Source organism: Xanthomonas sp. 3075, assembly GCF_014197275.1.
In the GTDB taxonomy this organism is placed as follows: domain Bacteria; phylum Pseudomonadota; class Gammaproteobacteria; order Xanthomonadales; family Xanthomonadaceae; genus Xanthomonas; species Xanthomonas campestris_B.
The window spans coordinates 113224-170429 of sequence record NZ_JACIFI010000011.1 but is presented as its reverse complement, the minus strand read 5'-3'; the positions used below and the strand labels follow the sequence as shown (position 1 = coordinate 170429).

The 57206-nt window shown below is 64.5% G+C and carries 47 protein-coding genes, 8 tRNA genes and 3 pseudogenes (2 of these 58 only partly in view); 18 read left to right on the top strand and 40 right to left on the bottom strand.

Annotated elements, in window-relative coordinates; all coding sequences use genetic code 11:
• The 15 genes and pseudogenes from GGR62_RS12455 to GGR62_RS12385 form a co-directional block, all read right to left on the bottom strand.
• Window positions 1-174, bottom strand: the beginning of a protein-coding gene (locus GGR62_RS12455) for a hypothetical protein (protein WP_184408198.1). The gene continues 1437 nt to the left of window position 1, outside the view; 174 of the gene's 1611 nt are visible here — the first part of the coding sequence; the start codon lies at window positions 172-174; the stop codon falls past the left edge of the window.
• A gap of 610 nt (window positions 175-784) precedes the next feature.
• Window positions 785-2008: pseudogene (locus GGR62_RS12450) on the bottom strand (integrase arm-type DNA-binding domain-containing protein); the annotation flags it as partial.
• Window positions 2009-2229: 221 nt separating this feature from the next.
• Window positions 2230-2305, bottom strand: a tRNA-Gly gene (locus GGR62_RS12445).
• Between the two features lie 82 nt (window positions 2306-2387).
• Window positions 2388-2461 (bottom strand) — tRNA-Cys (locus GGR62_RS12440).
• A 69-nt stretch (window positions 2462-2530) separates the two neighbouring features.
• Window positions 2531-2606, bottom strand: a tRNA-Gly gene (locus tag GGR62_RS12435).
• Window positions 2607-2642: 36 nt separating this feature from the next.
• Window positions 2643-3275, bottom strand: coding sequence for a CDP-diacylglycerol--glycerol-3-phosphate 3-phosphatidyltransferase (pgsA, locus tag GGR62_RS12430; protein WP_184408197.1), 633 nt, complete (start codon window positions 3273-3275; stop codon window positions 2643-2645).
• Window positions 3275-5131, bottom strand: coding sequence for an excinuclease ABC subunit UvrC (gene uvrC, locus GGR62_RS12425; RefSeq protein ID WP_184408196.1), 1857 nt, complete (start codon window positions 5129-5131; stop codon window positions 3275-3277). The genes pgsA and uvrC overlap by 1 nt, the downstream gene beginning before the upstream one ends.
• Window positions 5128-6546, bottom strand: coding sequence for a hypothetical protein (locus GGR62_RS12420; RefSeq protein WP_184408195.1), 1419 nt, complete (start codon window positions 6544-6546; stop codon window positions 5128-5130). The genes uvrC and GGR62_RS12420 overlap by 4 nt, the downstream gene beginning before the upstream one ends.
• Window positions 6547-6569: 23 nt before the next feature.
• The gene (locus GGR62_RS12415) at window positions 6570-7034 is read right to left on the bottom strand and encodes a low molecular weight protein-tyrosine-phosphatase (protein ID WP_184408194.1); all 465 of its coding nucleotides are present in this window, start codon (window positions 7032-7034) and stop codon (window positions 6570-6572) included.
• On the bottom strand, window positions 7031-7810 hold the full coding sequence (kdsB, locus tag GGR62_RS12410) for a 3-deoxy-manno-octulosonate cytidylyltransferase (protein WP_184408193.1): 780 nt from the start codon (window positions 7808-7810) through the stop codon (window positions 7031-7033). The genes GGR62_RS12415 and kdsB overlap by 4 nt, the downstream gene beginning before the upstream one ends.
• A 323-nt stretch (window positions 7811-8133) precedes the next feature.
• Complete coding sequence (gene lpxK / locus GGR62_RS12405; RefSeq protein ID WP_184408192.1) at window positions 8134-9171, bottom strand: tetraacyldisaccharide 4'-kinase; 1038 nt, start codon at window positions 9169-9171, stop codon at window positions 8134-8136.
• Window positions 9168-10937, bottom strand: a complete 1770-nt coding sequence (msbA, locus tag GGR62_RS12400; protein ID WP_184408191.1) for a lipid A export permease/ATP-binding protein MsbA — start codon at window positions 10935-10937, stop codon at window positions 9168-9170. Before msbA ends, lpxK begins: the two co-directional genes overlap by 4 nt.
• The gene (locus GGR62_RS12395) at window positions 10934-11398 is read right to left on the bottom strand and encodes a biopolymer transporter ExbD (RefSeq protein ID WP_184408190.1); all 465 of its coding nucleotides are present in this window, start codon (window positions 11396-11398) and stop codon (window positions 10934-10936) included. The genes msbA and GGR62_RS12395 overlap by 4 nt, the downstream gene beginning before the upstream one ends.
• A 3-nt stretch (window positions 11399-11401) precedes the next feature.
• A complete protein-coding gene (locus GGR62_RS12390; protein WP_184408189.1) occupies window positions 11402-12064 on the bottom strand; it encodes a MotA/TolQ/ExbB proton channel family protein in 663 nt (220 codons plus the stop codon).
• A pseudogene (locus GGR62_RS12385) lies at window positions 11958-14489 on the bottom strand (DNA internalization-related competence protein ComEC/Rec2); the annotation flags it as partial. The pseudogene GGR62_RS12385 and the gene GGR62_RS12390, both read right to left, overlap by 107 nt.
• A gap of 335 nt (window positions 14490-14824) precedes the next feature.
• On the opposite strand from GGR62_RS12385, the gene GGR62_RS12380 reads away from it, so the two are divergent.
• Window positions 14825-15889, top strand: a complete 1065-nt coding sequence (locus tag GGR62_RS12380; RefSeq protein WP_184408187.1) for an SDR family oxidoreductase — start codon at window positions 14825-14827, stop codon at window positions 15887-15889.
• 219 nt (window positions 15890-16108) lie between these two features.
• Here GGR62_RS12380 and lolD read toward each other — a convergent pair whose 3' ends face one another.
• The 10 genes from lolD to GGR62_RS21235 form a co-directional block, all read right to left on the bottom strand.
• On the bottom strand, window positions 16109-16843 hold the full coding sequence (gene lolD / locus GGR62_RS12375; RefSeq protein WP_184408186.1) for a lipoprotein-releasing ABC transporter ATP-binding protein LolD: 735 nt from the start codon (window positions 16841-16843) through the stop codon (window positions 16109-16111).
• Entirely contained in the window at window positions 16836-18077 is a 1242-nt protein-coding gene (locus tag GGR62_RS12370; RefSeq protein ID WP_184408185.1) for a lipoprotein-releasing ABC transporter permease subunit, read from the bottom strand. Before GGR62_RS12370 ends, lolD begins: the two co-directional genes overlap by 8 nt.
• Before the next feature lie 23 nt (window positions 18078-18100).
• Entirely contained in the window at window positions 18101-18553 is a 453-nt protein-coding gene (locus tag GGR62_RS12365; RefSeq protein ID WP_184408184.1) for a hypothetical protein, read from the bottom strand.
• The gene (locus tag GGR62_RS12360; protein WP_184408183.1) at window positions 18504-18752 is read right to left on the bottom strand and encodes a succinate dehydrogenase assembly factor 2; all 249 of its coding nucleotides are present in this window, start codon (window positions 18750-18752) and stop codon (window positions 18504-18506) included. Before GGR62_RS12360 ends, GGR62_RS12365 begins: the two co-directional genes overlap by 50 nt.
• A gap of 91 nt (window positions 18753-18843) precedes the next feature.
• Entirely contained in the window at window positions 18844-19626 is a 783-nt protein-coding gene (locus tag GGR62_RS12355) for a succinate dehydrogenase iron-sulfur subunit (protein ID WP_184408182.1), read from the bottom strand.
• A 16-nt stretch (window positions 19627-19642) separates the two neighbouring features.
• Window positions 19643-19852 carry a hypothetical protein gene (locus GGR62_RS12350; protein WP_260305902.1) on the bottom strand — a complete coding sequence of 70 codons (210 nt, stop codon included), beginning with the start codon at window positions 19850-19852 and terminating at the stop codon, window positions 19643-19645.
• A 3-nt stretch (window positions 19853-19855) separates the two neighbouring features.
• Window positions 19856-21646: a succinate dehydrogenase flavoprotein subunit gene (gene sdhA, locus GGR62_RS12345; RefSeq protein ID WP_064630110.1), complete on the bottom strand. Its 1791-nt coding sequence runs from the start codon at window positions 21644-21646 to the stop codon at window positions 19856-19858.
• Window positions 21647-21680: 34 nt separating this feature from the next.
• On the bottom strand, window positions 21681-22067 hold the full coding sequence (gene sdhD, locus GGR62_RS12340) for a succinate dehydrogenase, hydrophobic membrane anchor protein (RefSeq protein WP_115513083.1): 387 nt from the start codon (window positions 22065-22067) through the stop codon (window positions 21681-21683).
• Window positions 22064-22456, bottom strand: coding sequence for a succinate dehydrogenase, cytochrome b556 subunit (sdhC, locus tag GGR62_RS12335; protein WP_184408181.1), 393 nt, complete (start codon window positions 22454-22456; stop codon window positions 22064-22066). Before sdhC ends, sdhD begins: the two co-directional genes overlap by 4 nt.
• A gap of 56 nt (window positions 22457-22512) precedes the next feature.
• Window positions 22513-22683 carry a DUF1674 domain-containing protein gene (locus GGR62_RS21235; protein WP_162866378.1) on the bottom strand — a complete coding sequence of 57 codons (171 nt, stop codon included), beginning with the start codon at window positions 22681-22683 and terminating at the stop codon, window positions 22513-22515.
• A 39-nt stretch (window positions 22684-22722) separates the two neighbouring features.
• Here GGR62_RS21235 and GGR62_RS12325 point away from each other — a divergent pair, with 39 nt between their 5' ends.
• Window positions 22723-23595 (top strand): folate-binding protein YgfZ, encoded by an 873-nt coding sequence (locus GGR62_RS12325; protein ID WP_184408179.1) that lies wholly within the window; start codon window positions 22723-22725, stop codon window positions 23593-23595.
• Here GGR62_RS12325 and ugpC read toward each other — a convergent pair.
• Window positions 23592-24680 carry a sn-glycerol-3-phosphate ABC transporter ATP-binding protein UgpC gene (gene ugpC, locus GGR62_RS12320; RefSeq protein WP_184408178.1) on the bottom strand — a complete coding sequence of 363 codons (1089 nt, stop codon included), beginning with the start codon at window positions 24678-24680 and terminating at the stop codon, window positions 23592-23594. The two genes, GGR62_RS12325 and ugpC, sit on opposite strands and share 4 nt — an antisense overlap.
• A 422-nt stretch (window positions 24681-25102) precedes the next feature.
• Here ugpC and zwf point away from each other — a divergent pair, with 422 nt between their 5' ends.
• From zwf to GGR62_RS12295, 5 genes are all read left to right on the top strand, one after another.
• The gene (zwf, locus tag GGR62_RS12315; RefSeq protein ID WP_184408177.1) at window positions 25103-26533 is read left to right on the top strand and encodes a glucose-6-phosphate dehydrogenase; all 1431 of its coding nucleotides are present in this window, start codon (window positions 25103-25105) and stop codon (window positions 26531-26533) included.
• On the top strand, window positions 26530-27537 hold the full coding sequence (gene glk / locus GGR62_RS12310) for a glucokinase (protein ID WP_184408176.1): 1008 nt from the start codon (window positions 26530-26532) through the stop codon (window positions 27535-27537). Before zwf ends, glk begins: the two co-directional genes overlap by 4 nt.
• Window positions 27534-28253 carry a 6-phosphogluconolactonase gene (gene pgl, locus GGR62_RS12305; protein WP_184408175.1) on the top strand — a complete coding sequence of 240 codons (720 nt, stop codon included), beginning with the start codon at window positions 27534-27536 and terminating at the stop codon, window positions 28251-28253. The genes glk and pgl overlap by 4 nt, the downstream gene beginning before the upstream one ends.
• 166 nt (window positions 28254-28419) lie before the next feature.
• Window positions 28420-30336 (top strand): phosphogluconate dehydratase, encoded by a 1917-nt coding sequence (gene edd, locus GGR62_RS12300; protein WP_184408174.1) that lies wholly within the window; start codon window positions 28420-28422, stop codon window positions 30334-30336.
• A gap of 51 nt (window positions 30337-30387) precedes the next feature.
• Window positions 30388-31047, top strand: a complete 660-nt coding sequence (locus GGR62_RS12295) for a bifunctional 4-hydroxy-2-oxoglutarate aldolase/2-dehydro-3-deoxy-phosphogluconate aldolase (RefSeq protein ID WP_039815810.1) — start codon at window positions 30388-30390, stop codon at window positions 31045-31047.
• A 1022-nt stretch (window positions 31048-32069) separates the two neighbouring features.
• Here the strand turns inward: GGR62_RS12295 and GGR62_RS12290 are convergent.
• The 3 genes from GGR62_RS12290 to GGR62_RS12280 are packed head-to-tail and all read right to left on the bottom strand — an operon-like array spanning window position 32070 to window position 39792.
• Window positions 32070-35156, bottom strand: coding sequence for an efflux RND transporter permease subunit (locus GGR62_RS12290; protein WP_184408173.1), 3087 nt, complete (start codon window positions 35154-35156; stop codon window positions 32070-32072).
• Complete coding sequence (locus GGR62_RS12285; protein ID WP_184408172.1) at window positions 35153-38665, bottom strand: efflux RND transporter permease subunit; 3513 nt, start codon at window positions 38663-38665, stop codon at window positions 35153-35155. Before GGR62_RS12285 ends, GGR62_RS12290 begins: the two co-directional genes overlap by 4 nt.
• Window positions 38662-39792, bottom strand: a complete 1131-nt coding sequence (locus tag GGR62_RS12280; protein ID WP_184408171.1) for an efflux RND transporter periplasmic adaptor subunit — start codon at window positions 39790-39792, stop codon at window positions 38662-38664. The genes GGR62_RS12285 and GGR62_RS12280 overlap by 4 nt, the downstream gene beginning before the upstream one ends.
• Window positions 39793-39996: 204 nt before the next feature.
• On the opposite strand from GGR62_RS12280, the gene GGR62_RS12275 reads away from it, so the two are divergent.
• The 4 genes from GGR62_RS12275 (at window position 39997) to GGR62_RS12260 (ending at window position 41162) form a co-directional block, all read left to right on the top strand.
• Entirely contained in the window at window positions 39997-40404 is a 408-nt protein-coding gene (locus GGR62_RS12275) for a cytochrome c (RefSeq protein ID WP_184408170.1), read from the top strand.
• An 8-nt stretch (window positions 40405-40412) separates the two neighbouring features.
• Entirely contained in the window at window positions 40413-40874 is a 462-nt protein-coding gene (locus GGR62_RS12270) for a cytochrome c (RefSeq protein ID WP_184408169.1), read from the top strand.
• Between the two features lie 91 nt (window positions 40875-40965).
• A tRNA-Ala gene (locus GGR62_RS12265) sits at window positions 40966-41041 on the top strand.
• Between the two features lie 45 nt (window positions 41042-41086).
• A tRNA-Glu gene (locus tag GGR62_RS12260) sits at window positions 41087-41162 on the top strand.
• Window positions 41163-41461: 299 nt separating this feature from the next.
• Here GGR62_RS12260 and GGR62_RS12255 read toward each other — a convergent pair.
• Window positions 41462-41737 (bottom strand): hypothetical protein, encoded by a 276-nt coding sequence (locus GGR62_RS12255; RefSeq protein WP_184408168.1) that lies wholly within the window; start codon window positions 41735-41737, stop codon window positions 41462-41464.
• Here GGR62_RS12255 and GGR62_RS12250 point away from each other — a divergent pair.
• Window positions 41705-41780: transfer RNA gene (locus tag GGR62_RS12250), tRNA-Ala, on the top strand. The genes GGR62_RS12255 and GGR62_RS12250 overlap by 33 nt on opposite strands.
• Window positions 41781-41827: 47 nt before the next feature.
• Window positions 41828-41903 (top strand) — tRNA-Glu (locus GGR62_RS12245).
• A 196-nt stretch (window positions 41904-42099) separates the two neighbouring features.
• On the opposite strand, the gene GGR62_RS12240 is transcribed toward GGR62_RS12245, so the two are convergent.
• Window positions 42100-42276 carry a hypothetical protein gene (locus tag GGR62_RS12240; RefSeq protein ID WP_184408167.1) on the bottom strand — a complete coding sequence of 59 codons (177 nt, stop codon included), beginning with the start codon at window positions 42274-42276 and terminating at the stop codon, window positions 42100-42102.
• 349 nt (window positions 42277-42625) lie between these two features.
• Window positions 42626-42712, bottom strand: a tRNA-Leu gene (locus GGR62_RS12235).
• 139 nt (window positions 42713-42851) lie between these two features.
• On the opposite strand from GGR62_RS12235, the gene GGR62_RS12230 reads away from it, so the two are divergent.
• The 3 genes and pseudogenes from GGR62_RS12230 to GGR62_RS12225 all read left to right on the top strand — a co-directional run bounded on the left by GGR62_RS12230 (window position 42852) and on the right by GGR62_RS12225 (window position 47211).
• Window positions 42852-43232: a response regulator gene (locus GGR62_RS12230; protein ID WP_184408166.1), complete on the top strand. Its 381-nt coding sequence runs from the start codon at window positions 42852-42854 to the stop codon at window positions 43230-43232.
• A 202-nt stretch (window positions 43233-43434) separates the two neighbouring features.
• Window positions 43435-43815, top strand: a pseudogene (locus GGR62_RS21445) (histidine kinase); the annotation flags it as partial.
• Window positions 43798-47211 carry a PAS domain S-box protein gene (locus GGR62_RS12225; protein ID WP_326520256.1) on the top strand — a complete coding sequence of 1138 codons (3414 nt, stop codon included), beginning with the start codon at window positions 43798-43800 and terminating at the stop codon, window positions 47209-47211. The pseudogene GGR62_RS21445 and the gene GGR62_RS12225, both read left to right, overlap by 18 nt.
• A 574-nt stretch (window positions 47212-47785) precedes the next feature.
• On the opposite strand, the gene GGR62_RS12220 is transcribed toward GGR62_RS12225, so the two are convergent.
• Window positions 47786-50152 (bottom strand): Tex family protein, encoded by a 2367-nt coding sequence (locus GGR62_RS12220; RefSeq protein ID WP_184408164.1) that lies wholly within the window; start codon window positions 50150-50152, stop codon window positions 47786-47788.
• Between the two features lie 247 nt (window positions 50153-50399).
• Complete coding sequence (locus GGR62_RS12215; protein WP_184408163.1) at window positions 50400-50627, bottom strand: hypothetical protein; 228 nt, start codon at window positions 50625-50627, stop codon at window positions 50400-50402.
• Window positions 50628-50819: 192 nt separating this feature from the next.
• On the opposite strand from GGR62_RS12215, the gene GGR62_RS12210 reads away from it, so the two are divergent.
• A complete protein-coding gene (locus GGR62_RS12210) occupies window positions 50820-52031 on the top strand; it encodes an FAD-dependent oxidoreductase (RefSeq protein WP_184408162.1) in 1212 nt (403 codons plus the stop codon).
• Here GGR62_RS12210 and GGR62_RS12205 read toward each other — a convergent pair.
• The 5 genes from GGR62_RS12205 to GGR62_RS12185 form a co-directional block, all read right to left on the bottom strand.
• On the bottom strand, window positions 51989-52477 hold the full coding sequence (locus GGR62_RS12205) for a hypothetical protein (RefSeq protein WP_184408161.1): 489 nt from the start codon (window positions 52475-52477) through the stop codon (window positions 51989-51991). The two genes, GGR62_RS12210 and GGR62_RS12205, sit on opposite strands and share 43 nt — an antisense overlap.
• The gene (locus GGR62_RS12200; RefSeq protein WP_184408160.1) at window positions 52474-52674 is read right to left on the bottom strand and encodes a PspC domain-containing protein; all 201 of its coding nucleotides are present in this window, start codon (window positions 52672-52674) and stop codon (window positions 52474-52476) included. Before GGR62_RS12200 ends, GGR62_RS12205 begins: the two co-directional genes overlap by 4 nt.
• Window positions 52675-52792: 118 nt before the next feature.
• Entirely contained in the window at window positions 52793-53869 is a 1077-nt protein-coding gene (locus GGR62_RS12195; protein ID WP_184408159.1) for a class III poly(R)-hydroxyalkanoic acid synthase subunit PhaC, read from the bottom strand.
• Window positions 53866-55017, bottom strand: a complete 1152-nt coding sequence (phaE, locus tag GGR62_RS12190; protein ID WP_184408210.1) for a class III poly(R)-hydroxyalkanoic acid synthase subunit PhaE — start codon at window positions 55015-55017, stop codon at window positions 53866-53868. Before phaE ends, GGR62_RS12195 begins: the two co-directional genes overlap by 4 nt.
• 54 nt (window positions 55018-55071) lie before the next feature.
• Complete coding sequence (locus GGR62_RS12185) at window positions 55072-55734, bottom strand: CDP-alcohol phosphatidyltransferase family protein (RefSeq protein ID WP_184408158.1); 663 nt, start codon at window positions 55732-55734, stop codon at window positions 55072-55074.
• A gap of 85 nt (window positions 55735-55819) precedes the next feature.
• Between GGR62_RS12185 and GGR62_RS12180 the strand changes: the two genes are divergently transcribed.
• Window positions 55820-56578: a 3-hydroxybutyrate dehydrogenase gene (locus tag GGR62_RS12180; protein ID WP_184408157.1), complete on the top strand. Its 759-nt coding sequence runs from the start codon at window positions 55820-55822 to the stop codon at window positions 56576-56578.
• Window positions 56579-56900: 322 nt separating this feature from the next.
• Here the strand turns inward: GGR62_RS12180 and GGR62_RS12175 are convergent, their stop codons facing one another.
• Window positions 56901-57206, bottom strand: the 3' portion of a protein-coding gene (locus GGR62_RS12175) for an 8-oxo-dGTP diphosphatase (protein ID WP_184408156.1). The gene runs 183 nt beyond the window's last position; the window shows 306 of its 489 coding nt (coding positions 184-489); the start codon falls outside the window, past its right edge; it ends in the stop codon at window positions 56901-56903.

Genomic DNA, 57206 nt, shown 5'->3' with positions numbered 1-57206 from the left:
CAGCGTTCGGCGCTTCAGCCGGTTCACCAAGTCAGTCCACGCGGAGCAGCGGTAACAAGACCTGGCCAAGATGTCCTTGGCCACGGTGATTGGAAGCTTGAGCCTTGCCGCGAAACGTTTCGCTTGGCGATGAATAGTGTCGAGCTTGTGCTCGACAAGGATTGAATAGGTCATGGTTATGTCCTCAATGCGGTTTGCACTGGAGACGCCCATCCACCTTCCCCAGTGCTCGCAAAGAGCTGAACCAAGGGACAGAAAAACCGCAGGTTGATTCCACTTCGCTGTGGCCCGATGGGCCCTGGGGATGGGCAGCACGCCGACCATGCAACGGCGCAGGGGTGAATCTTACCCCTTGAAAGAGACGATGAAAACAGCCCCCTGGAGCCATTGGCGTGCGCTTTCGCCACCGACATGACGGCTGTAGGCCCAAAGCCATGTCCATCTCTCATGGCGCAAGTTTTGGATCTGCAAGCATGTCATTGCGGCACACCGCGAACCGGGCACTCACTCAATCCCAGGCAGAACCTCTCCCGCACGGAGCAGCAGCCAATTGGCGCGGTGACTTCAAGGTGCTTTCTGGACCGCGTTCGATTGCTCATGCCCTCGCCCGCACGGCAGCATTCCCACTGTCACCGGCCCGGGCAAAGAGTTGGCCTAACAGCTGCAGCGCATCGTCCTTGGGCCGCAACTGACCCGAGGCAAGCGCCTTGAGATAGGCTTCGATCACTTCCAGGCTCTCTGGGGCCACGGGCGATGCGCCCGCTTCCTCAACCTGTTCCCCGGCCTCCCAACGATCCAGTCGGTTGGCCCAGTCCTGCATCATCAGACGACGCTGCTCCACGTAGGCCGCATGGTTGTACGCGGCACGAATCTGGTTGGGGTCGGCGTGCGACAGTTGTGAATCGATCCACTCCACACGGTAGCCGAGCTCATTCAGTGCGGTGGAGATGGTGCCCCGGATGCCATGACCGGTCAGTTGCTCTTCGTAGCCCATGCGACGCAGCGCGCCATTGAGCGTGTTTTCGCTGATGGGCTCTTTGAGGTCGTCACGATTGGGCAGCAGATATCGCTGCGCTGGCCGCCGTGCCTGCGCGTCCAGCAGTTCGCGGACGATGGCAATGGCCTGGGTCGACAGTGGCACCACATAGGGCGGCACGGTCTTGCCTTCTTTGCGCATCTTCAACTGCAACTGCTTGACGATCACCGCGGGGATGGTCCACAGGCCTCTTTCGAGGTCGAACTGCTCCGGCACCGCCCAGCGCAACTCGCCCGTCCGAACGCCGGTCAGGAACAACAATTGAATGCCTTGGCGAGTGGTCTTGAAGCCACGGTACTTGCGCAAGGTCCGCAGGAACGCGGGCAGTTCCTCCATGCGCAGGAACGGGTTATGGCTCACCGGGGGCTTGGGCACGGCCACGATGTCCAGATCGCTGGCAGGGTTCGCAGGCAGGCCCTTCTCCACCATCGCATAGCGAAACATCTGGTTGAACCAGGTGCGCACCTTCTCAGCAGTGGTCAGCGCATGGCGGCGCTCGATCTTGCGCAACACTTCCAGCAGGTGTGCCGGCGTCACGTCAAAGATGGAGACCGTGCCGAGCCAAGGCAACACATCCTTGTCGAAGATGCGATTGATCTGCGACAGCGTGCTTTGCCGGCCGGTCTTCAGGCTCAATGCCTTGAAGTCCCGCCACGACTGAAACACTGCCTGGAAGGTGTGCGTCGCTGCCGCATGCGCCTTTTCTTCGGCCTGGCGAAGATAGACGCGCGGATCAATGCCGTTGGCCAGGTGTGCCCGCAGTTCATCGCGGCGTGCCCTCGCATCCTTGAGGCTGAGCTCGGGATACGGAGCGATAGCGATGCGCTGCTGCTGACTCATCCATGAAAAACGGAAGTGCCACTTCTTCTTGCCTTTGGCACTCACGAAGAGCAACAAGCCATGCGCGTCGTTGAGGGTGTAGTCCTTGCCGGTCGTTCTGGCTTGCCGAACGGCGGTATCTGTCAAAGCCATCGCACTCTCCTTCAAGTTGGAGGAGAGGTGTACCGACGTCGATGAAGCGCCAACAGCCAAAAACCGCACCGCATGGCCACCGGATTTCCAGTACTAATTTATGTACTAAAAATGCTTGGCTGGAGGTGGATTTCAGCAGACTTCGCTGGATGCTCCACAGGCATAAACCACTGTGGGATCAAGGCGCTGTGGACTTCGGTGGAAGTCCACAGCATAAAAATTGGAGCGGGAAACGAGACTCGAACTCGCGACCTCAACCTTGGCAAGGTTGCGCTCTACCAACTGAGCTATTCCCGCGTGGAGCAATATTCTACAGCGTGTCAATTCAATGCGCTAGCCCCATTCATCTCGCTGGATGCAGGAAACCGCGCATGTGGTATGGAGGCCTGGGCCGGAATTGAACCGGCGTACGCGGATTTGCAGTCCGCTGCATAACCACTCTACCACCAGGCCGAAACGTCAACCCCAAGGCGTCCTGCCTTGAAAACAACGAGACCCCGGAGGTGGGGTCTTGTCTCTATCTGGAGCGGGAAACGAGACTCGAACTCGCGACCTCAACCTTGGCAAGGTTGCGCTCTACCAACTGAGCTATTCCCGCTTGGGAGGCGAAATTCTACAGCGAACAGGATAGCTGTCAACTGTTGCTTTCGATTTTTTTCGGCTTATTGCTGATTGCTGCTTTTTCATCGGCACGCAGGCTCGGCCAGGCGGCCTGCAGGTATTGGAAGCCCGACCACAGCGTCAACAATGCGGCGATTGCCAGCGTCCAGTAACCGGCGCGGAAAATCAGGTTGCCCAGCCAGATTTCGTGCGTGGGCATCTGCCCCGGTGTGACCGAGTAGAGCAGGCACAGCAACGCCACCATCTGCGCAGTGGTCTTGACCTTGCCGATCGCAGCCACGCGCACCTTGGCGCGCTGTCCGATCTCGGCCATCCACTCGCGCAATGCGGAGACAGCGATTTCGCGCCCGACGATGACCGCGGCCCAGAACGCCATCCACGGTGTCGGATGCCCCTGCACGATCAGGAACAACGCCACCGCGACCATCAACTTGTCCGCCACCGGGTCGAGGAATGCGCCGAACGCGGAATACTGGTGATACCGCCGCGCGACCCAGCCATCCAGCCAGTCGGTGATGGCAGCCAGCGCGAATACGCCGGCAGAAGCAAAATTCGTCCACGTGTACGGCAGGTAGAACACCACGACCAACACCGGGATCATCAGGATCCTCAGCAGTGTCAGCCACGTGGGGATGGTCAACTTCATTACGGACTCGACTCGCCTGCCGCATCGGGAAGCGCCAGCCCGTGCAGGTTAGCGTAGATTCGCGCGGCAAGTGCGGCATTGACCCCCTCCACCCGCGCGATCTCGGCTTCGCCGGCGGCCTTGAGACCGACCAGCCCGCCGAAATGCTTGAGCAGGCTTGCGCGACGGCGCGGACCGATGCCGGGGATATCCTCCAGCTTGCTGGTCATGCGCGCCTTCTGGCGGCGACCACGGTGGCCGGTAATGGCGAAGCGGTGGGCTTCGTCGCGTACCTGCTGAATGAACTGCAGCGCCGGCGATGCCGCACCGGGTCGTAGTTCGCGGCCGTCGGCCAGGATCAGCGCCTCGTGCCCTGCCCTGCGCTCTTCGCCCTTGGCCACGCCGACCAGCAGCACATTCTCGATCCCCAGATCGGCCAGCGCGCCCTTTGCCTGCGCCAGCTGGCCGGCGCCGCCGTCGATCAGCAACACATCCGGCAGCACACCGTTCTCTTCCACCGCACGCCGAAAGCGCCGTTCGATGGCCTGGCGCATTGCGGCGTAGTCGTCACCCGGCGTGATCCCGGAAATATTGAAGCGCCGATACTGACCGCGCACCGGCCCGCTGGCATCGAACACCACGCACGAGGCCACCGTCGCCTCGCCCATGGTGTGACTGATATCGAAACACTCCACCCGCTTGACCTGCTCGGCCAGCCCCAGCATCTCGCGCAGCGCTTCACTGCGTGCGTGTTGCGCGCTCTGGCTGGTGAGTTCGGTGACCAGGGTCAGCTGTGCGTTGCGCGTGGCCAGCAGCAGATAGCCGGCACGCTCGCCGCGCACATTCCACTTCAACGCTACCTTGTGCTCGGCGGCGCTGCTGAGTGCGGCTTCGATCAATTCGGAATCGGGAATTTCGCGATCGAGCAGGATCTCGCGCGGCGGCGAATGTTCGGCGTAGTACTGCGAGACGAACGCCGCCAGGATTTCGTCGGCACTGTCTTCGCCATTGGTCTTTGGAAAAAACGAGCGCGTGCCCAGATTGCGGCCGTCGCGAAAACTCAGCAGCAAGACGCAGGCATGGCTGGATTGCGTGGCGCATGCGAGCACATCCAGATCGGCCGCACGACCATCCACATATTGGCGGTTCTGCATGCTGCGCAGCGAGGACAGCAGATCGCGCAGACGTGCGGCGCGCTCGAACTCCAGCGCTTCGCTGGCCTGCTGCATCGACTGCATGATCTCTTCGCCAAGCTGGTCGCTCTTGCCTTCGAGAAACATCGTGGCGCGGCGTACCGATTCTGCGTAGTCGGGCGCTGCGACCAAGTTCACGCACGGCGCGCTGCAGCGGCCGATCTGGTATTGCAGACACGGCCGCGAGCGATTGCGGAACACGCTGTCTTCGCAGCTGCGCAGCTTGAACAGCTTGTGCATCAGGCTCAAGGTTTCGCGCACGCCGGTCACGCCGGTGTACGGGCCGAAATAGCGCCCCTGCACCGCGCGCGGGCCACGGTGCAGCGCGATGCGCGGCCAGTCTTCGCGCGTCATTAACACATAAGGGTAACTCTTGTCGTCGCGCAGCGAGACGTTGTAGCGCGGCGACAGCGACTTGATCAGCTGGTTTTCCAGCAGCAGCGCCTCGGCCTCGCTGCGGGTCACGGTGACGTCCATGCGCGCGACTTGCGACAGCATCGAGGTCAATCGTGCGTTCTTCGGCGTGCCGTTGAAATAGCTGCCCACGCGCTTGCGCAACGCACCGGCCTTGCCGACGTACAGCAACGTGTCGTCGCCCGCATACATGCGGTAGACGCCGGGCGCGGTGCTCAGGTGCGCCGCAAACGCCTTGCCATCGAAGTCGGCTTGGGGCCTTGCGCTCATTCGTCTATCGCAACATCACTGAGCACGCCGCTTGCGAGGTCGTACCGCAACACGGCATGGGCGTCGGTTTCGGCGATCCAGACTGCGCCGGCGGCGACCGCCAGCCCGGCCGGGCCATGCAGACGACGCGGCAGTTCCAGCGTGGTCAGTTCGCCGCCGCCCAGCCGCAGGCAACGCAAGCGGCCGTTGCCGGTATCGGCGATCCACAGCAGCGGCGAATCGGCCGCCAATGCGATGGCTTGCGGAAACTGCAGACGCGCGGTACCGCGTGGACCGTCCTGGTCGCCGAACTGCCACATGCCCTGCCCGCCCACCAGGGTCTGCACCAGGTCGCCGCGCAATTGCATGGTGCGGATCGAGGAACTCAGCCCGTCGCAGACATAGGCCACCTGCTGCACCGCCGCCAGACCGGCCGGTTGCGCGAATGCGGCGAGATGGCCGCTCCCGTCGCGGATTTCAAGCGCGCCAGTCCCGGCGCGCGCGGTCAACGCAGCGCTGCCGAGGTGGTAACTCCAGATGCGGTTATCGCCGGCCATGGCGATCAGCACCTGGTTGTCGGCAACTGCCAGGCCGTGCGGATAGTTCAGCGCTGAGGCGCCGGCAAACGCCAGTGGCCCCTCGATCGGCTCGCCTGAGCGACCGGTGCCGCAGAGCGTATCCACCTGTCCACTGCCCAGATTGATGCGCCGCAAGGCGTGATTGCCGGTGTCGGCGACGTACAGCTGGTTGCGTTCGATCGCCAGGCCCTGCGGGCGTCGAAATGCCGCTTCGCCGATTCCGCCATCGATGAGATCGGCGGTACCGTGACCGAACTGGCGCAGCACCCGGCCGCCATGCGTGCATTCGAGCACGCGGTGATGGCCGGTATCTGCGACGTAAAGGCGATCTTCGGTGGCAGCCAGCCCGGTCGGGAACCGCAACGCCAGGCGCGGCTCGGGTTCACGCTCGGGCACGCCCTGCAGATCCGTATCGGACGGCGGCTGCTGGCCTTCGCACAAGGCGGCCAACGCTCGGTCCAGATCACCGGTGACGCCCACCAGGCGCTGACGCTCGCGGCCGTAGGCGTCGATGAGCACCAGCGTGGGCCAGGATTCGATGCCGAAGCGCCGCCAGGTTTCCCAGTCGTTGTCGAGCAGGATCGGCGCACTCACCCCGTGTCCGCGCAATTGCTTGAGCGAGCGTTGCGGCAGGCGTTCGCTGTCGAAACGCGGCACCTGCACCACGATCACCTGCAGCCGCCCGGGGCTGCGCGCCTGCCACTGCGCCAGCTCGGCCAGGCGCTCGGCGCACCACACCGAACTGGCATTGACGAAGGCCAGCACCAGCGCACGCCCACGATGCTCCTGCAGGGTGGATGGCCTGGCGTTGAGCCAGGTGGGAAATTCCGGCAGTTCCTGGGTGAGCTGGGCAGTCATACGGTCATTATGCCCAAGCCCGATCAGCCGCAGGTGAGTCTGGTAACGGTCTGACGCGCAGCCGTATCGACCAGCTGCCAGGCATGCTCGAAGTCATCGGCGCCGCCGGTGTACGGGTCGGGGATCTCGTCGCGTTCGTCCACGCCTGCCCAGGGCAGCCACAACGCGACCTTGTCGCGTGACGCCTCCGGGGCAAGCCGCTGCAGGTCGCGCAGATTGCTGGCGTCGGCGCATAGCAGCCAATCGAAATGCTCGAAATCTTCCGCGCGCAGCTGACGCGCGCGCAAGCCGGAGATGTCCACGCCATGCCCACGTGCGCAACGCACTGCGCGCGGATCGGGGGGCTCGCCGGCATGCCAGTCGCCGGTGCCGGCCGAGTCGACCTCTATCCGCCGCGACAGCCGCGCTTGTTCGAGCCGGGCGCGCAACGCACCCTCGCCCATCGGCGAACGGCAGATATTGCCCAGACACACGATCAAGACCTTCATGCAGCGGCCACGCGGGTTTGCGCGCGCGCCAGGTCGTCGGGCGTATCGATTCCCGGCGGAAACTGCTCCGGGGTCAACGCCACCGCGATGCGATAGCCAGCTTCCATCACGCGCAATTGTTCCAGCGATTCGATGCGCTCCAGCATGCCGGGCGGCATCGCGGCAAAGCGCTGCAGAAACCCTGCGCGATAGGCGTAGATGCCGATGTGGCGCAACCATTGACCATCCTCGGGCAAGCTGTCGCGCTGGCTGGCGAAGCGGTCGCGGTGCCAGGGAATCGGCGCACGACTGAAATACAACGCATCGCCGTCGGTGGTGCGCACCAGCTTGACCACGTTGGGATCGAACAGCTCGTGCGCGCTGTCCACCTGCGCGGCAAGCGTGGCCATCTCGGCGCCGGACTGCAACAGCAGATCCGCGACGGCGCGAATGCCGGCTGCAGGCGCGAATGGCTCATCGCCCTGCAGATTCACCACGCAGGTGTCAGCCTCCCAGCCGGCGATCCGTGCGCATTCGGCAAGGCGATCGGTGCCGGATTCATGCGTTGCGCCGGTCATCGCCACATGCACGCCGGACAGGCCGTCGATCACCTCGGCAATGCGTGCGTCGTCAGTGGCAACCCACACCTCGCGCGCACCGGCCAGCAATGCCCGCTCGGCCACATGCTGGATCATCGGGCGCTCGCCGATCAGTTGCAGCGGCTTGCCCGGCAGGCGCGTGGAGGCGTAGCGCGCGGGAATGGCGACGACGAAATCGGCAGGAGGTGTGGTGGTCATGCGTGCACGCTCAGGGATGCAGGAAAATTGGAGAAACGAGATAACCGAATCGCATGATGTATCTATGTGATTGAGCGAAGTAGCGGCATTCAGTTGGAGCAGCGATGCGCTACATCAGCACTCGGAGGCCGCTGTACGCACTGCTGCAACCATGCACACCGGCCATCTCGACGGGTCCTTGCCCGCCCACCGTCGCGGGACCTTACGCGGCATGGATGCCGCGTAAGAGCGTACAGGGACGTACTTGCGGCGTGTCCCACGACGGTGGGCGGGCAAGGACCCTGCAGCCAAGCAGCAGATCACCATTGCCAGAAAAACCGCACTCACACACCCTGCCGACTCGCCAACTTGTCCAGGCGATCCAGCAGACTCACCCAGAACGCGGCCGGCAACTCCGCCTTGAGCGGCACGCTGTACAACCACTCGTCGGCAAACGGCCGGCATTTCACTGCGTCTTTTTCGGTCATCAACACCGGAAGGCGACTACCGAAACTGAAATCGGCGGCGCGATAGACGTGGTGATCGGGAAAGGCATGCGGCACCACGCCGATGCCGCGCGCACGCAGCATGGCGAAGAAGCGTTCCGGGTGCGCGATGCCAGCCACCGCATGCACGCGCTGCCCGGCAAGCATGCTCAGCGGCTGGGCGCGCTTGCCATCCATCGGCTGCACGCTGTCGATGCTCAGACGCATCTGCCATTCACCGAATCCGGCGTCGTCGGGCGCGGGTGTCGCCGCCGTTGCACTGGCCTGCCCGAGATTGACCACGCGGAAATCGCAATCGCTTGCACGTGCGGCCGGTTCGCGCAGCGGCCCGGCAGGCAACAGGCGTCCATTGCCGTAGCGGCGCTGGCCGTCGACCACTTCGATCTCCACATCGCGGGCAAGCCGATAGTGCTGCAGGCCGTCGTCGCAGACGACGATGTCGCAGCCCGCCTCGACCAGGGCCCGCGCTGCAGCCACACGATCGCCATCCACGCGCACGCGTGCGCCGGTCTTCCAGGCGATCAGTACCGGTTCGTCGCCGCCGAGCGCCACCGGCGTGTCCGCCTCGACCCACCGCGCGGTGCCGGCGTCGTCGCGTCCATAGCCACGGCTGGCGACGCCGGGCGTCCAGCCCGCAGCTTGCAACTTGGCGACCAAGGCAATCGTCAGCGGCGTCTTGCCGGTGCCGCCAGCGGTGACGTTGCCGACCACGAGCACCGGCACCGGCACGCCGTGGCGCTTGCGCCACCCACGACGATAGAGCGCGCGGCGCACTGCGATGGCGGCACCGTAGACCGGCGCAAGGATGCGCGCCGACAGCGGGATCGGCGCATTGTCGTACCAGTAACCCGGCGTGCGGGTGCCGCGCTTGCTCATGTCTGACGTTCGCGGAACTGCATGCCGTGCAGGTGCGAATACAGCCCGCCCTGCGCCAGCAACGCACTGTGCGTGCCGCGTTCGACGATGCGGCCCTGATCCATCACCAGCACCTGGTCGGCATGCTCGATGGTGGACAGGCGGTGCGCGATGACCAGCGTGGTGCGGTCCGGCATCAACTTGTGCAAGGCGTCCTGCACCAGGCGCTCGGATTCGTTGTCCAACGCTGCGGTGGCTTCGTCCAGGATCAGGATCGGCGCGTCCTTGAGCATCGCACGCGCGATCGCCAGACGCTGACGCTGCCCGCCTGACAGTCGCCCGCCCTTGGTGCCCACGTGCGACTGCAAGCCTTCGGGCAACTGAGCGACGAATTCCATCGCATTGGCGCCCTGGATCGCGCGCTCCAGCTGGCCGGCGTCGGCGCTACGCATCTCGCCATAGGCCACGTTGTCGGCAATGCTGCCGTCGAACAGCATCACCTGCTGGCCAACCAGCGCGATCTGCCGACGCAGATCGGCCAGCGCGTATGCCTGTACCGGATGCCCGTCGAGCAGGATCTGCCCGGCCTCGGCTTCGTAAAAACGCGGAATCAGTTTGATCAGGCTGGACTTGCCGCTACCGGAACGCCCGACAATCGCAGTGACCGTCCCCGGCTGTGCGACAAAGCTGACATCGGCCAGCGCCGGATTCACCTGTCCCGGATAACGCGCGGTGACCTCGCGGAATTCGATCAAGCCCTTGGCACGCGTCAGCGGCACGGCCCCTTGATCCGGCTCGTCGGGGCTGTCGAGCACCGAGAACAGGCGCTCGGCCGACGCCAGGCCGCGCTGCACCATGTTCTGCACATTGGTGAGCTGCTTGAGGCCGGGAATGATGGTCAGCATCGAGGTCATCAGCACCACGAAGTCGCCTGCGGTCAGCCGCCCGGCCAATGCCTGCGCGCCGGCCACGAACAGCAGCGCGGACAACCCGATCGCACCGATCATCTGTACCGTGGCAGTGGAAATGCCACGCGTGGATTCGACCTTCATCGCCAGACGCAGATTGCGATCGGCCAATGCGCCATAGCGCTCCATCTCGGTCTGTTGGGCGCCGTAGATCTTGACCTCTTGATGACTGGACAAGGTCTGGTCGGCCGCCTGCAACAGATGCGCGCCGCTCTCCTGGATGCTGTGGCTGATGCGGCGATAGCGTCGCGCCACCTTGTCCATCACCCACGCTAGTACCGGCGCGAGCACCAGGATGGTCAGCGTGACCTGCCAGCTATGCCACAGCATCAACGCCAGTGCGCCGATCACCTGCAGCGACTGCTGGATCATCACCTTGACCGCATCCACCGCCGCCTGTGCGACTTGATCGGAGTCCGAGCCCAGGCGAATCAGCATCGACGGCACCGGCTCGGAATCGAAGCGCGACCCCGGCAGGCGCAGATATTTGGACATCACCTTGACGCGCAGATCGCGCGCGATGCTGCGCGCGGATTTGCCCATCGCCATATCGGTGATGTAACCGGCAATGCCGCGTACCACGAACAACAGGATGATCTGCACCGGCAGCCAGCGACTGACTTCAGCGTTCTTGTAGATGAAGGTTTCGTCGGTGATCGGCTTCATCAACGCCAGGAAGCCGGTGGTACCCGCCGCTTCGACCAGCGCGGCAATCAGTGCGGCGATCAGCAGCAGCCGGTACGGCTTGGCGAAGGCCAGCAGGCGACGGTACGTGCGCCAGGACGACACTGGCGCCGGGCGGTCGTTGGAGATTGTCACTGTTGGGTTCCGTTATTGCGTGTCTTGCCGGCAGCGCCGGTGCTACCGGCTTGCGGCGCAGTGGCGATCGCGATACGCCGGAAGCCGAGTTGCCCCAGGGCGTCTTGCGCGGTCACCACGGCCTGATACGGCGTGCGTGCATCGGCGCGCATCAGCACGGTCTGCTCGCGGTCGTCGCCGGCGAGCTGGGCGATGGTCTGCTTGAGCGAATCCACATCCGCACGCAACACCTCCTGGTCGTTGATGAAATAACGCCCATCGGCATTGACCAGCACGCTCAGCGAACGCGGCGGCGCGCTGCTGGGTTGGTCGCTTGCGGTCGGCAACTGCAGTTGCAGTGTGGAACGTGCGTCGAAGGTCGTGGTCACCACGAAAAAGATGATGAGGACAAGGATCACGTCAATCAATGGCACCAGATCGATATGCGGCTCGTCCTGGCGTCGGTCGCTGCCGATACGCATCCGTCAGCCCTTGGCCATGACAGGCTTGGCACCTGCCGCAATCGGTGCTGCAGTGGCCGGCACCGCGCGTCCATCCATCGTATCCAGCAACAGCGTGGCTTCCTGCTCCATCTCGATGATGTAGCCGGCAATGCGGCCCTTGAAGAAGCGATGCGCCATCAGCGCCGGCACCGCGATGATCATGCCGGTGGCCGTGCATACCAGCGCCTTGCCGATGCCGCCAGCCAGCTGGTTCACATCGCCCACACCGTGATCGAGGATGCCCATGAACATCTGGATCATGCCGACCACGGTCCCCAGCAGGCCCAGCAACGGGCCGGCGGAAGCGATCGTACCTAACGCGTTCAGGTAGTGCTCCATGCGGTGGACCACATGGCGACCGGTATCTTCGATGCGTTCACGGATCAATTCACGCGGGCGGCCACGCACGTCCAGCGCGGCCGCGAGCAAGGCGCCCAGCGGCGAATTGCGGCGCAGCGACTCGATATGGGTGGGATCCAGTTTGCCGCGCGCAGCCCAGTTGCGGACTTCTTCGCCCAGACCGGGTGGCGTCACCTCGTTGCGGCGCAAGGTCCACAGACGCTCCAGCACGATCGCCAACGCGATCACACCCAGCAACAGCAACGGCACCATCGGCCAACCGCCTGCCCTGACCAGCTCCAACACGATTCGATTCCTCCGGCAACGCGGCCGCCTATTCGCTGGGCGATAGGATAGCAGCCGACCGCCGCCGTTCCGCAGCATCCCACAGCCGCCGCTGCCAGCGCCGGCGTTCGCGTACCTGCAGCCCGTCAGCGCCCAGCCAGACCCGGATCGCCCCGGCTTGCGCGGTGTCGAGCAGCTCTGCCCCGCCCGCTTGCCAGCGTTGCACCACCTCGGCGCGCGGGTGGCCGAAGCGGTTGCCGTACCCAGAGGACACCAGCGCCAGACGCGCGCCGGTGGCGGCGATGAAGCCGGCATGCGAGCCGTCTGCACTGCCATGGTGCGGGACGACCACCAGATCGGCGCGCAGTTCCGGTGCATGTTCACGCAGCAAACGTCGCTCGACGATCTGCCCGATGTCGCCCGGCAACAGCGCGCTTCCATGCCGCGTCTCGACCCGCAGCACGCAACTGGATTCATTGCGCAAATACGGAAAGCCGGCGCTTGGATGCAGGAAGCGAAAGCGCACGCCGTCCCATTCCCAGTGTTGACCGGCGCCGCAGCGCGTTGTGACGTCCAATGGCGCACCGGGCGGCGCGGACGTCATCGCCACAGGCAGCCCGGCACGCACCGCTGCATAGCCACCGGCATGATCGGCATCGGCGTGACTGAGCACGATCGCATCCAGGCGGCGCAAGCCGAGCGCGCGCAATGCCGGCAGCACTACCCGCTCGCCGGCATCGAACCCGTCGCGCACTGCCGGGCCGGTATCGAACAGCAACGCATGCCGTTGCGTGCGCACCAGCACCGCCAGGCCCTGCCCCACGTCCAGTACCTGCACATCCGCTTCGCCGGCCGCAGGCAGTTCGCGGTCGGGCCAGAGCAGTGGCAGCCACAGCAGCAATGCCAGGGATTTGCCGGGCGTCCCGCGCGGTAGCAACATCCAGAACGCGCCGAGCAAGGCGCAAATCAATGCGATCGCATCGGACTCGGGCACCCACCACAACGCCACCGACGTCTGCCCGAGCCAGACCAGGCCCAGCCAGGTCGACTCGAAGCACCAGCCGGCCAATCGCCATGCCCAGACCCCCACGCCCGGAGACAGCGCTTCAAGCGCAGTCCCCAGCAAGGCGAGCGGCACCACCACGAAGGTCCACCAGGGAATGGCGAACAGATTGGCCAATGGCCCCACCATCGACGCCTGCCCGAACAGGCTGACGGTCAACGGCAGCAGGCCGACGGTGGCGACGGTCTGGGCGGACAAAAACCCCCGCACGACGGCGCGATCATCCGATGGCAGGCACCACACCAGCCACGCCACCCCGGCGAAGCTGAGCCAAAAGCCGGCCACCAGAACGCTCAGCGGATCCCACAGCAGGACCGCCAACAAGGCCAGCGCGAGGATGTGCGCCGTGCTGGCGCGTCGTCGCGCCACGCGCGCCAATGCGACCACGGCAATCATCAACACGGTGCGCACGGTAGGCAGCGCCAACCCCGCCAACACGGCATAGCCTGCCGCACCCACCAATGCCGCGATCGCGGCCGCATGGAAACGCGGAACCAGCGTGCCAAGGCCGGGCAATAATCGCCAGCATCCCGCAACCAGCGCAGCGACGCATGCGGCGACCAGTCCGACATGGAACCCGGAGATCGCAATCAGATGGCTCAACCCGGTCGCGCGCAGCGTGGCCCAGGCTGCATCGTCCAGCCCGCGCGTGTCGCCCAGCGCAAGTGCGCGCAGATAAGGCGAAGACGGCCCGGGCACGCACTCGGCAATCCGCTGCGACATGCGTTCGCGCCAGGCATCCACGCCGCGCGGTGGAGCGATCTGCCGGGCAGCCGCCGGCGCACGCACATACCCGGTGGCAGCAATACGCTGCGCCAGCGCCTGGCGCTCGGCATCGAAGCCACCGGGGTTGCGCAAGCCGCGCGGCGCACGCAACTTGAGTCGGACTTGCCAACGCGCACCAGCGTGCAACGCAGCACGCGGGCCGATACGCTCGGCGCCGAAGTCGTCGTACCAGGCCAACTGCAACAGCTTGCCGCGCAGTGCTGCAGGCTGAGACGGATCGTCATCCATGCGGAGTTGAAAGCGGGTGCGTCGTTGCTCGACGACCGGAAGCCCGACAATCTGCCCACGCACGGCTAGTTCACGCGCTTCGTCGCCGGGGCGCAACTGTGCCTGCAAGGCGCTGACGACCTGCCAGCCCATCAGACCGAAGCCGAAGACAGCAGTTGATATCGCCAGGACCAGCATGATCCGTCGCGGACGCCGCCACATGCTCACACCGAAGCTCAGCGCGCCCAGACACAGGCATGCGGCATAGGCCGCCCGCGACAGCAGCGCGGGCGACCACGCGCAGGCCACCACCCCCAGCAGCAATGCCGCAGCGACCGCCACGGCAGAGACAAGCTGCTGCAAGGGCTCTGCCTGTGTTGATGCATCCATGCTGTCGATTGCTCCTGCCCCTGGTCCAGCCACCGACTCACGCTAGATCAGCGCCGGTGTCGACCACAGCAGTGATTGGCGCATTGGCCAGTAGGAAGAAGGCTGCATCTGCTGTGCTGTATTCGGTCATCGGCGCGCGCGTGGACCCGGTTGGCTTGCAGCACAGGCCAGCTTGCCTTCACCACGCTTTCCTCGCTGCCAAGGCGCTCGTGCAGGCCTGCAACACGCTGGACAGCACAGTGTGTGCGAGCGACGCACGCACCAGAGCGCCATGCATTCGCCTCCATTTCATGGCTGCCGCGCTATGTTCCCCACTGTTTTTGAGGAGTTCCCCCATGCGTAAAGGCACTGCATTGATTGTCGGCGTGACCGGCATTTCCGGTTACAACCTCGCCAACGTCCTGGTGGCCGATGGCTGGACCGTCTACGGCCTGGCGCGCCGTCCGCTGGCCCAGGACGGCGTGATTCCGGTTGCGGCCGATCTACTGGATGCCGAAAGCACCAGCAAGGCCTTGCATGGCCTGCCGATCACCCACGTGTTCTTCTGCACCTGGACACGGCGCGACACCGAGCGCGAAAACGTCGAAGCCAACGGTGCGATGATGCGGCATCTGTGCGAAGCGCTGAGCGATGCACCGCTGCAGCACATGGCGCTGGTCACCGGCACCAAACACTACCTGGGCGCGTTCGAGAACTACGGCAGCGGCAAGGCCGAAACGCCGTTCCGCGAAAGCGAGCCGCGCCAGCCCGGCGAAAATTTCTACTACACGCTGGAGGACCTGTTGTTCGCACACGCCGAGCAGCACGGCTTTGGCTGGAGCGTGCATCGCTCGCACACCATGATCGGCATCGCCAACGGCAGCAACGCGATGAACATGGGCGTGACGCTGGCGGTGTATGCGTCGCTGTGCAAGCACACCGGCCAGCCGTTCGTGTTTCCCGGATCGCAGGCGCAGTGGAACAGCCTCACCGACCTGACCGATGCCGGCCTGCTCGGCAAGCAGTTGGCCTGGGCCGGCCTGAGCCCGGCCGCGCGCAATCAGGCCTTCAACACCGTCAACGGCGATGTGTTCCGCTGGCGCTGGATGTGGGGCCAGATTGCCGAGTTCTTCGAGCTTGACGCTGCGCCCTGCCCGGAGACGCCGATGCCGCTGGAAGCGCGCCTGAGCGAGACCGCGCCGGCGGTGTGGAGCGAGATCGCCAAGCAACATGGCCTGGTGGAAGCCGACGTCAACCGGCTGGCATCCTGGTGGCACACCGATGCCGACCTGGGGCGAGAGATCGAGTGCGTCAACGATATGACCAAGAGCCGCGAACTGGGCTTTGTGGACTTCTACGACAGCCGCGCATCGTTCCTGGAACTGTTCACGCGGCTGCGTGCGCAGCGCATCATTCCCTGATGCATCAGGTCGTCGTCACACGTGACGGCGACCGTTCCCGTCAACGCAGGCATCGACATGACGGTGCTCGCAGGCACTGCATGCTAAATGAGCATGTTTGTTGCTACATCCGGCCAATCCATCACGCGAATGCATCGGCAACCGACGTCAGGATCTTCAATCTGACATCCAGCGTTCAACACTGCCGAGCCGTCAGCGATTCCGACGGCTCGACACGGTTTACACCGCAGACGGCGCCAACTCGCGCAGCTTGCCCTGATGCAGCTCCAGCACGCGGTCCAGACGCCGCGCCAGACTGCGATCGTGCGTCACCAGGACCAGGCTGGTGCGCTGCGCACGATTGAGTTCCAGCATCAGCTCGAACACGGTTTCGGCGGTCTTGTCGTCGAGGTTGCCGGTCGGCTCATCGCCCAGCACGCAGCCCGGCTTGTTCACCAGCGCACGCGCCACGGCCGCACGCTGACGCTCGCCGCCGGACAACTCGCTGGGCTTGTGCTCGATGCGATGCCCGAGCCCGACCGATTCCAGCAACTGCAACGCCTGCGTCCGGGCGACCGCCACGTCTTTGCCGGACAACAGCACCGGCATCATCACGTTTTCCAGCGCGGTGAATTCCGGCAGCAGATGATGGAACTGGTACACGAACCCCAGCGCCTGATTGCGCAGCTTGCCGCGCTCGGCATCGGACAATGCCGACATGCGCCGACCGGCGACATACACCTCGCCCGAGGTCGGAACATCCAGCCCACCGAGCAGGTGCAGCAGCGTGCTCTTGCCCGCGCCGGAAGCACCGACGATGGCGACCGTCTCCCCGGTCGCCACCGACAAGTCCAACCCATCGAACACCGGCGTACGCATCTTGCCTTCGGCATAGGTCTTGGCCAGACCCTCGGCGCGGATCACCGCCTCTGCTTGGTTTGGCGTTTGCACGGCCGATTCCCGGTTCTCATTCATAACGCAGCGCCTCCGCCGGCTGCGTACGCGACGCGCGCCATGCCGGATACAAGGTCGCCAGGAAACTCATCACCAACGCGACAACGGTGATCACCACCACGTCCTGGGTCTGCATATCGGTCGGCAACCCGGTGATGTAATACACGTCCTCGGGCAGCAGCTTGACGCTGAAGATCGTCTCGATCAGCCCAAGGATGCGCTCCAGATTGAGCGTCAGCACGATGCCACCGATCACGCCCATGATCGTGCCCATGAAGCCGATCAGCGAGCCTTGCACCATGAACACCTGCATCACGCCCGCAGGCGACAGGCCGAGGGTGCGCAGGATGGCGATATCGGCCTGTTTGTCGGTCACCAACATCACCTGCGAGGACACCAGGTTGAACGCACCCATCGCCACGATCAGCGACAGCAGGATGCCCATCACGGTCTTTTCCATCTTCAACGAGTGGTAGAGATTGGCGTTTTCCTGAGTCCAGTCGCTGACCCGGTAAGGGCCGTGCAACTTCACCGCCAGATCCCGCGCGACCGGCCAGGCCTGGTCCATGTCATGCAATCGCAACCGCACGCCGGTGACGCCGTCCATGCGCAGCACACGCGCCAGGTCCTGCATGTTGACCACCGCCAGACCGCGATCGATCTCGTTGTAGCCCGCCTCGAAGATTCCGCTGACCGTGAAGCGTTTGAGCCGCGGCATCGCGCCCAGCGGTGTGGCCTGGGTGTCGCTGAGCAACACCACGATGTTGTCGCCAACATCCACGCCCAGCCAGATCGCCAGCTCCTTGCCGATGACGATGTTGTAGGAGCCTGGCGTCAGACTGTCGATCGACCCCTGCTGCATCTTCTTGGCCAGTACAGACACCTTGTTTTCTTCGGCCGGCACGATGCCGCGCACGATCGCCGGCTGCTTGCGCGGACCCTGCAGCAGCGACTCGGTTTCGATGTACGGCGCGGCGCCGGCGATGCGCGGATCGGACATGGCGACCTCGACCGCGTGCTGCCAATCACGCATCGGCGCACCCTCCGCACTCACCGTGGCATGCGCGGCCATCTGCAATAGACGGTCGCGGATCTCCTTCTGGAAACCACTCATCACCGCCAGCGTGGTGATCAGCACGGTCACGCCCAGGGCGATGCCCAGGATCGATGCCATCGAGATGAACGAGATGAAGCCATTGCGCCGCTTGGCACGCAGGTAGCGCAAGCCGATGGCAACCGGGATAGGTTTGAACATGCGGTTCAACCAGGAAAGGGACGCTATGGTGCCACTTGCGGCGGCCGGGACGAAATGGCGTGCGCCCGAGCGGCCAGACGCAGTTCACGTCGTTGCGCTGCGGGCAAGGTATCCGGCCAGAAATGCAGGCGCTGCCGGCGTGCATCCAGTCGCGTCCACGACACCACCGCGATCGGCCCGCGCCATGCGACCTGCAGCCGCTGCACCTGCTCACCGTCAACGCTGGCAGGCGTTTGGCTCCAGGGCACGACCACCTGGCGCACTGGCGAACGCAACAATTGGCGCAGCGCGTGACCACCTGCCAGCAGCGCGTAAACAGACGACAGCGCTGCCAGCCATAGCGGTACTCCGCTACGCCACACCGCCCACAGTGCGAGCTCGCTCAGCAGGCTCAGTGCGCAAACAAGCCCGCGTGAGGGCCGCCATTCAAGCCGGCATGGCGCGAATATCGGCGATGAGTGCGGCGTTGTCGGCATCGGGGCAAGCCTCGTATCCCATGAACCAGCGCCATAACTTATCGTCTTCGCAATCCAGCAGCTGTAGGAAAACCGCGCGCTCTGCCTGGGAAGCCTGCGCCCAGCGTTGGTCCAGATAGCGACCGAACAACTGATCGAGCTCGCGCATGCCACGCCGGCAACGCCAGCGCAGTTTTTTCAGCAGGGTTTCTTCATCCATCTCAGTCTCCACAAACGACAGCGGCACCAGACCAAGGGCCGGTGCCGCTGTAAACCATCTCCACACCAGGGCGGAGCCGCATTGCTTGCGATCAGGCGCGACGCGCCATCATCAATTTCTTGATTTCGGCAATCGCCAGCGCCGGATTCAAGCCCTTCGGGCAGGTCCGCGCGCAGTTCATAATCGTGTGGCAGCGATACAGCTTGAACGGATCTTCCAGGTCGTCCAGGCGCGCACCGGTGTCCTCGTCGCGCGAATCGATGATCCAGCGATAGGCCTGCAACAGGATCGCCGGGCCCAGATAACGCTCGCCATTCCACCAGTAGCTAGGGCAGCTGGTCGAGCAGCAGGCGCACAGGATGCACTCGTACAGGCCGTCCAGCTTCTTGCGGTCTTCCGGCGACTGCAGGCGTTCGCGATCCGGCGGCGGCGGGGTCTGGGTGCGGATCCAGGGCTTGATCGACGCGTACTGCGCATAGAAGTGGGTCAGATCGGGGACCAGATCCTTGATCACATCCATATGCGGCAGCGGATAGATCGGCACTTCGGCCTTGCCGCAGGCAGCAATCGCCTTGGTGCAGGCCAGCGTGTTGGTACCGTCGATGTTCATCGCGCACGAACCGCAGATGCCCTCGCGGCACGAACGACGGAACGCCAGCGTCGGGTCGATCTCGTTCTTGATCTTGATCAGCGCGTCCAACACCATCGGACCGCACTTGTCGAGATCGATCTCATAGCTATCGGTACGCGGGTTGGCCTCGCCATCCGGATCCCAGCGGTAGACCTTGAAGGTGCGCGTGTTCTTGGCGCCCTGTGCAGGGTAATGCTTGCCCTTGCCGATCTTTGAATTCTTGGGGAGGGTGAACTCTGCCATAGCTGCTCTCGTTGGCTCAGGCGATGCGCGGTGCGAACAACAACCGCACCGTGCGCATGAAGGTAAAGATGACGGATGCCACCACCGAAGCGGTGGCGCAACGGCCAGCGGCGTGCCGGCGTTGCCCCTGCGTCACGAAGCGACCCGGCTGTAACGATGCACGGCTGCTGTACCCGGACAGGCCGGGCAGCAACGGCAACGCGGAAGCGGATCGATCCATGCGCATCGATCAGTAAACGCGCGGCTTCGGCGGGACCACGTCCACGTCCTTGCTCAGCGTGTACATGTGCACCGGGCGATATTCGAACTCGCACTTGCCCTTGTCGTCGACGGTGACCAGCGTGTGCTTCTGCCAGTTGACGTCGTCGCGGTCGGGGAAATCTTCGTGCGAATGCGCGCCTCGGCTTTCCTTGCGCTGCTCGGCCGAGTTGATCGTCGCCACTGCATTGAGCAGCAGGTTGTTCAACTCGTAGGTCTCGATCAGATCCGAGTTCCACACCAGCGAGCGGTCCGACACCTTGACGTCTTCGAAGGTGGCGAAGATCTCGGCCATCTTGTCCACGCCTTCCTTCAGCGTCTTGCTGGTACGGAACACAGCTGCGTCCGACTGCATGGTGCGCTGCATGTTGTCGCGGATCACCGAGGTCGGCGTAGAGCCGTTGGCGTAGCGCAACTTGTCCAGCAGGCCCAGCGCCTTGTCGCAGGCATCCGACGGCAACGTCTTGTGCGGCTGGTTGGGCTTGACCGTCTCGGCGCAGCGGTTTGCCACCGCACGGCCGAACACCACCAGATCCAGCAGCGAGTTGGAACCCAGGCGGTTGGCACCGTGCACCGACACGCAGGCGGCTTCGCCGATCGCGTACAGGCCAGGCACCACCGCATCCGGGTCGTCGCCCTGCTTGCGCACGACTTCGCCGTAGAAGTTGGTCGGAATGCCGCCCATGTTGTAGTGCACGGTGGGCAGCACCGGGATCGGCTGCTTGGTCACGTCCACACCGGCAAAGATGTGGGCGCTTTCGGCGATGCCGGGGAGCTTTTCGTTGATGACTTCCGGGCCGAGGTGGGTCAGGTCGAGCAGGATGTGATCCTTGTGCTCGCCGACGCCGCGGCCTTCGCGGATTTCCACGGTCATCGAGCGCGACACCACGTCGCGCGAGGCCAGATCCTTGTAATGCGGTGCGTAGCGCTCCATGAAGCGCTCGCCGTTGCTGTTGCGCAGGATGCCGCCTTCGCCGCGCACGCCTTCGGTGATCAGGCAGCCCGCACCGTAGATGCCGGTGGGATGGAACTGCACGAACTCCATGTCCTGCACCGGCAGGCCGGCACGCATCACCAGGCCGCCGCCGTCACCGGTACAGGTGTGCGCGGAGGTGGCGCTGAAGTAGGCACGGCCGTAGCCGCCGGTGGCCAGCACCACGCCGTGGGCGCGGAACAGATGCAAGGTGCCATCGGCCATGTCCAGCGCCAGTACGCCACGGCAGACACCTTCTTCGTCGAAGATCAGGTCGAGCGCGAAGTACTCGATCATGAAGCGCGCGTTATGCGCCAGCGACTGCTGATACAGCGTATGCAGCATGGCGTGGCCGGTACGGTCGGCTGCCGCGCAGGTGCGCTGCGCGGACGGGCCTTCGCCGTACTTGGTGGTCATGCCACCGAACGGGCGCTGATAGATCTTGCCCTCTTCGGTACGCGAGAACGGCACGCCGTAGTGCTCGAGCTCGATGATGGCCGGGATCGCCTCACGGCACATGTACTCGATCGCGTCCTGGTCGCCCAGCCAATCGGAGCCCTTGATGGTGTCGTAGAAGTGATAACGCCAATCGTCTTCGCCCATGTTGCCGAGCGCGGCGGAAATACCGCCCTGCGCCGCGACGGTGTGCGACCGGGTCGGGAAGACCTTGGTCAGGCAGACCGTCTGCAGGCCTTTCTGGGCCAAGCCGAACGTGGCACGCAGGCCGGCGCCGCCGGCACCCACCACGACCATGTCGTACTTGTGTTCAGTGATCTTGTAAGCGGACATCTAATCTGGATTCCTGTTCTGTGTGCCCGATGACTCAGGCACCGCCCAGCGCGATGCGCGCCACTGCGAAAATGCTGACGATCGCGCCAAGCACGGCGATGAACTTCACCGTCGTCTGCAACGCCAGCGCCAGCAACGAGTTGTGGATGTAGTCCTCGAGCACGACCTGCAGGCCAAGCTGCGCATGCCAGAACATCGCCACCAGGAAACCGACCAGCAACACGGCGTTCCACGGTTTGGAGACCGCGGCCACTGCAGTCGTGTAGTCGGAACCGAGCAGGCTCAGCACGAACGCCACGAACCAGATCGCCAGCACGACCAGCGCAGTCGCGGTCAGGCGCTGCATCACGAAATGTTCGGTGCCGGTCTTGGCCGCGCCCAGACCACGCACATTCTTCAACGGGGTGCGATAGCGGCTCATGCGGAAGCTCCAGTCAGGACATACGCCCAGATCGCAGCGGTCAGCACCAGGCTGGCGATCACCGATGTCCAGCTGCTGCGGATAAAGGCCGGAATGCTGAAGCCGCGGCCAAAGTCCTGGACGATGTGGCGGATGCCGTTGGACAGGTGGTAGGTAAAAGCCCATGACCAAGCGAACAGGAACACCTGTCCGTACCAAGCGCCCAGATGTTGGGTGAGGCAATTCCAGTGGTCTTCACCTAGCATCAGCAACAGCAGCGAGACGGCGATGACCAGCGCGCCTCCGGAAAGGATGACGCCGGTGGCTCGATGCAGGATCGAGGTCGCCATCTGGATCTGCCAGCGGTAGACCTGCAGATGTGGAGAAGTGGGACGTTCGCGGATCGCCATTCGCTGGGCTCGTTTTCTCGGCTGGGCGGCACTAGGCCGCTGTGGCTAAAAGCTGCTCAAAAATCGATGCAGCGTCCATTTTTTTCCCAGTCGCCGTAGCGCGTTGGCTCGGGGCCGTCGCGTCCACCAATCTCCTTCGGCAGTGGCTTCTTCTCGGGAATGTGCTCCTGAGGGGAAGGCTGCGTCTCGGAATCCTGCGCTGGGGTGGGGGTTGGATGGCCTATCATAGTGGTCTCACAACGTTGCGATTTTAGTCCTCCCCTTCCATGGCTGACAACCTGAATCTTATTCCCCAGGGTTTTGGCTCCCTGCACGACATGCAATACGTCCACTTGATCGGGACGGATGCGGTGGCGTTCGCGCATGCGCAATTTGCCAACGACGTACAGGCGCTGGCGATCGGGCAGTGGCAGTGGAATGCGTGGTTGACGGCGAAAGGGCGCGTGATCGCCATCTTCGCACTCCTGCGTGAGGACGACACACACCTGCTGATGCTGTTGCCCGACGGCAATGCGGCCGAGATCGCCGCGCAACTCGGCCGTTTCGTGTTTCGACGCAAGCTCAAGATCGGCGTGGCAACGCGATCGGCGCATGGCGGATTCGTGGCGCCTGGGCGTGCACACGGTGCGCAGGCCGATATCGGAACGCAGTGTATCGAGCTGGATATGGGCAGCACGGCCCTGCCGCGCACGCTGGTGCTGCGCGCTGCGGATGCAGTGACCGACCCGGCCCAGTCGCCGAGCGTCGATGCCGACTGGCGCCGCGCAGATCTGCAACTGGGCTTGGCGCGCCTGCCCGCGACGCAACGCGAGCAATGGACACCGCAACAGTTGGCATTGGACCGCCTGCACGCATTCAGCGTGAAAAAAGGCTGCTACCCGGGCCAGGAAATCGTCGCGCGCACGCACTTCCTGGGCAAGGCCAAGCGCGCGATGCAGCTGCTGGAGATCGATACTGCCGTCGAGGCAGGCGACACGGTCTCGCTGGACGGCGCAGCTGTCGGCACGGTCGTCAGTGTCGCAGGCACCCTTGCATTGGCCGTGCTGCCCCTGGAATTGACGCTGGACGCCGGCGCGGCATTGCAGGCAGGCGCGCATACCGCACGCCTGCTCACGATGGTGCCCGGGCTGGAGCGCTAGACCGGCTCCAGACGCTCGCCGGTGGCTGGGTCGAAGAAATGCAGCGCCTCGCTGCGCAGCGCCAGGCGCAGCGGCTGGCCCACCGCCGGCAATGTCTGCGGCGCGACCCGGATCACCAGCGGCTGGCCGCCCCGGTCGAGGTTGAGGAAGATTTCGTTGCCGACCGGCTCGATCACATCGACACGTGCCTCGAAGCCCAGCGCCGCATCGCTCGACGGCTGCAGATGCTCCGGGCGCACGCCGACGATCACCTCACGACCGAACCAGCTGCGATCGACCCGCGCCGTGCCCAGCGGCACGCGCCAGCCATCGGCCATGACCAGATGCAGCCCGTCCTGCTCGTCCAGCCGCCCCTGCAGCACGTTCATCGCCGGGCTGCCGAGGAAACCGGCCACGAACAGGTTGGCCGGGCGGTCGTACAGCGCCATCGGGCTGTCGATCTGCTGGATCACGCCATCCTTGAGCACCACGATGCGCTGGCCGAGGGTCATCGCCTCGACCTGATCGTGGGTGACGTAGATCATCGTGGTGCCGAGTTTGCGGTGCAGCTGCGCGATCTCGGTACGCACGCTGTGGCGCAGCTTGGCGTCCAGGTTGGACAGCGGCTCGTCGAGCAGGAACACCGACGACTCGCGCACCATCGCCCGGCCCAAGGCCACACGCTGACGCTGGCCGCCGGACATCGCCTTGGGCAGCTTGTCGAGCATCGGGGTCAGGCCCAGCAGCTCGGCGGCATTGTTGACCCGCTCGGCGATGACGTGCTTGGGATGGCCGCGCAGCTTGAGCCCGAACGCCAGGTTCTCGGCCACGGTCATGTGCGGGTACAGCGCATAGCTCTGGAAGACCATGGCGATGTCGCGGTCCTTCGGGGCCACGTCGTTGACCACGCGCTCGCCGATCTTCAGCGTGCCGGCGCTGATGTCCTCGAGTCCGGCGATCATGCGCAACAGGGTGGACTTGCCGCAGCCGGATGGCCCGACCAGCACCATCAACTCGCCGTCGGCGACTTCGAAGCTCGCCCCCTGCACCGCGACCTGGCCGTTCTCGTAGACCTTGCGGACACCTTCCAACTGCACTTTCGCCATCTTTCGGCCTCAACATAAGTTGTGCGCCCTGCCCTCGGCCCTCCCGACGGCGGTGACGCCACATGTGCCTGCAAGGAAATCTCCTGCAAACGAATGCGTTGGTTTATTCTGACATGTAATCGTTTTCACATGGCAACATCGATCTCGGGAGGGACCATGCCGCCACCGACCCACGCCGCCGTTCCAGGCGCCGCGTCCTGCCTTGCCAAGCCAGGCATTCTGCCACGCGCAGGCAGACGCACCGCCGTGGCATTAACCGCTTGCGGCCAGTTGCTGCAACAATCGGGGATTGGGCGCGCGCGCCCATCCTCCGCTGCGCGCACGCAGGTGTCGCTCAGGAACAGACGTACCGACCGCCGGTTGTCCGGCGCCCTTTCGCCAAGCCGCTGATAACGATGTCCCCAGAATCTGAAACTCGGTCCATGCACGACACCCTGATCCTGTTCGGCGCCACCGGCGATCTCGCCCAGCGCTATCTCTTTCCTTCCCTGCTGCGGCTGTTCGTGGACGGGCTGCTGCCGGAGAACTTCCGTATCCGTGCGCTGGCCTTGTCGCCGCACGACACCGACGGCTTTCGCGAGGTGCTGCGTCCGCGCCTGACCGAAGCCCTGCCGATCGCCAAGCCTGAACAAATCGAATCGCTACTGCAGCGGGTCGACTACCGCTCGGTGGACCTGCGCGATGCCGACTCGGTCGCCAACGCGGTGCGCGAGCTGGCCAGCCGCCAGATCGTGAGCTATCTGGCGATTCCGCCGGGGCTGTACATCAGCACCTGCCAGGGCCTGGCCCTGGGCGGCGCGCTGGCCGCACCGCACCGGCTGATGCTGGAAAAGCCGATCGGCCACGACTCGGACAGCGCCCGCGAGATCCTGCAGTCGATCGGCGCGCTGATCGACGAAGACCGCGTGTTCCGCCTCGATCATTACCTGGGCAAGGCGGCGGTGCAGAACCTGATCGCGCTGCGCTTCGGCAACACGCTGCTGGAAGCGGTGTGGAACCGTACCTACATCGAGTCGGTGCAGATCCTGGTCGCCGAAAGCGAAGGCGTGGACGGCCGCGATGCCTACTACGCCCGCTCCGGCGCGCTGCGCGACATGGTGCAGAGCCATATCCTGCAGTTGCTGTGCCTGGTGGCGATGGAGCCGCCGGCCTCGCTGGAAGCCGACCGCATCCGCGATGAGAAGGTCAAGGTGCTGCGCGCCCTGCGCCCGATGACAGCCGAACACGCCGCCCATGACAGCGTGCGCGGCCGCTACACCGCCGGCAGCATCAACGGCCAGCCGGCGCAGGCCTACCACCCGCCGGAAGGCAGCGACGTGGAAACCTTCGTCGCGGTGACCGCGCATATCGACAACTGGCGCTGGGCCGGGGTGCCGTTCCACCTGTGCACCGGCAAGCGTCTGAGCGAGCGCTCCACCCGCATCGTGGTGACGCTCAAGCCGGTGACGCATTGGTTGTTCGAGCGCCCGGACCGCCAGAACGCGGTGCCCAATCGCCTGACCTTCCAGCTGCAGCCGCAGGAAAACATCGAGCTCGGCCTGATGAGCAGTCTGGCCGGCCCGGAATGGGGCGCGATCGAACTGCAGCCGCTGGAACTGGAATTGTCGGTGCCGACCGGCCTGCACCGCCGCATCGCCTACGAGCGCCTGTTCGTGGATGCCTTCAACGGCAACCCGGCGCTGTTCGTGCGCGACGACGAGGTCAAGGCCGCCTGGTCGTGGATCGACAGCGTCAGCGATGCATGGAAAGACGCGCAGTTGCCGCTGCAGCCTTACCCGGCCGGCAGTTGGGGGCCCGAGAGTGCGGCGCCCTTCCTTCCCCCGGCCACCGACGCACAGGGAAACACCGCATGACCGCTCCTTCCAAGCCGGTGCTGGTTGCCGATATCGGCGGCACCAATGCGCGCTTTGCGCTGGCCGACATCGACGCCTCGGTGCCGCTGCTGGATGACACCTCGCGCGAATTTGCGGTGGTGGACTTCGGCTCGCTCGGCGAAGCAGCGCGCTATTACCTCGACCAGATCGGCGTACAGGCCACCCAGGGCGTATTTGCGGTGGCCGGCCGCGTGGATGGCGACGAAGCGCGCATCACCAATCATCCGTGGGTGATCTCGCGCTCGCGCACCGCTGCCATGCTGGGCTTCAGCACGCTGCATCTGATCAACGATTTCGCCGCGCAAGCGATGGCGATCAGCCTGCTGCGTCCGCAGGACGTGGTGCAGGTCGGCGGCAGCAGCTGGCGGCCGGCACCGATCGATCAACCGCGCAACTACGGTGTGATCGGCCCGGGCACCGGCCTGGGCGTGGGCGGCCTGATCGTACGCAACGGCCGCTGCTTCCCGCTGGAAACCGAAGGCGGCCATGTCAGCTTTCCGCCCGGCACCCCGGAAGAAATCCGCATCCTGGAAATCCTCTCCGAACAGTTCGGCCGGGTCTCCAACGAGCGGCTGATCTGCGGTCCCGGCCTGGTCAATATCCATCGCGCGCTCAGCGAGATCGCCGGCGTCGACCCCGGTCCGCTGCAGCCCAAGGACATCACCGCGCGTGCGGCGGCAGGCGATCCGCGTTCGTCGCGCACCATCGACCTGTTCTGCGCCATTTTCGGCGCGATCGCCGGCGACATGGTGTTGATGCAGGGCGCCTGGGATGGCGTGTTCCTGACCGGCGGGCTGGTGCCGAAGGTGCTGGATTCGCTGCAGCACTCGGGATTTCGCCAGCGCTTCGAACACAAGGGCCGCTTCTCCGCGATCATGTCGCGGGTGCCATCGCTGGCGGTCATGCATCCGCATGCCGGCCTGCTCGGCGCCGCCGCCTATGCAGTGGATGCGCAACGCCAGCACCCGGGAGAACAGCGATGACCTTGCAGGACAACCCACGTATCACGCTGGTGCGTTATGAGGACCCGGCCGAGTGGACCGAGGCGGTGGCCGGCGAGATGGTCGATCTGCTGGAGCAGGAGATCTCACGTCGCGGTCAGGCGCGCATGCTGCTGTCCGGCGGCACCACGCCGGCGCCGGTCTACGAATCCCTCGCCCACCGTCCGCTGGACTGGTCGCGGGTGGAAGTGGGCCTGGTCGACGAGCGCTGGCTTTCGCCGCAGGATAAAGACAGCAATGCCTGGCTGGTGAACCAGAGTTTTCTTGCGCACGCGCCGGCCGCGACCTTCATCCCGCTGGTGCGCCCAGGCAAGCAATTGCCCGAATGCGTGCACACCGCCAATCTGCAGGCCACCCACGCCGAACCGGCCTGCCTGGCAGTGCTGGGCATGGGCGGCGACGGACATACTGCTTCGCTGTTCCCCGGTTCCACCGATCTGTCCAAGGCGCTCGCCAACCCGCAACCCTATGCATCGCTGGATGCGACCGGTTGCCCGGGGTCGAATCAATGGCCATTGCGCATCACCCTGACGCCCGCCGGACTCGCGCCGATCCCGACCCGCCTGCTGTTGCTGCGCGGCAAGCAGAAGCTGGACGTGTTGCAGGCAGCATTGGCAGGTGAGGACATCAGCGAGTACCCGATCCGGGTGGCGCTGCAACAGCCCGGCCCGCAGTTGCGGGTGCATTGGTGCGCTTGAATGCGAGTCGTTGATGCGAGTCCCTCGCAAGAGCCGATTTAATGCGAGTCCCTCGCAAGAGCCGATTTAATGCGAGTCCCTCGCAAGAGCCCGCACATCCATGTGCGGGGATTTAAACAGCACAGCATGCGTCCTTTCTTCCCCTGTTTCTCATAGCCGGTAGCCAATGAGCCTGCATCCGAACATCCAAGCTGTCACCGACCGTATCCGCAAGCGCAGCGCGCCGTCGCGCACGGCTTATCTGGCCGGTCTCGATGCCGCCCTGCGCGAGGGTCCGTTCCGTAGCCGATTGAGCTGCGGCAACCTTGCACATGGTTTCGCCGCGTCCGAGCCGACCGACAAGTCGCGTCTGCGCGGTGCGGCCACGCCCAACCTCGGCATCATCACCGCCTACAACGACATGCTGTCGGCGCACCAGCCGTTCGAGCATTACCCGCAGCTGATCCGCGACACAGCGCGCACGCTCGGCGCCACCGCGCAGGTCGCCGGCGGCGTGCCGGCCATGTGCGATGGCGTGACCCAGGGCCGCGCGGGCATGGAGCTGTCGTTGTTCTCGCGCGACAACATCGCCCAGGCCACGGCGATTGGTCTCAGCCACGACATGTTCGACAGCGTGGTCTACCTGGGCGTGTGCGACAAGATCGTGCCGGGCCTGCTGATCGGCGCGCTGGCATTCGGGCATTTGCCGGCGTTGTTCATGCCTGCTGGCCCGATGACGCCAGGTATCCCGAACAAGCAGAAAGCCGAAGTCCGCGAGCGCTACGCCGCCGGCGAAGCCACCCGCGCCGAGTTGCTGGAGGCCGAGTCGTCCTCGTATCACTCGCCCGGCACCTGCACCTTCTACGGCACTGCCAACTCCAACCAGGTGTTGCTCGAAGCCATGGGCGTGCAGCTGCCCGGCGCCTCGTTCGTCAACCCGGAACTGCCGCTGCGCGATGCTTTGACCCGCTCCGGCACCGAACGTGCGCTGGCGATCTCCGCATTGGGCCAGGATTTCCGCCCGTTCGGTCGCCTGATCGATGAGCGCGCCATCGTCAACGCCGTGGTGGCACTGATGGCCACCGGCGGCTCGACCAACCACACCATCCACTGGATCGCCGTGGCACGTGCGGCCGGCATCGTGCTGACCTGGGACGACATGGATCTGATTTCGCAGACCGTACCGTTGCTGACCCGTATCTATCCCAACGGCGAAGCCGACGTGAATCGCTTCCAGGCTGCTGGCGGCACCGCGTTCGTGTTCCGCGAGTTGATGGACGCCGGCTACATGCACGACGACCTGCCCACCGTGGTCGAAGGCGGCATGCGTGCCTATGTCAATGAACCGCGTTTGCAGGACGGCAAGGTCGTCTATGTGCCCGGCACCGCGACCACCGCCGACGACAGCGTGGCACGCCCGGTCGGTGATGCGTTCGAATCGCAAGGCGGCCTGCGCTTGCTGCGCGGCAACCTTGGCCGCTCGCTCATCAAGCTGTCGGCGGTCAAGCCGCAGCACCGCAAGATCGAAGCGCCTGCGGTGGTGATCGATACCCCGCAGGTGCTCAATAAACTGCATGCCGCCGGCGTGCTGCCGCACGATTTCGTGGTGGTGCTGCGCTACCAGGGCCCACGCGCGAACGGCATGCCGGAGCTGCATTCGATGGCGCCGCTGCTGGGCCTGTTGCAGAACCAGGGCCGGCGCGTGGCGCTGGTCACCGACGGCCGTTTGTCCGGTGCCTCGGGCAAGTTCCCGGCCGCGATCCACATGACGCCGGAAGCCGCACGTGGCGGTCCGATCGGGCGCGTGCGCGAAGGCGATATCGTGCGTCTGGACGGCGAGGCCGGCACGTTGGAAGTGCTGGTCTCGGCCGAAGAATGGGCATCGCGCGAGGTCGCGCCGAACACTGCGGTGGCCGGCAACGACCTGGGGCGCAACCTGTTCGCCATCAACCGCCAGGTGGTCGGCCCCGCCGACCAGGGCGCGATCTCGATTTCCTGCGGCCCGACCCATCCGGACGGCGCACTGTGGAGCTACGACGCCGAGTACGAACTCGGCGCCGATGCAGCGGCCGCAGCGGCACCGCACGAGTCAAAAGACGCCTGATCCCCTTCCCTCTGCGCGACCGCCCGGCGGTCGCCGTCTAACGGAGTTGCAATGACGATTGCCCAGACCCAGAACACCGCCGAACAGCTGCTGCGCGACGCCGGCATCCTGCCGGTGGTCACCGTGGACACGCTGGACCAGGCGCGCCGCGTGGCCGATGCGCTGCTCGAAGGCGGCCTGCCTGCGATCGAGCTGACCCTGCGCACCCCGATCGCGATCGAAGCGCTGGCCATGCTCAAGCGCGAACTGCCCAACATCGTGATCGGCGCCGGCACCGTGCTGAGCGAGTTGCAGCTGCGTCAGTCGGTGGATGCCGGTGCGGACTTCCTGGTCACCCCGGGCACCCCGGCGCCGTTGGCGCGTCTGCTCGCCGATGCGCCGATCCCGGCCGTACCCGGCGCGGCCACGCCGACCGAACTGCTGACCCTGATGGGCCTGGGCTTCCGCGTGTGCAAGCTGTTCCCGGCCACTGCCGTGGGTGGTCTGCAGATGCTCAAGGGCCTGGCCGGTCCGCTGTCCGAACTCAAGCTCTGCCCCACCGGCGGCATCAGCGAGGCCAACGCGGCCGAGTTCCTGTCGCAGCCGAACGTACTGTGCATCGGCGGCTCGTGGATGGTGCCCAAGGACTGGCTGGCCCAGGGCCAGTGGGACAAGGTCAAGGAAAGCTCGGCCAAGGCCGCGGCGATTGTCCGACAGGTGCGCGCGGGCTGATTTCCGGGCCGCATCCAGCGTGTTTGGAAAGCCGGGTGGCTTGGGAAAGCTGCTTGGCTGAGGAAGGCTGATCAGCTGGCGCTTTCATGTTGATTGAGAAAGCCCGGTTTGCTGACGCTTTGATTCTGGTTGAGGGTTGAGGAAAACGTGGTTGGCTGGCGCCTTGATTCTGTGCGCAGGAGCGGTCCGCGGGCACCGGGGCAGGACACGCCGTGAACCCATCCATGGGGGCTCTTACACGACATCCCTGTCGTGTAAGGTCCTGCCCCGGCGCCCGCGGACCACTCTTCGAAAGTTCCTGTGTTGGCGGAACGGAGAGCAGCGATTGCCGCAAGGCATGCTCGACCTAGCGTTGATCGTTGCCTCGCCTAATGAGGCAGAGGCCTCTTCGCCGTCCTCTTGAAGGCGGCGGATTGAGAGCGGTGGAAAAAACCGTGCGCTTCCACGTAGTTGGCGTCAGGGCGGTTTGCCTGAGAGCTACGAAGTCGCAGATCCAGAAGACATGCAGCGAACGTGGCGATTGATTGGCACGTACCAGATTCAAGCACTGACTGCGCTGCCGTCTTTCGTCGCTCAAAGTCACGGAAACGACTTGCCGAAGCGGCAGCGTGGCCGGGGAGCAGTGCTACGCCAACAGATCCCTACTCTGATGCTGTCATCGAGAATCGCGCAGGTCACTGGAAAACAAGATGACAAATCGGCTTGCCTTGACTAGGTCATGGCAACGACATGCCGAAGCGGCAGCGTGGCCGGGGATTAGCGGAGAGCGGCACAGGGATGTGCCGCGGCGGCGAGTCAGACAGGATGTCTGACCGAGCCGAGGAGCCGATCCCCGGACGCGCTGCCGCCCGCACCGAAGCCAGCGGCAGACAGCCGTTTGATTGGCAGTCCCGGAGACCCGTGCCCTCCCCCAGCTCCGCGCCGCCCCGGCGGGAGAGGGGCTTTGTGCGCCTTATGTCATTCAAGGCTCCAGCACATTGGTGGATGCTTTACGCCGTGAAAACCGCAGCGCTGTTGACTGCTCAAGACTCCAACACAGCGTTCGCTGGCGGCGTCTTCGGCACACCACGCGCACGTCGCACCAGCGCTGCCGCGCCATTGCTCATGTCATCGAGAATCGCGTAGATCGTCGGCAGGAACAACAGGCTCACTACGGTTGAAAACGCCAGCCCTCCCGCAATCGCGCGGGCCATCGGGAAGTACGGCGGGCCGTCGCTGAACATCGTGGTGCTGGTCAGCGAGATCGGCACCATCGCCAGGATGGCGGTGCCCATCGTCATCATGATCGGGCGCAAGCGCTCGCGTGAGCCTTCCACCAGCGCCTGCGTGCGGCCCATGCCGCGGCGGCGCAGATTGTTGATGTGCTCGATCATCACGATGCCGTTGTTCACCACCACTCCCATCAGCACCAGAATGCCGATGAAGGACATGATGCCGAACGAGGTGCCGGTGATCCAGAACAGCCAGAACACACCGAAGATGGAAAACAGCACGCCGCTCATGATCGCCGCCGGAAACAGCAACGACTCGAACACCGCGGCCATCACCACGTAGATCATCACCAGCGCGATCACCAGGTTGAAGACCATCTGCTTCATCGCCTCGCCATCGTCCTGATAATCACCGCCGTCGAAGGTATAGCTGTAACCCGCCGGAAAACTCATCGCCTTGAGTGGTTTTTCCATTGCCGCGCGTGCCTCGGGCAAGGTCACCTTGTCGGCCAGGTTGGCCTTGATGGTCAGCGTGGTCTGGCGATTGGTGCGTCCTATCTGCGTCGCGGCCGGGCGAATCTGCACGTCCACCAGACTGAGCAACGGCACGCTGCGGCCGTCCTTGGCGCGGACGGTGAAACTGGCCAGATCCTCGGGCTTGCTCTGTTCGGCGCCGGCAAACCGCACCCACACCGGCACTTCGTTGTCGCCACGGCGGAACTCGCGCAGTGGCGTGCCGCGCAATGCCAGGCCAACGAAACTGGCCACCTGCTCGGCACTGAAGCCGAAGGCTGCCGCGCGCTCGCGGTCCACCCGGATCGCCAACTCGCTGGTGCGATCGCCGGTGTCCACATGCACGTCGCGCAATTCCTTGCGCTGCGCCAGCAGCGGGATCACATCGTCGGCCAACGCCTGCAGTGCCTTGGTCGAATCGCCAACCAATTGCACCTGTACACCTTGATTGCCGCTGCCGCCATTGCCCTGATTGCCGATGCTGTAATCGACGCGCGCCGAGCGCGGCAGCCCCTTGCGGATCTGCTCCAGCAACGGCGGCAGGTCGGTGACCTTGCTCGCGTCGAAGGTCACGGTGCTACTGCCGCCTTCCACTTCGCTGAACCACGAATAGATCTGGGTGATGTGGTATTTGTCGCGATGGGCTTGCAGGTACTGTTCGACCCGGCCGACCTCCTCGCCCATCTGCTCATGCGTGTACGAGCCTTTCCACTGGTACTGGATGAAGGCCTCGTTGCCGCCGTCGCCGCCGAACATGTCCACCTTGGTCAACTTCATCGGCACCAGGCTGATCGCACTGACCAACACGATGCCGGCCACGCTCCAGCCGCGATGCGCCAGCGTCCATGCCAACACCGTGGCATAACGGCGCTGCAGCCGCGCGATCACGCCGTGTTCGGAAGTCACCATCGGCGGTGTCTTCATGCGCGCGGACAACATCGGAATCAGGCTGATCGCTACCAGCCACGAGGCCAGCAGCGACACCGAGATGGTGATCGCGATCTGCGCCATGAAGATACTGATATTGTTGGTCTCGCCGAACAGGTTCGGCACGAACACGATGCAATGGCACAAGGTGCCGGCGCTGAGCGCGATCGCCACGCTGCGCGTGCCGAGCAAGGCCGCCAGTTGCGGTTGGCCGGGCATGCGCTCGCGTTCCTGGTAGATGCTTTCCACCACCACCACCGCGTTGTCGACCAGCATGCCCACCGCCAGCAGCAGGCCCATCATCGTCAGGATGTTGAGCGTGACGCCGACGAAGTACATGAAGCCCAGCGTGATCGCGAAGCAGATCGGAATCGCCAGCGTCACCATCAACGTCGATGGCCAATGCCGCAGGAAGAAGAACAGCACCGTGATCGACAGCAGCAGGCCCACCGCACCGGCTTCGGCCAGCTCCGCCAGCGACGAGGTCACCGCCTTGCCCTGGTTGTCGATGACCTTGATCTGCACATCGCGCATCGCAGGTTCGGCGCGGATGTCCTCGACTTCCTTCAACGCTGCCTTGGACACATCCACCAGGTTGGCGCTGCGCTCCTTGTAGATATCCAGCCCGATGGCCGGACGCCCATCCAGGCGGCGACCGTAATTCATGCGCGCGGGCTTGAGCCGCACCTCGGCGATATCCCCCAGCCGCAGCCCTTTGGCGTTGAGCACCAACTCGCGCAGCTCCTGCAGATCGCGCAATTCGCCAATCGGCTGCACGCGGATGCGCTGGCCGTTGTCGTCGATCTGGCCGGCAGAGACCGAAAAATTCAGCTTGCCCAGGCGTTCGCTCAGGTCGTTGAGGCTGAGGTCGTGCGCGGTGAGTCGATCCGGCGCGATCGCGATCTCCACTTCGTTGGGTGGCGCACCGCCAATCTCGACTTTCGCCACGCCGGGAATACGCTCGATGCGCCGCTTGAACTCGCGGTCGAGCATGTCGTATGCGCCGGTCAGATCGGACTGGCTGGCCAGGCGCACCTTCAGCACCGGATCGTCGCTGCTGGACCATTTGTAAATGTGGAAACGCTGCAGATCTTCTGGAAAATCGTCGCGGATGGCATCCAGCCGCTCGCGCGCGTCCGACGCAGCAATGGCGATGTCGCGATCCCAGTCGGAGAACTCGATGAAGATATTGGCGCCGTCGGCGGTGGCGGTCGAGCGCATGCGCTTGATGCCGGTCATCGTCGCCAATGCTTCTTCGGCCGGCCGCACCAGGTTGCGTTCCACCTCGTCCGGGGTCGAACCGGTGTACGGCAATTGCACGAACAGGAACGGTGCGGAAATATCCGGCAATGCCTCCAACGGCAGCCGGAACGCGGCGATCAGCCCCACCACCACCAGCGAGACGAAACACATGATGGTGGTGACCGGGCGACGGATACTGAAGGCGGCAACGCTCATAGCGCCTCCAGTCCGTTGGTGTTATCGCGAGCCTGCGCCTGCTGCCGTGCCATGCGCCGGCCACGCTCCAGGTAATACGCATCGGCGCGACGATCCAGCAGGTCGTACACCACCGGGATCACCAGCAAGGTCAGCAACGTGGACACCAGCAGCCCGCCGATCACGGTGATCGCCATCGGCGCGCGCACCTCCGCGCCCTCGCCCATCGCCACCGCCAGCGGCAGAAAGCCGAACAGCGTGCACAACGTGGTCATCACGATCGGGCGCAAGCGTGAACGTGCGCCTTCGATCAAGGCCTCGCGCTTGGGCACGCCTTCCTCGCGCAGCTGGTTGACCTTGTCGATCAGGATGATCGCGTTCTTGGTCACCAGCCCCACCAGCAGGATCAACCCGATGAACACCACCACCGACACCGGCTTGCCGGTCATCAGCAAGGCCAGCACCGCACCCACCATTGCCAGCGGAATGGTGAACAGGATGACGAACGGATGAAGCAGCGATTCGAACTGCGAGGCCATCACCAGATAGACCAGAAAAATCGCAAGACCAAAGGCGAACAACAGTGATTTCACCGACTGCGCCAGCTCTTCGCCCTGCCCGCCGATATGCATGCCTACGCCGGCGGCCAGCGGATTCTTGCGCACCATCGACTCGACCTCGCGCACCGCACCGCCCAGATCCATGCCATGCAGACTGGCCGACACGATCGCCACCCGGGTCTGATCCGCGCGATGGATCTCGCTCGGCCCGGTCGTCGCCAAGACCTCGGCCACCGCGGCCAGGCGCACCGGTCGGCTGCTGCCCGGATTGACGATCAGCTGCCGGATCGCCTCCACACTCGCGCGGTCACTGTGTTGCGCGCGCACCAGCACATCGATCTTGCGATCGCGGAAGCTGTAGCGCGTGGCCACGTCGCCGCGGACCTTCTTGACGATCACATCGGCGATCTGGCGCGTGGTCAACCCCAACGCACCGGCGCGCTCCTGATCGAAACGGATCTGGATTTCCGGAAAGCCTTCTTCCACCGTCGATTTGACGTCGGCGTAGTGGCCATTGGCGCGCAGCATCGCCGCCAACTTCTGCCCGGCACGTTCCAGCTCGCCCAGATCCTGTCCACGCAACTCCACTTCCAGCGGCGTGGAAAAACTGAACAACGCCGGCCGCGCGAAATCCACCTGCGCACCCGGATGCCCGACCATGCTGCTGCGCAGCCGCTGCGTCGCCGCCGCTTCCACTTCCGGGCTGCCGCCGCCAGCCATCACCACGGTGAGCTTGCCGATGTTCTCGCCACTCTCGGAGGGATTGGCATCCAGCCGCGTGCCGCTACCGCTGACGCCATACAACGAAGCAATGCCTGGGTCCTTGTCGTGCGCAAGCTGCAGCTCGCGCACCAGTGCATCGGTCTGCGCCAACGGCGTGCCGGATGGCAGCTTCACCGTCATTTCGAAACGGTCCTGCGCCAGCTGCGGAATCAGGTCCGCCCCCAGCATCGGCACCAGCAACACCGTGCAGATAAACGCGGCCGCCGCCAGTCCCAGCACCAAACCGGGCCGACGCAACGCCGCCGGCAGTATCGCCAGATAGCCACGCTCGGCGCGGCCATACGGCGCCATCGCCAGATCGCTGGCCTTGCGCATCACCGGCGACACCAGCCGCGCGATGCCGCGCCACAGCTTGACCACCGCCCACGCAGCGCCGAAGAACGCATAGCGCACGCTCGCACCGGCACCGCGCCGGCCAGCTGCAACCGGTTTGAGCCAGCGCTGCTGCGGCTGCCACTGCGGATGACCAGGCTCGTCCGGGAACGCCATCGGCGGCGCGCCCTTGAGCGAACTCAACATCGGAATCAGCGTCATCGACACCACCAGCGAGATCGCGATCGCAATCGCCACGGTCATCGCCTGATCGCGGAACAGCTGCCCCGCGATGCCCTCGACAAACACCAGCGGCAGGAACACCGCGATCGTGGTCAGCGTGGAGGCCATCACCGCCATGCTCACTTCGCGGGTACCCGCAATCGCCGCATCCAGCACGCTCAAGCCGCGCTCGCGCGCCTTGGCGATGCTTTCCAGCACCACGATCGAATCGTCCACCACCAGGCCGGTCGCCAACGCCAGCCCGCCCAGCGACATCACGTTGAGGCTCAGCCCCAACTGGCCCATGAAGAAGAACGTGGTGATGATCGACACCGGCAACGACAGGCTGATCACGAAGGTGCTCCAGCCATCGCGCAGGAACAGGAAGATGATCAGGATCGCCAGCACGCCGCCGATCACCGCATCCTTTTTGACGTCGCTGATCGCATGCTCGATGAAGTGCGACTGATCCTCGATGGTGGTGATTTCCACATCGCCCGGCACCGTCGCCTTCAATTGCTCCAGCCGCTTGCGCAGCGCGGCCGCCGTGGACACGGTATTGGCATCGCCCTCCTTGTAGATCGCCAGCTCCACCGCTTCTTTGCCGCCCAGGCGAATGATCGCCTCGCGCTCCTTGTAGCCCTGGCGCACCTGCGCCACGTCTTTCAGCCGCACCGGCATGCCGCCGGCAATACTGCTGCTGGACGCAGACGAGGTGCTCTGCACTTCGGCCGCCGCCGCCAATGCCGCCTGCGACCCGGTGGACGCGGCGATCGCATACATCTGCTGCATCGCCGCCTGCGCCGCGCTGCCGCTGCTGCTCTGCGTGGTCACCAGCATGTTGCGGATCTCGTCCAGATCCACGAACTGGTTGACCGTGCGCACCAGATAGCGCTGCGAACCTTCTTCCAGCCGCCCGCCGGAGATGTTGACGTTCTCTTCCTTGAGTCGGGTGATTACGTTATCGATCGGAAGATTGAGCTGGGCGAGCTTCTGTTGATCGATATCGACCTGGATCTCGTCTTCCAGCCCGCCGCCGACCTTGACCGCAGCCACGCCGGCCACCGGCTCGAGCTTCTTCTTCAGATCCTCTTCGGCATAACGACGCAAGCCGGTGAGCTGGCGGATCGCATCGCTGTCGGAGGCCGGCGCCTGCCTGGGCGACAACGCCAGCCGCATGATCGGCTCGGTCGATGGATTGAAGCGCAGCAACACCGGCGGCTTGGTTTCCAGCGGCAGCGACAAGGCTTCCATTTTGTCGCGCACTTCCAGACTGGCCTGGTCCATGTTGGTGCCCCAGGCAAACTCCAGCACCACATCGCTTTGCCCGGTGCGCGAGATCGACTTGAGCTTGCGCAGGTTCTTGACCACGCCGACCGCTTCTTCCACCGGCTCGGTCACCAGCGTTTCGATTTCCGCTGGCGCCGCGCCGGTGTATTCGGTGCGCACGGTGAGCGTGGGGTAGCTCAGATCCGGCAATAGATTGACCTTGAGACTGCGCAGCGCGATCAGCCCGAACAGCAGCATGGTCACGGTGATCATCGCAATGGTCACCCGTCGCTGCGTGGCGAAGACCACCAAGCCGCCACCGCTGCCCGGCAACGGCGCATGCGGGTCGTGCACGGGGCCGTGCGCGTTGCCGTGATCGCTCATGAGCGCTTCTCATCGCTGACTGCCGGTGCCGCCGCAGCCACCGGCTTACGCTCGGGCTGGCCGATGATCTGCACCGCCGTGCCATCGCGCAGCGCCACCTTGCCGGCAGTCACCACCTGATCGCCTTCCTTCAGGCCCTGCCGTACTTCCAGCCACGGGCCTTCGGCATAGCCCAGTTTCACCGGCACCCGGCTGGCCTTGCCGTTGCGCACCACGAACACCGCCGGGTCGCCATCGTCCAGCAGTGCCAGGCGCGGAATTACCAACGCATCCTTGCGCTGGTCGTAATCGATGCGGATGCGCCCGAACATCCCTGGCTGCAGCGCCTCGGCACCTTGGCCAAATGCACAGATCACCCGGAACGTACCGCTGCCTGAGTCCACTACCGGTGCGATGCGATCCACCTTGCCGATGAACTGTTGACCCGGCAACGCGTCGGCGAGCAAGGTCACCGGCTGCCCGGATTTGAGCGTGGCCAGTTCGCGCTCGGGCACATTGAGCGTGGCTTCCAGTTGCGAGTCGTCGACGATGCGGAAGATCGGCGTATTGATCTGCACGAAGTTGCCGGTCTTGATCGAGCGCGACGCAATCACCCCGGAAATCGGCGCCTGCACGGTGGTGTAGGACAATTCCAGCGATGCCAGCCGGTGCTGCGCGCGGCTGTTTTCGACATCGAACTTGAGCTGATCGACATCGGCAGCACTGACCAGCTGCTGGCCGACCAGCTGCGTGGCACGGCGATAGCTGTTTTCCAACTTGCGCAGCTGCGCCTCGCTCTGCGCCACCGCCAGATGCGCGCGGTCCGGGTCCAGCCGCACCAGCGCTTGGCCTGCGGCGACTTTCTGCCCTTCCTCCACCATTACCGACAACGCAACACCCGAGGTCTTGGCCACCACTTGCGCCTCGGCGCGCGGCTCCAGGGCCGCCGTGCCGGTATAGCTGGCGGCCACTGCACGCCGAGCGGCCTTGGCAATTTCCACCGGCACCGCATCCACCGCCTTCTTTTCTTCGGCGGCCTTGGTCTCGCCGTCTCCCGTCTTGCATCCGCCCAACAGCAGCGTCGTGGTGATCAGCAACGCCGCAACGCAGGTTCCGCTGCGACCGGGCAAAAAGGCATGTGGCGACATCGTCGTGTCCTAGTGGATGCGTCAAGAGGTGTTGTAGGCAAGTAGACCACCAGGATACATACGCTGCCAATGCGCCAAAGGTCATGGTCTGTTCAACTTCGCGTATTCACCTGGTTTGCGCCAAGCCAAATCGCAGGCATACTCGGACCGGTTCCGTCACGCCCCCACGTGCGGACGCTCAATCAGTCTTCCGGATACGAAACCATGCGCCCGCAGCCGCTCGCCGCTTGTCTCGCTCTGGTCGTCTTCCTGCCGTTTGGGGGCGCATCAGCGACACCGTCAGTCACACCTGCAGCACCGGCCACGCCGCCTGCCGCAGCTGTCCCTGCGTCCCCCGCGTCCCCCGCGTCTGCGGCACCGACCGGCAATCCGTCCAATGGTCGTCTGCTCGCCTACACCTGCCAGGGCTGCCACGGAGTCACCGGGTACAAGAACGCCTACCCCAGTTATCGCGTTCCCAAGATCGGCGGCCAGTCCAGCCAATATCTGACCCAGGCGCTGACCGAATACCGTCAGGGCAAGCGCAAGCATCCGACCATGCAGGCGCAGGCGCAGAGTTTCTCCGAGCAGGACATCGCTGACATCGCCGCCTTTCTGTCCACTCTCAAGTAAGCGCCCACATGCCGAACGCCCTGTACGCTCCGCGTCTAGCCATCGTCCTGGTCGCTGCCCTGATGATGGCGGCCTGTTCTCAATCGCAAGTTGAATCCACCGATCACTCTGCCGGCGATGCCGGCCACGCCAGTGGCGAGCACGGTTCCGGCTCGTCGGCGGGCTTGCCGTCCGGGCGCGCCGACGCCGGCGACAAACTGGCCCACGCAAAAGGCAAGGCCACTGGCCAAAGCTGCGTGGATTGCCACGGCGCAGACGGCAATGCGCCGATCGATCCAAGCTATCCCAAGCTCGGCGGCCAGTACGGCGACTATCTTGCGCACGCCTTGCAGGCCTATCGCAGCGGCGATCGCCAGCACCCGCTGATGACGGCGCAGGCGACCGCGCTCAGCGACCAGGACATCGCCGATCTGGCCGCATATTTCGGCGCGCGGCAGACGCAGCTGCGCGATCTGCATGGCGTGAAGTGAACTGACGGCGCGGCACGCGCCGTCTCATTCGGAATGAAAAAGCACTTGCACGAACATTAACAGGCCGCTATCATTTCGTTCTCAGTTTCGTGGGGCCATAGCTCAGCTGGGAGAGCGCCTGCATGGCATGCAGGAGGTCGGCGGTTCGATCCCGCCTGGCTCCACCACTCCTGGCTTAGGCCGTCAGGAAGACAACTCAGGTTTTGATATGCGTCCCCATCGTCTAGAGGCCTAGGACACCACCCTTTCACGGTGGACACCGGGGTTCGAATCCCCGTGGGGACGCCAATCATCTAAAAGCCTCGGCATTGCCGGGGCTTTTTTTTGTGTGTTTTTTGCATCGACCGGGGTCCTGCCACACTCAAGCGCTGCCCTCCATCTTTGCGGCATCCCGTTGCTGAGAACACAGTCGCGCGCATCCCTGAAAATCGTTGTTCAATCACTCGCACCTCGCTACTTGGCAAGCGACAACGGGACAACACACAGAGCGTCGCGGCGATGCGAGCCTATCGTGTAAATGCCCCCTTTCTGCCCGCAAGGCAGGCGTGTCGCGGCTGCGCAGCAATCGCATGGCGCTCTCCATTCGATCACGCCACGCGCCGGGATCGGCACCACCACATCATTGGCAGCACCTGTGCGCCGCCGACCCGGATTGCGCCATGACCGTTCCAGATCAACGCGGCGCTCTCCCGATCGCGGGTAGCTTCTTCGCGCAACGCGCACGGCTGCACGCCTGTCGTTACAAGCGAACGCATCATGCGAATCTTTTTACGCAGACTCTCTTCCCAAGCACTGCCGATGCCGCTATGATTTCCGGCTCGCAGCATCGTGGGGCCATAGCTCAGCTGGGAGAGCGCCTGCATGGCATGCAGGAGGTCGGCGGTTCGATCCCGCCTGGCTCCACCAAATTCCGGACATAGGCCGTCAGGAATCTACAACCAGGTTTGATACGCGTCCCCATCGTCTAGAGGCCTAGGACACCACCCTTTCACGGTGGACACCGGGGTTCGAATCCCCGTGGGGACGCCAATCATCTAAAAACCTCGGCATTGCCGAGGTTTTTTTTGCCTGATGTTTTTACTGCGACAGGGATTGCAGCATCCGTCGTTTGCCTGATCGCATGCATGCGTACAACGCAGCCCTGTTGTGATGTGTCTCCACTGCGCAACTCATCCCCCTACTCGCTCGCGTTACCTGCATCGCAGATCACGCGCAACGCGCAGCTTCAGGCCTGCTCGTCATCCAGCGCCTTGCGGCCTTCGTGCGTAAGGTCGATATCACCGTCCTCGGCCTGCGTTGCGTAGCCGGCGCGCACCGCCCAATTGCCCTCTTCGTCGCTTACTGGCTTGGTGTCGTGGATGTCGCGAAGAATGCGCAGCTGTTGCGCAGAATCAAAGTCCATGAAGGCCACCTGCTTGAAAGGAGACGTCCACGGTACGCACCCGGCGTGAGGACTGCGTGCCTTGCGCGGCCGTTGAATGCCGATCCCGATATGCAGCCTGCATCCAGGCGCAGCGCATGGACGCAGGATCCCTCGCTTGGCGGCAACAGAGCGTACGAAGAACTCAGGCACGGCACGCATCAATCGCGAAGCCAACCTACCTGGCAACCGCACCACAGCGGCCCAGGTGTTTGCACATCCGCGTGGGCACTCGACCGCCTGGCCGCTGCAACCCACCGCGATTCGAATCGCACACAGCAAAAACCCCTCTGGATTTCGCCAGAAGGGCTTTGCGTGTACTGCTGGATCTTGGTGCCGAAGGTGGGACTCGAACCCACACGCTTTTAAGGGCGGCGGATTTTGAATCCGCTGCGTCTACCGATTCCGCCACTTCGGCGTGGCCGCGCAGTATAGCGACTTGTGAACGAAACGAACAGTGGTGTGATGCGCCTGAGGGATTCAGCTGCAAGCGAGGTCTGCAGCGCCGCAGCCCGGCTGGCTCGATATACTGGCTGACTTAAGTGAAGGAGTAAGCAATGTCGGTGTTGCGTGGAGTTCGGGTACTCGTGGTCGAAAACGATGACATGAATGCCATGCTGCTTGAATTGCAGCTCGTCCAGGCGGGTGCGGTGGTGATGGGACCGGTTGGCGAGGTTCAAGAGGCGCTGCAGTTGATCGATACCGACGCCCCCGACATTGCGGTGCTGGACTATCGCCTGGGCAACGGCGAGACCAGTGAGCCGGTTGCGCGACGGTTGGCCGGACGCGGGATTCCGTTCGTGCTCGCCACCGGCGTTGCCAGTGCCAGCATCCCGAGCGGTTTCGAACGCGGCATCATTCTGACCAAGCCCTATCTCGCCGACGAATTGGTCAATGCCTTGTCCAGGGCGCGGCAACTGAGCGACGCCAGCAGTTAACCGCCGACATCCGTCCTTCCGCGCACGTTTCCCAGACGCGCCCCTAGGTTGCGCCAGCGCCATGCAGGCGGTGATGCAGCACTTGGCACCACTTCTGCCCCCCCCTGTCGCCAACGGCGACGTTGTGCCGGCTGCCAGCCTTCGTTACGGACGTGGTTGCCACTAGAATCTGACATAGAACATTTACGGACGGATCGCTGGGATGGGTATTACCGTGTCGCCGTTTGCGGGCCTGCTGCCGAAGGCGAGCGAAACCGCGGTGCTGTTGCTGGCATCGACCTGCGCCGCAGATCCGTTACTGCGCGATACGCCGGCGCTGCACACAACGCTGTCTGTCTGTCTGCACGCGCAGGTGCCGATGCTGCTGGTCTGGGGGAGCGACGCGCGCTGCATCTATAACGATGCCTGCATTGCATTGCTGGGTCGGCGACACCCTGCGGCCTTCGGGCAACCGCTGGCAACGCGCGTCGATGTGTCCGTCGCCGACGACATGCATGCCGATGCAGCGGCGGCGCTGAACCTGGCGGCGTGGTCGTGCAGCCCGGTCCTGCACGCTGGACAACAGGTGGGGACGCTCTACGTTGCCAATGCGCTCGCCCCCACTGTCTGCGCTGTCCGCAGCGATGCGGCGCTGCTGCCGGCCCCCTCGGTGCTCGAGCAATCGCCGGCCTTCATGGCCGTGCTGCGCGGGCCTGACTACATTGTCGAAAGCGCGAACCAGCGCTTTCATGCATTGGCTGGGGATCGGCCATTGATCGGACGGTCGTTGGTCGAGGCGATGCCGGAAATCGTCGATCAAGGCTATCAGCGGCTACTCGACGAAGTGCGGCGCAGTGGCGAGCCGTTCATTGGCGAATCGATGACCGCCTACCTGCAACGCACGCCGACCGCTGCGTTGGATGAAATCTTCGTGGACTTCCTCTACCAGCCGATGCGCGACAGCGATGGCCGCATCGACGCGATTCTGGTGCACGGCTTCGATGTCACCCATCAACGCAACGGTGAGAGCCGCGATAGTTTTCTGTTGATGCTCGAAGACGCGCTGCAGCACATCTCCGATCCACGTCAGATCATCGATACCAGCATGCGCTTGCTCGGTGAGCATCTGCAGGCCAATCGCTGCGGGTTCGGCCTGCCAAGTGACGATGGCCGGACCCTGCATGTGATCAGCGATTACGTCAAGGACATGCCGAGCCTGCAAGGTGATTTCCCGATGGAATTGGCGCAGGGGCTGCGCGATGCCTTGCTGGAAAACCGCCCATGGTTCACCACCGACGCGATGGCACCGGGCGCACCGGACTACGTGGTAGACGAATACCGGCGCTCGGGTCTGCGCGCATCGTTGGCGATCCCATTCCATAAACATGGCAATCTGGTCGCGGCGATCGGGGTGCATCAGCGCACACCGCGGCGGTGGTTGTCGAGCGAGATCGAGCTGGTCCGCCTGGTCGCGGCGCGCTGCTGGGAATCGATGCAACGGGCCAAGGCGCAACAACAGCTGGCTGCCAACGAAGCGCGTTTACGCCAATTGGCCGATACCCTGCCGCAGATCATCTTCATCGCCGGGCCGGATGGACAGCCGCATTACTTCAACCGGCGCTGGTACGAATACACCGGGCTGGATCCGGCCAGCAACGAAGACGCGGCCTGGCAGCGGGCGCACACCGCCGACGGGTTGTGCATGTCCGACCAGGCCTGGACATCGGCACTGAGCGGCGAGCGCGCCTATGAAATGGAATGCGAGCTGCTGCGTCACGACGGCCAACCACGCTGGCATCTGGCGCGCGCCCTGCCGGTGCGCAGCGATGAAGGCGATATCAGCGAATGGATCGGCACCTATACCGACATCCATGACCGCCGTGCGTTCGAACAGCGACTGAGCGAAAGCGAAGCGCGCTTCCGCGCGTTGTGCGAAACCGTGCCGGCAATGATCTGGATGTCCGATGCGCAAGGCAATTGCATCTACTGGAATCCGCGCTGGTACCACTTCACCGAGCAGGCCGAAGACCAGGCGATGGATCAGGGCTGGTGGGACGTCATGCATCCAGACGATGATGCGCGCGTGCGCCAATCGTTTGAGCAAGCGCTGGCGCAGCGCGGCGAGTTTGTTGCCGAATACCGCGTTCGCCGCCACGACGGGCAGTATCGCTGGTGCATCGACACCGCCTCGCCGCACTTTGCCAGCGATGGACGGTTTCTTGGCCATATCGGTTCGCTTACCGACATTTCCGAACGCAAGCACATCGAGGATGCCACCGCGTCCGACCGCGCGATCCTGAGCCTGATCACCACGGGCGCACCGCTACCGGTGGTACTGGATGCCATCGCATTGAGCGTGGAGGCACGTGGCGAGATTCCGTTGTACTGCGCGGTGATGGTGCTGGACGAAATCCACCATAGGTTGGCCTTCGGTTCGGCGCCGCACTTTCCGATCGATTATCACGGGCAGTTCGAACCGGCGCCGATCAGCGCGGACGGGCCGCCCTGCGCGCGCGCTGCGTTTATCGGGCGCCAGGTGATCTGCGAAGACATCCAGAACGACCCGAACTTCAGCCAGCATCAGGCGATCTCGGTCGCGATGGGCATCAGGGCGTGTTGTGTGACGCCGATCGTGGCCAGCAATGGCCAGGTGCTGGGCACACTCAACATCTATTACGACCGCCCGCACCAGCCCTCGCTGCGCGAACAGACAATGGCGCGCTCCGCGTCGCACCTGGCCGGCATCGTCATCGAGCGCACGCGGGTGGATGCCAAGCTCAAACAATCGCTGCAAGCCGAGACCGCCGCACGCAGCCAGGCCGAGCATGCCAGCCGGATCAAGGACGAATTCCTGGCCACGCTCAGCCACGAGTTGCGCACCCCGCTCAACGCCATCCTGGGGTGGTCGCGGCTGATGCAGTCCGAGGTGTTCGAGCCAGCCAATCTGGGCAGGGGCCTGGTCATCATCGAGCGCAGTGCGCGTGCGCAGACCCAGATCATCGACGACCTGCTGGACATGAGCGCGATTCTGTCCGGCAAGATCCGTCTGCAAGCCGAACACTTCGACATCGCCGGTCTGGCGCGCAGCACGGTGGAACTGATGCAACCAACCGCGCTCGCACGGGATATCAAGCTGGAACTGGATGCGCCTGCCGAAGGCGAATTGTGGTTCTTTGGCGATGCCGGACGGTTGCAGCAGGTGCTGACCAACCTGCTCAGCAATGCGCTCAAGTTCACTGCGCCTACGGGAACGGTGCGGGTGGCGCTGGACATCGAAGACGATCGGCTGCGGTTGTGCGTGCAGGACACCGGCATCGGCATCGCCGCCGACTTCCTGCCGCATGTGTTCGACCGCTTCCGGCAGGCCGATGCCGGCACCACGCGCCGCGTCGGCGGGCTGGGGCTAGGCTTGTCCATCTCGCGCCAGTTGATCGATCTGCACGGCGGCAGCCTGGGCGCCTCCAGTGCCGGCGAAGGCAAGGGATCGATGTTCACCATCGTGCTGCCGTTCCAGCATGGGGTCAGCGACCTACGTCCGGCATCGTCGGGCACTGCCACCGCGCAGGTGGGTCCGTTGCCTGCCGACTGCCATGGGCGCCTGGACGGCGTGCGACTGTTGCTGGTCGACGACGATCAGGATTCGCGTGAGGCGGTCATGCAATTTCTGATGCTTGCCGGCGCACAGGTACAGGCAGCCGGCTCGGTGGATATCGCCGAACAGTGCCTGGCCGATGCGCAGTTCGATGTATTGGTGAGCGATATCGCCATGCCGCTGCGCGATGGCTACGACCTGATCCGCACGGTGCGCTCGGGGCGCACCGACCTGCCACGACATATCCCGGCGATCGCCCTCACCGCCTATGTGCGCGAAGAAGATCGCGACCGCGCGGTGGTGGCCGGCTTCGATGCGCATATGGGCAAACCGGTCGAACCGCCCGGCCTGGTCGATCTGATCGAACGTCTGGTGTTGCCGAGGCGCGCGGTGCCGGGAGAGGCGTGAGATCGCCCGATAGCGACTGGTAAAAAGAACGCAGACAGGGGGCAGGAAGAAGGCCAACGACCTGATCGCAAATGCAGAATTTCTTGCAGGAGCGCACCGTCTGACATCCGGCACGCTTCGATTGCCGCCCGACTTCATTGCAGGCTGCACCCTTCATTCCAGGCTACATCGGCACAACGGGATTCGATTTGTCGCGTCGCGTGTTGGATGCAGTCAAAAGCTCAGGTCATCGAGCGCGCGGTGCCCTCGCCGCTCGCGGGACACGCCGTGAACCCGTCCCTGGGGGCTCGTGTGGCGGCATCCATGCCGCCACACGGTCCAGCGATCGGTGAGGACACCACGCCAGACAGTTTGCCGGCTGTTTTATTGAAAGCTATGCGCACCGATTAACTCGACTGGTCCTTGCCCGCCCACCGTCGCGGGACCTTACGCGGCATGGATGCCGCGTAAGCGCTTACAAGGACGTACTTGCAGCGTGTCCCGCGACGGTGGGCGGGCAAGGGCCCTGCAGCAACGTTACATATCCGCTCTACGACACCCACTCAACGACAGTCGCCACGCCAGGCAGCATGACTCAGGTGCGCTTGGCGCGGGCGAATGCGGCAGCCAGTGCGTTATCGGCCGGGGGAGCCGTGGTGCGCGGCTTGCTGTTGCCCTGCGCCGGTCCACGTCCACCGCCACCCTCGCGCCGGCCCTGCCCCGGACCACCGTTTCCGCGCGCGTCGCGCGATGGCGCTGTGCCATCGGCCGGCGGCGGGCTATCGGACAGGCGTCGGGTCAGTGCGATGCGCTTGCGCGCCACATCCACTTCCAACACCTTGACCTTGACGATGTCGCCAGCCTTGACCACATCGCGCGGATCCTTGACGAAGGTGTCCGACAACGCGGAGATGTGCACCAACCCATCCTGATGCACGCCGATATCGACGAACGCGCCGAATGCGGCCACGTTGCTGACCACCCCTTCGAGCACCATGCCGGGCTTGAGGTGCTTGATGTCCTCGATGCCCTCGGCAAACTGCGCGGCCTTGAACTCGGGACGCGGATCGCGGCCGGGTTTTTCCAGCTCTTTCAGGATGTCGCGCACGGTCGGTACGCCGAACTGTTCGTCGGTGAACAGCTCCGCCTTGAGGCCACGCAGAAAGCTGCCATCACCCAGCAACGCCTTGATCGGCTTGCCGGTGCTGCCGACGATGCGCTCCACCACCGGGTAGGCTTCCGGGTGCACCGCCGATACATCCAACGGCTCCTCGCCATCGGCGATGCGCAAAAAGCCGGCGCATTGTTCGAAGGTCTTGTCGCCCAGGCGCGGCACCTTGAGCAAATCCTTGCGACGCTTGAACGGCCCGTTGTCGTCGCGATGGCGCACGATGTTTTCCGCCACCGTGCTCGACAACCCGGACACGCGCGCCAGCAATGCCGCCGAGGCGGTGTTGACGTACACGCCCACCGCGTTGACGCAGTCTTCCACGCGCGCGTCCAGCGCCTTGGCCAGGCGGTACTGGTCCACGTCGTGCTGGTACTGGCCCACGCCGATTGCCTTCGGCTCGATCTTCACCAACTCGGCCAACGGATCCTGCAGCCGTCGCGCGATCGATACCGCACCGCGCAGCGACACGTCCAGATTGGGGAATTCCTTGGCGGCGAACTCGGACGCCGAATACACCGATGCGCCTGCCTCGCTGACCACGATCTTCTGCAACTTGGCTCCCTCGCACAGCGCAATCGCCTCACCGGCCAGCTTGTCGGTCTCCCGGCTGGCCGTCCCGTTGCCGATCGCGATGAGCTCCACGTTGTGCTGCATGCACAGCTTCTTGATCGTCTGCAGCGACTGATCCCACTGCCGCTTGGGCTCGTGCGGATAGATGGTCTCGGTCGCCACCAGCTTGCCGGTGGCATCGACCACGGCGATCTTGCAACCGGTGCGGATGCCCGGGTCCAGCCCCAGCACCACACGCTGACCGGCGGGTGCGGCCAGCATCAGGTCCTTGAGATTGTCACCGAATACGGCGATCGCCTCGGCCTCGGCCTTTTCGCGCGCCTGGTTGAACAGATCCAGCAGCAGATGCATGTGCAGCTTGGCGCGCCAGGTCAGCCGGCACGCATCCAGCAACCAGCGATCGGCCGGGCGCCCCTGGTCGGCAATGCCGGCGTTACGTGCAACCCGCCCTTCGGCATAGCGGTGGCCGGCCTCGGCATCGTTGCCCGGCTCCAGGTCCAGATACAGAAATTCCTCACGCCGCGCGCGAAACAGCGCCAGCAGCCGGTGCGAGGGAATCTTGGACAGGGATTCGGCATGGTCGAAGTAATCGCGATACTTGGCGCCGGCGTCTTCCTTTCCTTCGGCGACGCGCGCGCGGATGATGCCGTTGTCGTTGAGCCAGCTGCGCAGCTCGCCGACCAGCGCAGCGTCTTCGCCCCAACGCTCCATCAGGATCGCACGCGCCCCTTCCAGCGCCGCCTTGATATCGGCAACACCCTTCTCTGCATCGATGAACGGCGCAGCAGCGACTTCCGGGGCCTGGTTCGGGTCGGCCAGCAGGCCGTCGGCCAGCGGTTCGAGGCCGGCTTCGCGCGCAATCTGCGCCCGCGTGCGGCGCTTGGGCTTGTAAGGCAGATACAGATCTTCCAGCCGCGACTTGGTATCGGCGGCGGCGATCTCGTTGCGCAATTCGTCGCTGAGTTTGCCCTGCTCGCCGATGCTGGACAGGATCGCCGCGCGGCGCTCTTCCAGCTCGCGCAGATAGGTCAGGCGCGTTTCCAGGTTACGTAACTGGGTGTCGTCCAGCCCGCCGGTGACCTCCTTGCGGTAGCGGGCGATGAACGGAACGCTGGCACCCTCGTCGAGAAGGGCAATGGCGGCGCGCGCCTGGGCGGGTTGGGCACCGATCTCGTCGGCGATGGTGCGAGCGATCTGCTGGGCAAGCTGGCTATCGTGCATGGCGGCGCGGCCGGAACCGCTTCACTGAAAAAAGCATTTTCGCAGTGCTGGCCCGCCGCGGGAACCCGTTGACAGGACCACCGTAAACCTATGCCGGCGCACGATGGAGCGGCTGACAAAACCAGTCAGCGGTCGTCAGGTGGGCGCGAATGGCCCGGAGCAACCGGAATGAACGACTGAGGGATGCCGATTCGGTGAACCTGCCGCGCCCGCCTGGTGGCGAGCGCGAGCATTGGGAGAGTCGCGCTTAGCTGACGCGACGCGCGTAATGGGTGGCGGCGCGCTCGACCAGGATGCTTTCCTGCAGCGATTCCAACGCCATCACGCGGATCTTGCCGACATCCTTCAGCGGCACCATGCGCTCGACATAGATCTCCGGGCCGGTATCGGTCATCGTGCGCGACTTGCTGAAGCCGTAAGGCACCACGCCCTTGTCGCCATCTTTGCTGCCACCGACGTACAGAACGATCGACATACCCACACCTTCTATTCTGCTGTTGCTGCGTTAGTGGCGCGAGGATAACGACCGCGCTGTGATGAGCTTTGCACGCACGTTAACGCCGGCTGTTTGCGGTTTGGTGACCATCGCACGTCCACGGCCACCTCACGATCGCTTCACCCCGCTTGGCCGTCAAATCGCGATCCACCCGTTTGCTTACAACACTGTATGGATCTCAAAAGTGGCTACCCGTTCTGGTCGATCCGCAATGGGTTGATGCGTGCCTACCCGCGCCTGGAGCAAGACACCCAGTGCGAGGTCGCCATCGTCGGTGGTGGTGTCACCGCCGCATTGATCGCGCACGAACTGCTCAAGCACGGACACGACGTGGTCGTGATCGAGCAACGCGAGATCGGCTGGGGCAGCACGTCGGCCAGCACCGCCTTGCTGCAGTACGAAATCGATACACCAATGATCGAACTGGCCAGACAGCACGGCATGCCGGCGGCTGCACTGGCCTATGGCGCGTGCGCGCAAGCCATCGTCGACCTGCAAGGCCTTTGCAATACGCTTGGCGGCTGCGACTTCTCGCGCCAGGACAGCCTGTACTACGCCAGCCGGGCACGGGACATCGACGACCTGCGCAGCGAACTCGATAGCCGAAAAGCGCACAAGCTCCCGGTGGAATGGATCGAGCGCGCGCCGCTATGGCACAACTACGGCGTGCGCTCGGACGGTGCGATCCTGAGCCGCCTGGCTGCCAGCGTCGATCCGTATCGGCTGTGCTACCGGCTGTTTGCCGAGTGCGAGCAATACGGCGCGCGCATTTACGACCGCAGCACGATTGCCACCCTTGCATCCCACGACCAGCATGTCGTGTTGCGCACCCAGGACGGCGTCACGCTACGCGCCCAGCACGTCATCATGGCCGCAGGCTATGGAAACCAGCAGTGGCTGTCGCAGCGCGTGGCACGCAACCGCAGCAGCTACGCGTTCGTGACCGATCCCTTGCATGACAGCGAAATGGGCGCGCTCAAGCACACCATGATGTGGGAGACCGCGCGCCCGTATCTGTACGTGCGTAGCACGCCGGATGGACGCGTGGTGGCCGGTGGTGAGGACGACAACGTGGACATTCCCGCGCGCCGCGATGCGCGTGTGCAGAGCAAACTGAAGACATTGCTGAAAAAAATCGCCAGGACCATGCCCGATGTCAGCCTGCGCCCGGTCTTTGCCTGGGGCGGCACCTTTGCCGAAACCGCAGATGGATTGCCGTTCTTCGGCCCGCACCCCGAACACGGGCCGCGGGTGTCGTTCGCCATGGCTTACGGCGGCAACGGCATCACCTACAGCGCGATCGGCGCAGGGCTATTGCGGGCGCAGCTGGAAGGCAGGCCTCACCCGTTGTCGGAGTTGTTCGGGTTTTCCCGAGTGCGCTGAGACATCCACGGCCACCAGCCGTGGCCGTGCATCGCATAGGTATCTGCAGCCCGCTCCAGCGGGTTGCGTACGTGGATGCCGCCGCACAGGAAGTACACCGGCAGGAACAGCGGGCCGAGCAGCATGTACTGGTAGACATGGGCGCGCTCGTGATCGCCCAGGCGCACCGGAGGGTGCTGGCAACGTCCGGCAGCATGCGCGTAGGTGCTGCATTGCAGATCGAGCGAGGCGCCCTTGAGCAGCATCACATTGCCCAGCGTCATCGCCCCGCCCGGCCCCCAGGGCCAGGCATGGAATACCACCGCAAGTTCCTGGCTGGACCAGCGCGGGCGCGCGCCGAAGCAGCTGCCGGCCGCACCGATCACCAGGCCGATCAGGGTATTGGGCAGCGTCCACAAGGCGCCGATCACATGCAATGCAGACCTGCGGCGCCGGGCGGGCGTCAATCGGCCTGGTTGGGGATCAGCAGCCACAGGATCAGATAGACCAGAATGCCGGGAAACGCGGCGGAGGCGATCGACACGATGACGAACAACACGCGCAGCAGCGTGGAGCTCCAGCCGAACCGGCGCGCGATACCGCCGACCACGCCGGCGATCATGCGATCGTTGAGGGAACGGGACAGTGCGGTGGTCGTGGACATGGCAAGACTCCTGCAAATCGAGTCGAAAGTGTAAAAATCCCGGCGACAGCGTGTCGTGATGGTCGCTGCGGCCAGTTGGATGCAGCGGCAGGCGCCCGCACCGCCGCGCGACACCGCATCAGGTGTCGCCGCCACGCGCCTGCAACCAACGATGGATCGCCACCGGCACTTCACGTTGCGCACGGCCGGACACGTAAATGCCGATGTGCCCGCCACGGAAACTCAGCTCGGTGTAATCGTCGCTACCCACCAGCCCGCGCAATGCACGCGAGGCATCCGGCGGCACCAGATGATCGTGCTCGGCGTAGATGTTGAGCACCGGCATATCGACAGCCTGCAGATCGACCGCCTGCCCGCCGATGGTGACCTGCCCGGTCACCAGCCCGTTGCGTTGATAGAACAGGGTGACAAACTCGCGGAAGGCCTCGCCGGCCAGATCGGGCGAATCGAAGATCCACTTTTCCATGCGCAGGAAATCTTCCAGCGCCTGCTTGTCGTCCAGGATGTCGAGCAAGCCGACGTACTTCTGCAGATTCAGCCGGAACGGCTTGAGCATCAGGTAACTGGCGTTCATCAGATCCGCCGGCACATTGCCCATGGTGTCCACGAACAGATCCACATCGACCATGCGCGCCCAGTTGGAGAGCATGTTGTCGGGAGTATGGAAATCCACCGGCGTGACCATGGTGATCAGGTTGCGTACCTTGGGCCGTTGCAGCGCCGCGTAGCACAGCGCGAATGTGCCGCCCTGGCAGATACCGAGCACATCGACCGCGTCCAGGCCCGACTGCGCGCGCAGATGATCCACCGCACCGTCGATGTAGCGCAGCAGATAGTCTTCCAGCGTGAGATACCGCTCGGAGCGGTCCGGGTAGCCCCAGTCCAGCACGTAGACATCCTGACCGTGACCGAGCAGACCTTTGACCAGCGAGCGATCGGCCTGCAGATCGACCATGTAGGGACGATTGACCAACGCGTAGACGATCAACAGCGGCGTCTTGGCGACCGGCGCCTGCTCCCCGACAAAGCGATACAGCACCACCTTGCCGTCGCGCCAGATTTCTTCGCGCTCGGTGACGCCGTAGTCCACGTCTTCGACGCCGGGCAGCAGCTTGAGGCCTTCGCGCAGCTTGCGCTGCAGCGACAGGGTTTCCTGCATCAGGTCTTCGGCGCTGAATCCCAACGGGCCTTTCATTGCTGCGCTCCACGTGGTTTGCGTGCGGTCGGCGTGTTGCTGGATTTGCGGGCCGATGGCTTGGCTGCTGCGGTCTTCGTCTTGGCCGCCGTCTTCTGCGCGGCAGTCTTCTTCACCGCGCTCGTTGCAGCTGCCGGCTTTGGCGCAGCATCCGATGTCGGCGTCGCCGCACGCTTGGCCGCGACCGGCGCGACCGGATCAGGCGTCGGCGCTGTTGCAGGCTTGCCCGTCTGACCAGCGGCAGTGCGCAGCATCCGTCGCACCGCACGCTCCAGTTCGGCGATGCGGCGATGCGCGGCATCCATTTCCGAACGCGTCGGCATCCCGAAGCGCTCGCTCAGCTGTTCGACTTCTTCCTGCAAGGCTGCGCGTAGGCGCATATGCGCGTTGGCGAAGCCGCCATACACGGTGCGGAAGTGGTCAGACAACGCGATGTCGGCATAGGATTCTTCGGCCGCTTCGATCCACAGATCGAACAAGGCACGCGCGCTGGTCAGCTGACTGCCGCTGCTTTCGTGCTCGCTCAGTTTGGAAGTGAAGCGCGTGAAGGCCTGCTCGATGGCCGCCTTGAGTTGCTCGCCATAGGCCTGCGACTGCGCCTGATAGTCCTGCTGGGCACGTGCCAGCTTCTGCAGGCGCGATTGATGATTGCGATTCAAGCCGAACGCGGGCATCTCCAGCCACGGCGCATTTTCTTCGCGCCATTTCTCCAGGGACTGCGCTGCCTCCTGCAGCCAGGGATCGAAACCGCCGGGGCTGCCGCCACGCAGCGAACCCAGCGTCCATTGCATCAGTTGCTCGCCCTGCCCTTGCACCGCATGCCGCCAGGCATCGGAGACTTCATTGGCCGAGGTGTCGCGCCCTGCAAACTGGGCGGCCACCTGTTGCATGGTGCCGAACCAGCCACCCGCATGATTGCGGAAGCGGTCGATCGTCTCCTGCGCCTGCGGTGCAGCCTGCGTGGGCAGCAACTGAGACCACCAGTCCACCGCCTTGCGCCAGTCCTGCGGCGCATCGCTGCCGGGCGCCGGGGGAGGCTGCGCGGCGGAAGCGGACTGGCCGTGGCGCATGGCATCTCCCCAGGCGCTCCAGTACTGACGCGCCTTGTCTTCGAAGTTGCCGTTGTCCGAACCGCTGGTTGCCATGATCCCTTCCCGTGACTGTCCACCAGCCATCCTACCGCGTGTACCCGGCTGTACCGGTCAGGGTTTGGGAATCCGCAGCGTCTTGCTGATCATCAGCGAGCCGGACACCGCAAACAGCAACACCAGCGGGTGGAACTGCCACGGCCCGAGTTGCCACTGGCCCCACCACAGGGTCTGCCCGATATGGCCAGTGCTGGCGGCCACCGCCAGCAGGATCACCAGCAGCAGACTGGTGGGAATCGGGGTGCCTTCGAAGTACGGCACCTTGTCGGCCTCGCCGGCGATCTCTTCGGCGGTCACGTTGTAACGCGCCAGCCGGCTCACGCCGCAGCAGACGAAATAGCTCAGCACCAGCCAATCCCAGCCGCCGCGCATGCCGCAGGCATAGCCCAGCGCCGCCGGGGCCACCCCGAACGAAATCACATCGGCCAGCGAATCCAGCTCGCGGCCCAGGGTCGAGGACGCCTTGCGCCAGCGCGCCACATGCCCGTCCAGCGCATCGAACACGAATGCCAGCGGGATCAAGGCCATGCCCAGCAGCAGGTCGCCGCGATGGCCTTCCTGCAGAAAGCGCATCGACGCGAACACCGCGCCGGTACCGCAGAAGGCGTTGGCCAGCGTGAACCAGTCCGCGAGTTGGAAATCGCGCAGCATCGAGAAATGGCGTTTCATGCGGAACCTGAGAAGAGCAAGGCGCAAAGGGTAACGCGCGCAGGGCATGCAGGCGACCGTTTCGCCACACTCCGCTAGTCTGGCGATCAGCGTGGCCGCTCCGGCCGCGCACGGTTCGTCAAAGGAACATCCGATGCGCAGCATCCTGATCACCGGCGCGGGCAGCGGCATTGGCGCCGGTATTGCCGCCCAACTGGCCGCCGACGGCCATCACCTGATCGTCAGCGACATGCAACTGACGGCAGCCGAGCGCATCGCACGCAGCCTGCACGAGGCTGGCGGCTCGGCCGAAGCGCTGGCGCTGGATGTGACCGACGAAGAAAGCATTGCGCGGGCGCTGGCTGACGCATCACACCCGCCGCAGGTGCTGGTCAATAACGCCGGCCTGCAGCACGTGGCCGCACTGGACAAATTCCCGATGCAGCACTGGGCCTTGCTGGTGGATGTGATGCTGACCGGCGCCGCCCGGCTCAGCCGCGCGGTCCTGCCCGGCATGCGCACGGCCGGCTACGGACGGATCGTCAACATCGGCAGCATTCACTCGCTGGTGGCCAGCCCTTACAAGAGCGCCTATGTCGCAGCCAAGCATGGCCTGGTTGGCCTGGCCAAGGTCATCGCATTGGAAACCGCCGACTGCAACATCACCGTCAACACCTTGTGCCCGAGCTATGTGCGCACCCCGCTGGTAGAGCGCCAGATCGCAGATCAGGCGCGCACGCGCGGCATCGCCGAAGACGCGGTGATCCGCGATGTGATGCTCAAGCCGATGCCCAAGGGCGCCTTCATCGAGTACGACGAGCTTGCCGGCACGGTCGCGTTCTTGATGTCGCACGCTGCCCGCAACATCACCGGGCAAGCGATCGCCATCGATGGCGGTTGGACCGCGCAGTAATCACGGCTGGCGAAAATTTGACCAGCCCATGCGATAGCCTTGTGCCGCAACGCCAGTGCACACTTGTCCACAGACTTGCGCAGCGTTCATCCACAGCAGATGTGGAGAACTGCACAGCGACGCTGGACCAGCGCACTGCAGGCGACGCGCCGGGCGCCCATGTTTGCGCTCGCCAGCGGTGTCACGCGTCGCTGTCACTGGATTGAAGCGCCCTTTGCAGGCGACGATGGATGACGCGTAGAGGCCAGAGGCCGCACAGCGACGAGCCAGATGCCGTACCAGCGAGCGGCACGCACGCCTCCCCAGTCGCTTCGTCCGCCGCTCAGATGCGCGAGTACGTCCACGATTGCATGCGGCCATCGCGATACGGCATGACGCCATGAAACGGACGCGGATCGCCGTCGAACACCAGCGGCAGAAAATTGCGGTCGCCTTCCCACATCGGCACCTGGTCCATGCGGTCGATCGCCACCCATTCCAGCGTGCCTTCCGGGTTGCAGGCCTGTGGCTGGCCCTCAAAGCTGCGGATCAGGAACACAAAACCCAGCCAGTCCTCGCCATGCTTGCCGAAGCCCGGCCAGCTGATGGTGCCGCGCAGTTGCATGTCGCCGCACTCCACGCCGGCCTC

What these genes read in the sequence shown, in the direction of transcription:
- pgsA (WP_184408197.1), bottom strand. Translation starts at nt 3,275, where the DNA reads ATGAAGTTGACCATCCCCACGTGGCTGACACTGCTGAGGATCCTGATG.
- uvrC (WP_184408196.1), bottom strand. Translation starts at nt 5,131, where the DNA reads ATGAGCGCAAGGCCCCAAGCCGACTTCGATGGCAAGGCGTTTGCGGCG.
- GGR62_RS12420 (WP_184408195.1), bottom strand. Translation starts at nt 6,546, where the DNA reads ATGACTGCCCAGCTCACCCAGGAACTGCCGGAATTTCCCACCTGGCTC.
- GGR62_RS12415 (WP_184408194.1), bottom strand. Translation starts at nt 7,034, where the DNA reads ATGAAGGTCTTGATCGTGTGTCTGGGCAATATCTGCCGTTCGCCGATG.
- kdsB (WP_184408193.1), bottom strand. Translation starts at nt 7,810, where the DNA reads ATGACCACCACACCTCCTGCCGATTTCGTCGTCGCCATTCCCGCGCGC.
- lpxK (WP_184408192.1), bottom strand. Translation starts at nt 9,171, where the DNA reads ATGAGCAAGCGCGGCACCCGCACGCCGGGTTACTGGTACGACAATGCG.
- GGR62_RS12395 (WP_184408190.1), bottom strand. Translation starts at nt 11,398, where the DNA reads ATGCGTATCGGCAGCGACCGACGCCAGGACGAGCCGCATATCGATCTG.
- GGR62_RS12380 (WP_184408187.1), top strand. Translation starts at nt 14,825, where the DNA reads ATGCGTAAAGGCACTGCATTGATTGTCGGCGTGACCGGCATTTCCGGT.
- lolD (WP_184408186.1), bottom strand. Translation starts at nt 16,843, where the DNA reads ATGAATGAGAACCGGGAATCGGCCGTGCAAACGCCAAACCAAGCAGAG.
- GGR62_RS12370 (WP_184408185.1), bottom strand. Translation starts at nt 18,077, where the DNA reads ATGTTCAAACCTATCCCGGTTGCCATCGGCTTGCGCTACCTGCGTGCC.
- GGR62_RS12365 (WP_184408184.1), bottom strand. Translation starts at nt 18,553, where the DNA reads ATGCCGACAACGCCGCACTCATCGCCGATATTCGCGCCATGCCGGCTT.
- GGR62_RS12360 (WP_184408183.1), bottom strand. Translation starts at nt 18,752, where the DNA reads ATGGATGAAGAAACCCTGCTGAAAAAACTGCGCTGGCGTTGCCGGCGT.
- GGR62_RS12355 (WP_184408182.1), bottom strand. Translation starts at nt 19,626, where the DNA reads ATGGCAGAGTTCACCCTCCCCAAGAATTCAAAGATCGGCAAGGGCAAG.
- GGR62_RS12350 (WP_260305902.1), bottom strand. Translation starts at nt 19,852, where the DNA reads ATGCGCATGGATCGATCCGCTTCCGCGTTGCCGTTGCTGCCCGGCCTG.
- sdhA (WP_064630110.1), bottom strand. Translation starts at nt 21,646, where the DNA reads ATGTCCGCTTACAAGATCACTGAACACAAGTACGACATGGTCGTGGTG.
- sdhD (WP_115513083.1), bottom strand. Translation starts at nt 22,067, where the DNA reads ATGAGCCGCTATCGCACCCCGTTGAAGAATGTGCGTGGTCTGGGCGCG.
- sdhC (WP_184408181.1), bottom strand. Translation starts at nt 22,456, where the DNA reads ATGGCGATCCGCGAACGTCCCACTTCTCCACATCTGCAGGTCTACCGC.
- GGR62_RS21235 (WP_162866378.1), bottom strand. Translation starts at nt 22,683, where the DNA reads ATGATAGGCCATCCAACCCCCACCCCAGCGCAGGATTCCGAGACGCAG.
- GGR62_RS12325 (WP_184408179.1), top strand. Translation starts at nt 22,723, where the DNA reads ATGGCTGACAACCTGAATCTTATTCCCCAGGGTTTTGGCTCCCTGCAC.
- ugpC (WP_184408178.1), bottom strand. Translation starts at nt 24,680, where the DNA reads ATGGCGAAAGTGCAGTTGGAAGGTGTCCGCAAGGTCTACGAGAACGGC.
- zwf (WP_184408177.1), top strand. Translation starts at nt 25,103, where the DNA reads ATGCACGACACCCTGATCCTGTTCGGCGCCACCGGCGATCTCGCCCAG.
- glk (WP_184408176.1), top strand. Translation starts at nt 26,530, where the DNA reads ATGACCGCTCCTTCCAAGCCGGTGCTGGTTGCCGATATCGGCGGCACC.
- pgl (WP_184408175.1), top strand. Translation starts at nt 27,534, where the DNA reads ATGACCTTGCAGGACAACCCACGTATCACGCTGGTGCGTTATGAGGAC.
- edd (WP_184408174.1), top strand. Translation starts at nt 28,420, where the DNA reads ATGAGCCTGCATCCGAACATCCAAGCTGTCACCGACCGTATCCGCAAG.
- GGR62_RS12295 (WP_039815810.1), top strand. Translation starts at nt 30,388, where the DNA reads ATGACGATTGCCCAGACCCAGAACACCGCCGAACAGCTGCTGCGCGAC.
- GGR62_RS12290 (WP_184408173.1), bottom strand. Translation starts at nt 35,156, where the DNA reads ATGAGCGTTGCCGCCTTCAGTATCCGTCGCCCGGTCACCACCATCATG.
- GGR62_RS12285 (WP_184408172.1), bottom strand. Translation starts at nt 38,665, where the DNA reads ATGAGCGATCACGGCAACGCGCACGGCCCCGTGCACGACCCGCATGCG.
- GGR62_RS12280 (WP_184408171.1), bottom strand. Translation starts at nt 39,792, where the DNA reads ATGTCGCCACATGCCTTTTTGCCCGGTCGCAGCGGAACCTGCGTTGCG.
- GGR62_RS12275 (WP_184408170.1), top strand. Translation starts at nt 39,997, where the DNA reads ATGCGCCCGCAGCCGCTCGCCGCTTGTCTCGCTCTGGTCGTCTTCCTG.
- GGR62_RS12270 (WP_184408169.1), top strand. Translation starts at nt 40,413, where the DNA reads ATGCCGAACGCCCTGTACGCTCCGCGTCTAGCCATCGTCCTGGTCGCT.
- GGR62_RS12255 (WP_184408168.1), bottom strand. Translation starts at nt 41,737, where the DNA reads ATGCAGGCGCTCTCCCAGCTGAGCTATGGCCCCACGATGCTGCGAGCC.
- GGR62_RS12240 (WP_184408167.1), bottom strand. Translation starts at nt 42,276, where the DNA reads ATGGACTTTGATTCTGCGCAACAGCTGCGCATTCTTCGCGACATCCAC.
- GGR62_RS12230 (WP_184408166.1), top strand. Translation starts at nt 42,852, where the DNA reads ATGTCGGTGTTGCGTGGAGTTCGGGTACTCGTGGTCGAAAACGATGAC.
- GGR62_RS12220 (WP_184408164.1), bottom strand. Translation starts at nt 50,152, where the DNA reads ATGCACGATAGCCAGCTTGCCCAGCAGATCGCTCGCACCATCGCCGAC.
- GGR62_RS12215 (WP_184408163.1), bottom strand. Translation starts at nt 50,627, where the DNA reads ATGTCGATCGTTCTGTACGTCGGTGGCAGCAAAGATGGCGACAAGGGC.
- GGR62_RS12210 (WP_184408162.1), top strand. Translation starts at nt 50,820, where the DNA reads ATGGATCTCAAAAGTGGCTACCCGTTCTGGTCGATCCGCAATGGGTTG.
- GGR62_RS12200 (WP_184408160.1), bottom strand. Translation starts at nt 52,674, where the DNA reads ATGTCCACGACCACCGCACTGTCCCGTTCCCTCAACGATCGCATGATC.
- GGR62_RS12195 (WP_184408159.1), bottom strand. Translation starts at nt 53,869, where the DNA reads ATGAAAGGCCCGTTGGGATTCAGCGCCGAAGACCTGATGCAGGAAACC.
- GGR62_RS12185 (WP_184408158.1), bottom strand. Translation starts at nt 55,734, where the DNA reads ATGCCCTGCGCGCGTTACCCTTTGCGCCTTGCTCTTCTCAGGTTCCGC.
- GGR62_RS12180 (WP_184408157.1), top strand. Translation starts at nt 55,820, where the DNA reads ATGCGCAGCATCCTGATCACCGGCGCGGGCAGCGGCATTGGCGCCGGT.